Below are 46,856 nucleotides of genomic sequence, written 5' to 3'. Positions count from 1 at the left end.
AAAAGTCTGCAAGCCTTGCACGGCAAAAGGTTTAGGGTCTCCGTATAAGAGTTCATGAATAATCCAGGCTAAGCGGATATTCTCTCTCGATACCAAGTTGTTTTATCCAATGTCCAGAACTCCCGCACCGTCCAAACGTTCGGAACGAACCTTTCGAGCGAGGCGCACAAACGGGTTTATTTGCACTTATTCGACGGTATACGCCATTACTCGCGACCAAGATTTAACCCATATTTAACCAATCGCACCTTGCATTCAACGAGTTGGAATAGGAGTATATTTTCAGAAACTAGCAGCACGCAGAACAGAGAGCTGTAGTTTTAGTGGAAAGATTCCCCGGAGCTCTTCTCCAAGCCCAAATGTATTTCGAATGCTCAACCAAGGGTTTTGACAATGGTTTCGACAATATTTGCAGCATACCTTTTACTTCAGCTGGGTTTGTTCACCTGGTCCTTTTCCATATGCGGCCCGGCCTCCTTCCGCTTGTGGTTCCTGCGCATTATGTTCGCTGGAATAGCCTACGACAACCTCATGCTGGTGCTGGGACCGACCTGCATTGGCCGCAACTGGTATCTGCTTGCCAGCTATCCGCGCTATGTATTGCACGCTGCTATTTTGCCGTTCATAACACTGTTCGTCCTCTCTGTCATGCAGGTGACCGGCGTGGGACTGGGGGACAAGCCACCCTTCATACTCTTTTGTCTGGTGTTCACTTGCATAGCGTTAGTTTACGGGATGTGGCATGAGGTTCTGCGTCTGGAGCTCGCGCCAGAAGATACACTGGATCACCCCCGGCTGGCTAGGACTTCAAAGACTCCACCCCTGGCAACTATTGCCACCAATTTTCTTATTTTGCCACTAGCGGTAATGATCTGGCATCAAAGTGGCAGGTGGTTGCTCTTTGCAGGGTCGCTCTTTATCTTCCTGGTCAATAGTGTATCCGCAGAAAAGAACTGGGGTTATATTGCCCGCAACGGAGCCGAGGTAATATTCATGTGTTCGCTCCTGATCACCGAGAGTTTCCTTGTTAGCACTAGGTTGGGGTCAACTTAATGCCCGGGGTCTTTATCGACGCTAGTTTCAGTCGACTGCCTAACTCAGGCAATAACGGCAATGGTTTCGCCATGCTGGGGCAGTTTTAAACGGGACTGCTCGGGTACGCCTGCATTCACTTCCCTAAATAGAGCAAACTCTCACTGCAATGTTCGCAGACAATGGACCGATGGAATTTCAAGATGGCGAACTGAACCATGATAGTTTCTTCGCTGCACCCCTGGAAGTTGAGCCCATTCTCCACAGAATCTTAAAGAGCCTCGACAAGGCTGCGGTAACTATCCCTTTTGGGGAGGGAGGCAACCTGCTCGGTTGATTCGTTTCCATCCCTGCCTGTCACCAAACTGATGGTCTAGATCTGCGGACTGGGCCTGGCGATAGCAAGATCCTTGTAGCTGCAAACTAGGTGCCACAACCGAATATGTTGCATAAGTAGGTCAACTTAACAGAGGAGCAGATCTGGTCAGTGCTAGATTGCTACTTTGTGTTTTCGAGCAATAGCTGGTGCCCAGCCGTGTAATTATTGATATTTGCCAAAGATAGTCGCTAACCTCAAGTCGTTGAGGAGTAGCAAAATCCAACAAGATGAGGACCTCGAACATGTATCCGAGTTCTATGGTTAAGTATTTCTCTGGAAATTGGGGTTTTTCATCGCAAGCTGGGAGGTTTCACCATCGCATGTCTGGACAAGTATGTGCAGAACCAGGGAGGAACAGACGGCGATTTGAAAGGCCTTTAGCTCTTCGATCGCCGTCTTTTCTCCCGACAATTACCTCTTCGAGGTGGTGCACGTGAGCCCCGAGTAAAACTGAAGCGCGATGCTCTTGTTTGTGCCATGAACATTGCTTTGCGAGGGTTCTGCCCCTTCAGCACCCCCACTGTACTGCGGACCCAAGAGATCGATAATGTTGCCTTGCTTGGCGATTTGGAACCATCCCGCAGAGAACTAGAGATGTGCGGCAGTCCTAAATTGCCTCCACGTCCCCAAATCGATCTCAGAATTTTACCAGGGCAAGTTCACAGCGCGATCGGCTTCAGAAAGCATCCCCGGCTTCCTCGCCTACTGCCCGATCCCATCGGTTGCGTTAACACTGCAACGTCAGTGTGATTCCGCAGAAACAGGGCGGCGATCGCCCGAGACTTTGATAGTTGACAGATCGGCACCAGGCTGTCAGATTTTTGATGATGCTTGATAAGCTTAGCCAAAAGCTAAACGCATCCCGAAACTGCAGGCTAGTATGAACCGAGAAATCTACACATTCTCGTTAGCTTCTGTGATTATTCTACAAAGGGCCAGTGAGTACGCCCTCATATTTCAGCCATCACTCAACAATTTTTCTGCTTAGCAAGTGCGCCTCGATTCTTTAAGTAGATCTGCAGATGCTCATTTAAAACATTACGTTCTCCAAAAAAGCTGAAATACCCATAAAAGTATTTTTTCTAGTGTCGTCCACGATCGCAGTCTCGAAACAAAATGAAGAAACGATACTATTCTTAATTGTTCTTGTTTGACTTCATATATGATGCTGGTTAGTATGAAAGACGTCACTTGTTCATTTACTGGGATAAGAGTCTTTTTCGGGGCGATCTACGGACTATTGGCAGGCCTCCACAAAATTAATTTTTAGTCATCAACATCGCCCGATTGAAGAAAATTGGGCAAGTCAATCATTTCAAATTCCTCAAAAATTCCTTGTTGCAGAAAGTCTGTAGACTGGTCGGAAAGAGTACGTCTTTTCTGGAAAGCTGGATCGCATTGGTGTCATATTTGTACTTCGCACAGGGCTAGTATGTAGAGCTTGCAGGGGGCGGTGAGCCTCCACTACTACTCTCGATACACAACGAAACTCTCGGAGCATGACTATGAATTACACAGTTGACTTTGTTGTGACACAGGACTGGGTCAATGGTTTTGAAGGTGCGATCGCTCTAACAAATACATCCGCTCTAGCCTTGGAAGATTGGACCCTGGAGTTTACAGCTGATTTTGAAATTACCAGTCTCTGGGATGCTAGGATTGTTAGCCGTAATGGCGATCGCTACACGATCGAATTTGCCGATTATAATCCGGATCTTTCCCCCGGTGAAACCATTACATTTGGCTTTATCGGAATCCCCGGTAGTACCGGGATTACTTCTCCCACTGATTTCTCACTCAATGGCAACCCATTGGGGGAGAACAACGCTCCGTCTCTTTTTGTCGCCGATGCTGAAATAACCGAAGGTGATAGCGGCATAACCTATCTCAACTTTCTCGTTACCCTGGATCGGGCTAGTACGGACGTGGTGACCGTTGATTTTGAGACCGTCAATGGAACTGCCTTAGCCGGAGAAGACTATAGTGCCCAGAGCGGTACCCTCTCCTTTGCTGTTGGTGAAACCAGTAAAACCGTTCAAGTTGCGATCGACGGCGATACACAGGTTGAACCGGACGAAACGCTTCAGTTGAGATTAAGTAATGCCTCCGGCGCGGCAATTGCCGATGCCCAAGGAACGGGAACTATCACCAATGACGACACTAATGTCGGCTCGGTACTCTCATCAGTGCTGACGGGACAGAGCGGTCAATCGGACGTCTTTAGCTTCACTTGGAATTGGGGCAGCAACACCACCATTGAGAATTTCGACCCGACTGAAGACACGATCGATCTCCGGCCATTTTGGTTTCCCAGTACAAATGAATTTACGATCCAAGATACCGGTAATGGTAGCGTTTTAATTGATATTCCCAGCAACAACCAGACCGTCACCATTGCAGACATCACGGCGGATCGGTTGATAATTGGCGAAAATCTACTCTATCAGCCGGACAATAATGGCGGAGGAACGTTACCCCCTTCGGAAAACTCCTTTGAATTAGTCGGCTATGAAGATGCCCAAGGGGACGCATTGCAAATCACCCTAGATCGAGGTGTTTCCAGCCTGACCCTCAACTTTGACGGTGACGCCAGCGATCTGCGCCTTTCCACCAATAATGGTGCTGTCATCGAAGCTACACTGAATCCTCTCGGTGACGGTACCAGTGAAATTCTGCTCGACGGGCTTGATGCAGGTCGGGCGTCGTTGCAGATTGAGAATGTTGCCACGGGTGAGGTGCGTTTTGTTGGCGTCCGTATCCGCAATGAAGATGGGACGCTCCCCAACGCTTCCGACTACGTCACCGTTGGTTCCGTCAGTGAAGACTCTGCTGCCGATCTAAATTTCTGGCAGGATTTTGGTGAAGGGCTTGCCAACAAGCGCGTCGATTCTCGCTATATCTACCTCAACGGCGGACCCCTCAATAATCCCTTTAATCCCGACCCTAGCACTCCTATCGGCTGGCGCTCTTGGGGTGACGGTAATCGAGTCCGTTCTTACATCGAAGAGAGCATGAAACTCGGAATGACACCGACTTTTGTGTGGTACAACATTCCTGACGGTGGCGAGAGCTATACCACGAACCTGTTGCACATCCAAAGCAACGACTATATGCGAGGATACTTTGAAGATCTAAAATTTGCCCTTGATGAGATTGTGACCGTTGCGGGCGATGAAACAGTCAGCACGATTCTAGAGCCGGATTTCTTAGGCTATCTAGCTCAGAACTCTGGTTCCTTGCCCCAGGATATCTCGGCACAAACGTCTGCAATTTATGAGTTAGGCATCTTAGACAGCTCGGTCGATCCATTGTTTGATAATTCCGTGCGGGGTCTCGTTCAAGCCATCAATTACACCATTTCCAAATACGCCCCAAACGTTGAATTTGGATGGCAGTTCAATCTGTGGGCAAGTCCAGCCGGTGGGTTTACCAATGTAGGCATCCCCGGTAAAGGCATTGTCCATCTGACAGAAACCCTTGGATTTGAAGAAGGCAAGCAAGCAATCATCGACGAAGCTGTAGCGATTGCAGATTATTATAAGCAAGCCGGTGTCCTGAGCTACGGGGCAGACTTCATCAGTATCGATAAGTACGGATTAGATGGCGCAGCAGCTAGTGCTGGTGCTGCAGCCGATCCACAGGATTCAATTTGGTTCTGGAACCACGACTTGTGGAAAAACTACCTGTTGCTCGTTGAAACTCTACATGCCGAAACGGATAAGCCTGTAACCCTGTGGCAACTTCCCGTAGGCCGCATCAACGGCAGCCAAGCGGAAAATCCCTACAGCCCCGATGGTGTTTTTCCAGATCTACTTAACGTAGCAACCCAATACGAAGATTCTGCTGGAACCTTCTTTTTTGGCGACACTTTCATTGTTGATGACCCCGAACGCTTGGACTACTTCAGTCAAAACAGGTGGCAAGACACTGGCGTCTCAGTTGAAGGAAATGTCATTACCTGGGCTCCGAACTTTGAAGATGTTGCCGTTGCCGGTGTAGACAATGTTCTCTTTGGTGCGGGCGTTGGCATCAGTACCGATGGGGTGGGAGACCCGCCGACCGATGGTTACTGGTGGATTAGCCAAGTTCAAGAGTATTACGCCTCTTTGAACACCCAATTGCCTTCATTCTGAGCTGTTTCGTGCTCGGGGATGAGCGCGAGTAAACAACAGCAAAAGCTCGATGAGGGAATCAATGAATTCGGCACAGAAACCAGCGTCGCGGTTAGCGCTGAAGTATTGTGGCGACTGAAAGAGGGTGCTTGCGTTGGGTAGGAGCAGTCGGGTGCAGGTCGGCGCGGAGGAACACGCACGCGGATGCTTTAATGAACGATAGTGTCGGCAGGTAGGCGCTCTGAATCGCTCGAAACCGATATCTGTTGTCGTGGTTAGGAGAAGCGTCCTTGACCAAACTCGTCATTCAGATTCCGTGTTTCAACGAGGAGGCAACCCTCGGGACGACCTTGGCGGATTTGCCGCGCCAGGTACCGGGGGTCGACACGGTCGAGTGGTTGATCGTCGATGACGGCAGCCGCGATCGCACCCTCGAAGTCGCCCAAGCAGCCGGCGTCGATCGCATCGTCCGCCACCCCCACAACCAAGGACTGGCTAGGGCATTTCTGACCGGAATCCGCTCTTCGCTGCAAGCGGGCGCGGACATTATTGTCAACACCGATGCCGACAATCAATATTGCGCTGCTGATATTCCCAAACTGATTCAGCCGATTTTAGACGGACGTGCAGAGATCGTCATCGGCACGCGGCCGATTCTGCACATTCACCACTTCTCGCGCGCCAAAAAACTCTTACAAAACCTCGGCAGTTGGGTCGTCCGCCTTGCCAGCAATACGTCTGTGCCCGACGCTCCGAGCGGCTTCCGGGCCTTCAGCCGCGAAGCGGCCATGCAGCTCAATGTGTTCAACAGCTACACCTACACTCTAGAAACGATCATCCAGGCCGGACAAAAAGGCATGGCGATCGCCTCGGTGCCGGTGCGGGTGAATCCAGATTTGCGACCGTCGCGTTTGGTAAAAAGCACGCCGCGATATGTCTTGCGCTCGGCGACGACCATTCTGCGGATTTTTATGCTCTACCAACCGCTGCGGTTTTTCCTACTTTCGGGGAGTATTCCGTTTGGGTTGGGGTCTCTGCTCGGCATCCGCTGGCTCATTTTCTTTGCCTTCGGTAGCGAGCGCACGCGCGTCCCGAGTTTGATCTTGGCAGCGATCTTGATCCTGATCGGCGTGCAGTTGTGGATGTTTGGCTTGATTGCCGACTTATTAGCAGCCAATCGTCGCTTGTTGGAAGATATTCAATTGCGCATGCGACGCCAAGACGCGATCCAAGATCGAGAAACACGATCGCCCCAGCCCCCGCCACAAGGCAAACCGATGGCACCGCACGGATAATCACAGGCCCCGATGCAGAAAGATCTCTTTGCCCGGATCGCGATCGCGCAGATTCCCAAGATCCTGACGCTCATGGATCGTAACCCGCACAGCCCGACCTACGGCTGTTGCGATCGCGCTTTTTGGCACTACAAGATCCTCGACTTCCCCAGCGGCATGTCCCAGGAATTCGTCTGGTGCTTGGCACTTGCCTACGCAACGAATTGCCCGGACAATCCCTATTACCAACAGCCTGCCTGCCGCGATTGGGTAGATGCAGGAATTCTTTACGCCGCCCGCAGCGCTCACCAGGATGGTTCGTGTGACGACTATTTTCCGTTCGAGCGAGCAGGCGGCGCCGCAGCGTTTTCCTTACTTGCGTGCATCGAAAGTTACGCGCTCTTAGACCTCGACAACCCTGCCATGCTCGAGTTCTTCGCGCGCCGAGCAGAGTGGCTCGCCCATCACGACGAAAGCGGGCGTTTAACCAACCACCAAGCTCTGATCGTGCTGTGTCTAGAACGTTTGGGCAAACTGTTATCAACTTCGCAATGGGACCGTGCCAAATCCAGGCGATTAGAACGCATTCTTGACTGGCAAAGTGAGGAAGGATGGTTCCCCGAATATGAAGGTTGCGATCCCGGTTATCACACGCTCACGATCGCGTGTTTAGCAAGCATCTACATGCAGCGCGCAGACGAGCGCATCAAAGAATCGTTGATCGCTGCGGTTGATTTCGCCGGTCAGTTCTTACATCCCGACGGCTCTTACGGTGGCGAATATACGAGTCGCAATACCTATAACTTCTTTCCACACGGGTTCGAGCTAGTAGGAAAATGGTATCCCGATGCTTTGCGCGTGAATGGCGGCTTCTTGCTGGGGTTAGAGCGCGGGCTCGGACCCTGTTATTGGGACGATCGCATTCTCGGGCATCATGCTTGGAACTACCTATTGGCGTGGCGCGATTTCGTTGCCGAGCGACCGCCAGCCGCCCCGCGATCGCGGGGTCGTCTTTGGTTCCAGGACGCGCAGATTCTGATCGATCGACGTGCCGACAGCGAGCTGTATTTGGCATTAAACAAGGGTGGCACCTTTAAGCTATTCCGTCATGGCAAGCTAATTGCCTCGGATACCCAGTTTTCGCTCGCCGTGCGACAGGGCAACAAGCTCCAAAACGCCGTGGGACATCTCGTCGATCGCTACGATGTCGAGATTGACGGGGAGCGAATTTGCATCCGCGGGCACCTGGGTTGGGCGAAACAAACGCAGATGACGACGGCGAAATTGATCATCCTACGACTCGCCATGTTCGGGTTCGGTCGCTTCTTCCCCAACCTCATTCGCCGGATTTTACAGAAACTTTTGATTGTTGGAAAAAAGCAAGCGCCCTATCGATTTCAGCGTATCCTTCACTGGCAAGACGATCGCCTGCTCGTCAGCGATACCCTACACGCGCAGTCTTGGAATGCCGTCGAGCGCGTCGGGATTGGTTGCGATCAAACCTCGATCTACGTTGTCATGAGCCGAACGTTTCAGCGCGGACAACTACAGCCGTGGTTGGATTTAAGTACATGCGCTCGCGCTTGCTCGCCGGCAGAGCCTCTGCGGTGCGATCGCGAACTCTGAACGGCACTAAAATTACGCCCATCACCTGCCCTAACTGTCGTTCCTGGCATGACTTATGAGCCGCATGACGTTCCGACAACTGCACCGTAAGGTCGCCCCAATTGTAATGTTGCCGCTGTTCGTCACGGTTCTGACCGGTGTCAGCTACCGAATTAGCAAAGATTGGTTCGGGCTCGGTCGCGATCGCGTCCATTTCCTCATGACCATCCACGAAGGCGAGTACTTCGGGAAAACCCTAGAACCGGTTTACGTTTTGCTCAATGGGTTGGGCGTCCTGTTCATGCTCGCTACTGGCATGGCAATGCTGGCTAGCAGCATCGGCAAGTCGGGCTGGTGGCGATCGCTGCAATCTCGCTTCGCTCGTCCGCAAGCCGACGACTCGTCATCCGGTTGAGCAACACCCGCCAGCTCGGAACGCATCTATCAGTTTCTCTTTTCAAATCCATCACGAATGCTCCTGGAACCCAAATGGTCGGGGGGAGCGCTCTATGGTTAGATGTTTATCAATGGTCGAATGGTTTTGCATAGATTTGATGCGAGGGTCGTGCGTGCTCGGTCCGCAAAAGCGTTCGGGAGGGTCCCGGCGGAGATGAAGCGTTCTGAAATCGTGCTAACGAGCATCTCTTGCAATGTACTGAGCTTGCTCTAGAGCGAGCTTTCCGAAGGCATCTAGCTGCTGCCGAGCGCAATTTGAGATTGCGTCCGGTGAGGACCCTCGGGGTTCACAAACACGCCGGCACTCGAGATCTATCCTCCTCGGGCAGTGGATCGGAGCAACTGCAGTTGTTGTCTAACGCACAGCAGGTGTCCCCAGAGACGCGTAAGTTGGCTCGATGCCCGGATGTAGCCCGATCGACCATCTGGGACGATCGCCCAGCTCGTTCTCCAATTCGACGCACGCGATCGCTCGTAGGGCCACCCCCTTCACTTAGGATGGGATGAAGTTAAAACAAATCTTAAAGATCTACCTCGAGCCCTACCGAGGTGGGTTGACGCCGACGTTTGTGAGGTTGAGACGGAATGAGCTTTGCCCCTTTCACTGCGGAACTCGTTGCCTGGATGCCCCCAGGTATGCGTTTACCGCTGGTTGCTGCTGCCGAGGTCGCCGCTAAAGAAACAGGCGGCGTCGAAGAATCCCTAGTGGTCGCGGGAGTCCTCCTCAGTTTGGTGGCAATCTTTATTGCCAGCAAACTCGGTGGCGAACTGTGCTCGCGCATCAACCTCCCACCCGTACTCGGCGAACTGGTCGGGGGCGTGTTGGTTGGGGTGTCGGCGCTGCAGCTGCTGGTTTTCCCTGAAGGCGGCATGCAAGCCACCGATTCGCTGCTGATGCAATTCCTCGAAAGTACGGCAGGCATCGCGCCAGAGACAACCCAAGCAGTATTCACCAGCGAGAGCGAGGTCATATCCCTGCTGTCCGAACTGGGCGTCATCATCCTGCTGTTCGAAATCGGTTTGGAATCCGATTTGAAAGAACTCATCCGCGTCGGCCCCCTAGCTGCGGTGGTGGCGGTTGTCGGGGTGGTTGCGCCGTTTGTCGCCGGAACGGCAGGGTTGGTCTATGTCTTCGGCGTACCGACCGTACCGGCAATCTTTGCTGGCGCAGCACTAACGGCAACGAGCATCGGCATCACGGCAAAAGTGCTGTCGGAACTCGGACAGCTCAACTCCCAGGAAGGCAAAATCATTATCGGGGCAGCCGTCCTCGACGACGTCCTCGGCATCGTCGTGCTGGCGGTAGTCGCTAGTTTGGTCAAAACCGGTGAGGTGGAGATCGCCAACGTGCTCGTCCTTGCGGTCAGTGCGGGAGCATTCTTGATCGGCGCGATCGTGATCGGACGCTTCCTCAGTCCGCTGTTCGTCAAGCTCGTCAACGAGATGAATACGCGCGGGCAGTTGCTGCTGATGTCGCTGATTTTTGCCTTTGCGCTGGCTTACATCGCCAATATCATCCAACTCGAAGCTATCCTTGGCGCCTTTGCCGCCGGTTTGGTACTGGCAGAAACCGAGAAGCGTCACGACTTACAGGAAAAAATTGAGCCGATCGCCGACTTGCTCACGCCTGTATTTTTCGTGTGCGTGGGGGCCAAAACCGATCTCGGCGTGCTCAATCCCTTCGAACCGAGCAATCGCGAGGGGCTAATTATCGCTGCTTTCTTGATTGTTGTGGCGATCGCGGGCAAAGTAGTGACAGGTTTCACGATCTTCGGGAAACCGGACATCAACAAGTTAGCGATCGGCGTCGGCATGATCCCCCGCGGCGAGGTCGGTTTGGTGTTTGCCGGGGTCGGGTCGGCGAGCGGCGCGCTGACCGAGTCCACCGAAGCTGCCATTATCGTCATGGTGATCCTGACGACGTTCCTCGCACCCCCGCTGCTGCGGGTGGTTTTCCAGGACGAGCCGCAACCGACTCCGAGCCCAGCCTTAGACGCCGTGTCCGGAGCTATCGTCGAGGAGAAAACGGTCGAGGCCGTGGAGGCTGCTGGCGAGCAGCGCTAAGGCGAGGGACGGGCGCCGAACTCACGAATTGCATTGGCAATTCGTGCTTTAAAACCGACAAGATTTGCGAATTCGCCCGCGCCCCCCGTGAGCTTCGTGCTAATCTCAGCCGGGAAACTTCGCCGCCGCGATCGCCGTCCGCTTGGACCAGGCCGCGCGATCGCATCAACGGTCGGTTCAATTGGGGTTGACTGCCTGGGGCGATCGCGTCGGCAGCCGCACGCCCGTCCTGCACGAGGAGCAAGACACTGTGAAAGTTCACCCATTGCTGTTGGGGTCGCTGGGTGCGGCGTCAGTCGTAACGTTAGCGGCACCCGCGCGCGCGGGGCAGCTCGTGTTTTGGCGATTTGAGGCGGAGCAAAATTTGCTCGTGTTCCGCACCGATGCGGGCCTGCGGCCGCGCGCGCAGCTCGTGGAGGGCCCCACGCGCGTCGTCGTCGATTTGCCAGGAACGCGCTTGAGTGGTGGTCCGTTAGTGTCGCAGCCCGTGGGCGGGGCAGTCCGCGAGGTACGCGCCGGCCAGTTCGACGTTCAAACCGCCCGCTTGGTCGTCGAACTCGCTCCGGGCTATACCCTCGACCCCCAGCAGATTTCCATTCAACCGACCAATTCCACGCAGTGGTTGGTGCGTCTGCCGCAACCGCAGCGCGAGACCCTTACGGCTGCGCCTTCCGATATTCCGATTCCGCTAGCTGTGGGCGGTCAAACAAGATCGGCTTCATTAACGCCCGTCGTCGACCGCACGCCCCTACCGCCGTTGATCCCGAGCGATCGACCCGTCACCCAGTCATCGGTTGCTGCCGCCCCGGCTCCCCCGCCCGACCGCACGCCGCTGCCACCAACGATTCCGCGCAATCGCCCGGTTGCCCCATCGCCTATTGCTGCCACCCCGACTGCCCCGTCACCATCCGACCGCACGCCGCTGCCGCCGCTGATTCCGCGCAATCGCCCTCCGGTTCCCGTGCCGGCCGAGCGCTCTCAGGCGACAACGGTGCCGGAGAATGCCCCCAACCCCACAAACGCCTTCGCGGTCACGCGCAACGGCCTGGTCTTGAACTTGGTGGGCGGTGCTGTGGAGGACATCGATGTCGACCGCAGCAGAGACGATCGCCAGATTACTATTGACTTTCGCTCTGCCACCTTGCCGCCGGAGTTGCGGGCACAGCGGCTGCCGGTCGAGCGCTATGGTATTAGCTACGCCGAGTTCGACGCCACCGATCGCGGCGGTCGCATCACCTTGCATGTCGATCCCGATACCCCGGATTGGAATGCGATTCCCAGTAGTTCGGGTAGTTTGGTGCTATTGCCCAAGGGCGGTATGGCTGCTGTGCAAGGTATTGCAACGCCACCGGTACCCGCCAACGTGCGCGAAGCTGCTGCACCGCAACTGGCGACGATTCAGTCCGTCGAGCTGGACAGCAATCGGCAAATCCGCGTCCGAGCCGATCGCGCGATCGACGCTACCGAAAGTTGGGATCCGCGCACGGGCGTCCTGCGGCTGACCATCCCGCAAGCACAGCTGTCGCGACAGTTGCAAGGACCGCAACTCAGCAGCACCGGACCGATCGCACGCGTCCGGGTCCAGCAAGAGGGCGAGAACGCGATCGTGCAAGTCGAAGCGCGGCCAGGCGTCAACCTGCAGTTGGCTCAAGCCCCCGCCAATAACCTGATCGCCTTAAATATCAACAGCCTGCGGGACATTGCCCTGCCGCCGCGATCGCAACAGCCGCAAGCCACCGCGCGATACATCAACATCCCTGCTGCATGGCAAACAGGGGGTTCTTATCCCCGCGGCGTCTCACCAGGTGCACCGATTCCTCGCGGCAGCATGTTGGTTGTGATCGATCCCGGTCACGGCGGCAGAGACCCCGGCGCGATCGGGATCGGCGGCCTGCGCGAAAAAGACATCGTGATCGAAATCTCCCATCACGTTCGTCGAATTCTCGAAAGCGAAGGGATTAGCATCCGCATGACGCGTCAAGACGATCGCTTCATCAGCCTGGGTGGGCGATCGCAGCTGGCGAACAGAGCGCGTGCCAACCTGTTCGTGAGCATCCACGCTAACGCCATTAGCATGAGCCGTCCGGACGTCAACGGCTTGGAAACCTTCTACTATTCCACCGGCCGTCGTCTCGCTCAGGCGATTCAATCCAGCATGGTGCAACGTTTCAACATGCGCAACCGCGGCGTCAAGCAAGCTAATTTCCACGTGCTGCGACACTCGTCCATGCCGGCCGTACTGGTGGAGGTCGGTTTCGTAACCGGACGCGAAGATGCTCCGCGCCTTGCCGACTCGAACTTCCGGCGCGCTATGGCCGAGGCAATTGCCGAGGGAGTCTTGCGCTACGTCCGCCAAAACCGCTAAATTGGCAGGAAATTTACGCTGCTTAACAAACGCGACTGGATTTGGAATTTTCTGCGGCTCCAATCGGGATTTTCGACAGCGGCGTCGGCGGGCTAACCGTTTGGCTCGAACTGACGCGACAGTTGCCCTGCGAATCGGTAGTCTACTTTGGCGATACGGCGCGGCTGCCATACGGCACGCGTTCGCCGGATGAAATCTGCATTTACGTCCGCGAGATTCTGACGTGGCTGCAACTGCAGGGCGTCAAGATGGTGCTGATGGCCTGCAATACCAGCTCGGCACTAGCGCAAGACCTAGTGCGGACGGAATTTCCCGACCTGCCGGTATTGGGATTGATTTTGCCGGGCGCGCGCGCGGCCGTGACGACCGGACGGCGTATCGGTGCGATCGCGACGCTCGCCACGGTCGCTAGCGGGGCTTACCGCCGCGCGATCGCCGAAATCGACCCACTGGCGGAAGTGTGGGAGGTAGCCTGTCCGGAGTTCGTCCCTTTGATTGAAAGCGGTCGCCTGCACGACCCGCAACTCATTGCCGCTGCCGAGCGCTATTTAGCGCCACTGCGCCGCCAGCAAATCGATACGCTGGTCTACGGCTGCACGCACTATCCGCTAATCGCGTCGGTAGTCCGCAACTTGCTCCCGCCGACCGTAACCGGTATCGATCCGGCCCGCTATCTCGTCGCCGCTGCCGAGCGAGAGTTGGAGGCACTGGGCTTGAAGCGTTCGGGAGCGCCACAAGCGACGCGTTTCTGCGTCAGCGGCTCTTCCCAGCAATTCACATGCCTAGCACGTCAGTGGTTGGGATTCGAGCCGCCTGTCGAGTCCATTCTTCTGCCCCAGATTCCAGCATCGGTTCCCCTGGAGTCGTTAGATTAAGCCTCGATCTATCGGTCCTTCAGTCAGCTTCAGACAGGCGAGCGCGCGCGCAACGATGACGACGCGGGCAACGACGACCTAGTCGATCGTCGATTAGCGACAGTGTTGTGACGGTTGACATTGCGGTTTTTCAGCGATCGCCAGAGGGCTACCTGCCGGTGCAATACCAAATCGAGTTCCGCGCTGCCGATACGGCGCTGCGTTCTGCGAGCGCAGTGACGTCCGCGATTTCTTAAAGCGTGCCGCACCGTGCCGCTTCTCTTATCGTCGCGAGCAAATCGTAACGCCGGAGCAGGCAATCCTGCCGACAAGTCCGCTCCCGATTCGGGACTGGTTTTCATTAACTTCCAGCTGCCGAACTGAACGCTAACGCTATTCGAGCAAGACGCGATCGCGCCTCCGCTGGTTCATGCAAACCGATGTGCTTGCAGCAGCTCTGCTACCAACGAGCAAGCATCGCGCGGTGTTGCAGCTGAGGAGACCAGCCCATCGGTTGCAAGCTTGTGGAATAAGCATTCCCAATCAGCTCCACAGCCGAGCAAAACCACGGGTTTCCCAGCCTTGAGGGCGAGCGCGACCTCCGATAACGTGCCCAACCCTTCACCGCAGGCGACGAGTACATCGCTGCTGAGCGCATTGATTTGATTGCGTCCGCTACCGAGACCGGTAGCGATCGCGATGTCGACAGCGTTCGATGCTTCATCGGTACTAGACGTTGGGAGGATTCCCACGGTTAAGCCTCCGGCAGCCCGCGCGCCGCGACTGGCCGCGTCCATGACGCCGCACGCGAGACCTCCAGTCAGTAACACCCATCCCTGGCGAGCGATCGCGCTGCCGAGCGCAAACGCTAGCTCGCAGTCGGCAGACGTCGCGCCAGTTCCCGGTCCCATGACCCCCACAATTGGCCTTCGCACGGCTGATACTCGTGTCTTGTGGTTCTATCCAAATGCGCCCCCTGCGTTGGCGTGAGACTAGCGGGCAATTAGTTCCAGCGGAAGCAGCAACGACAATGCGCTCGGGCTGACAGCTGCATCCTTTGACAACTAGATCGACCCCAGCAAGCCCTCTATTCTTCTTCAGAGGAGCGATCGAGTTCGGCAGTAATAGATTCACCAGGAGTGGGTAGCGCATCCTCTGCACCATCTGTTATGGCTGCCTCCGGACCATTCGTTGCCGAGTCTCCGTCCGCGTTCTCGACCGCATCCTCACCAGCCTCTAGCGCATCAGCCTCTACCTCTAACGCATCCTCTTCATCGGCAGGCGGTGGTACGACTGCAACGGCAGCAATTGCGTCATCCTCGTCCAGTCGCTGCACGCGAACGCCCGTTGCCAGTCGCGATTGTTGGCTGATGGCATCGATAACTTGACGGATGATAATCCCGCGATTTGTTACTAACATCAACTCGTCGCCCGAATTAACAATGGTCAGCGCAGCCAGGCAATCTTTACCGCGGAACTTCATCACAGTTACGCCCTTGCCCGCTCGGTTTTGCAGCCGGAATTGCGTCACTGGAACGCGCTTACCATAACCGCCTGTCGTAATTGCCAATAACCAAGGCCCGGCATTAGCTTCCGTTTCGCCTGCTGCTAGATCGTCACTATCGTCAAGATCGCCGGGCTCGATCGCCTCGAGTTCGCCAACGGCCTCGGCGTCATCGTCGAGTTCGGAGTCGAAACCTGCCATGCCAAGGCGGTCGGTCACTTGTGCCGGCAAGATATCCATGCTGATTAATTCGTCACCGCCGCGCAGTTTCATTGCACGGACGCCGCGTGTTGCCCGACCGAGCGGGCGCAACTGGCGCCGATCGGTACGAAAGTGGATTGCCATGCCCGCCCGCGAACCGACGATCAGACTATCGGAGTTGCGGGCCAAGCGCACCCAACGCAACTCGTCGCCATCCCCTAACGAAATCGCGATCAAGCCGTTCGAGCGGATGTTACTAAAGGCCGACAGCGGCGTCTTTTTGACATAGCCGTTGCGCGTCAGCATCACTAGATATTCGTCTTCGGAAAACTCCGTCACCGGGACGATCGAGGTGATGCGCTCCTCTCGCGAAATCGGCAGCATCTGCACGATCGCGGACCCGCGGGCGGTGCGGGAGCCCGCAGGAATTTGGTAAGCACACAGGCTGTATACGACACCGCGATCGCTGAAGAATAAAACGCGATCGTGATCGCAGCAGCTGATAAATAAATCGATGCCGTCATCTTCCTTGATGCGAGCGGCCGATTTACCGCGCGTCGCGCGATTCTGCGCGTCAAAGGTACTGACCGGCATGCGCTTGATATAACCTTGCTCGGTCAGCAACACGATTGCCTGCTCGTTAGCGATCAAATCGAGATCGACGAGTTCGCCGTCAGCGGCTTCTATGACGGTACGGCGCGGGGTTGCAAACCGCTCCTTCAGCTGCTCGAGTTCGCTGACAATAATGTCATCAACACGCTCGCGCCGCGCCAAAATGTCGCGATAATCGGTAATGCGGACCAGCAGTTCCTCGTGCTCGGCAAGGATTTTGTCTGCCTCGAGAGCCGTCAAGCGCCGCAATTGCATTTGCAAAATGGCATCCACCTGGGCTTCAGATAGTTCAAAGCGCTCGATCAAACCAGCTTTTGCCGATGGCGTGTCCGCAGCTGCCCGCACGATGCGGATAACGGCTTCAATGTCGTTGAGTGCGACTAGCAATCCTTGCAAAATATGATCGCGTTCTTCGGCTTTCCGTAACAGATATTGCGTGCGCCGCCCGATCGTTTCGACGCGGAAATTGATAAATACCTGTAGAAAAGCCTTCAGCCCTAATATTTGCGGCTCGCCATCTACTAACGCCAGCATATTCGCACCGAAGTTTGCTTGCAGTGGCGTTTGTTTGTAGAGGTTGTTTAACACCACGCGCGGATATGCATCCCGCTTGAGTTCGATGACAACGCGCATGCCATCGCGATCGCTCTCGTCGCGAAGGTCGGCAATGCCATCGATACGCTTTTCGTTAGCTAGATCGGCAATCTTTTCGATAAGGGCAGCTTTGTTTGTTTGGTAGGGCAGTTCCGTGATAACAATGGCTTCGCGATCGGGCCGGCCGCGCTGCTCTAAAGTTTCAATAGTTGCGACCCCGCGCATGGTAATCGACCCGCGTCCGGTGCTGTAAGCATCGGCAATTCCCGCGCGCCCGAGGATAGTACCACCCGTTGGGAAATCCGGTCCGGGTACGATTTGAATCAACTCACGATCGCTCAAGTCGGCATTGCGAACCAACGCGATCGTCCCGTCAACTAATTCCCCTAAATTATGAGGAGGAATATTTGTTGCCATGCCAACAGCAATTCCCGACGATCCATTCAGAAGCAACTGCGGCAGGCGGGAGGGTAAAACCGTCGGCTCTTGTTGCGAACCGTCGAAGTTGTCGGCGAAATCAACCGTTTCTGACTCGATGTCCTGCAGCAGCGAGTCGCTGGAGATCGCACGCAGGCGACACTCGGTGTAACGCATTGCAGCGGGCGGATCGTCGTCGACCGAACCAAAGTTTCCGTGCCCGTCAATCAGCAGCTCGCGCATGGAAAAATCCTGCGCCATTCGCACCAATGCATCGTATATGGACGTTTCTCCGTGCGGATGGTATTTGCCGAGAACTTCCCCCACGACGCGAGCGCATTTACGGAACGGTCGGTCCGCCATTAATCCCAGCTCGTACATGGCGTACAAAATGCGCCGATGCACGGGTTTGAGCCCGTCGCGCGCGTCGGGCAGTGCTCGCCCGACAATCACGCTCATCGCATATTCAAGATATGACTGGGACATCTCGGTCCGCAGTTCGGTCGGGACGATCCGCTCCGGAGAATTGGAGAAGGTCATAAACGTTCGGGAACTCCGCTAAGATGCAAGCAAGTGAGACGTTCGATCCATCTAAAATTCTCGGATCAAACCTTGAGGAAAAAGGGCGGCTATTGCCAGTTATATACGGGTTAGACTGGCACGTCTTTCTTAACAATTATAGCTCAGTCTCTATGCAGTCCGAGATGCCTGAAATTGGGGCTCTGGGATACTTTGCAATAGCTTGACAGCGTTTCGACAGCGAACGACAAGGGAGTTTCTCTCGTGGCAGTTGCGGGAGGAGAAGCTAATGGTAACGATTATTTACTCGCCTGCATTTCTCGACCATGCTACGGGGCGTTTTCATCCCGAATGTCCGGCGCGGTTGCAGTCTGCGATCGCGGTCTTACGAGCGGCTCCTTGGAGCGCACGCCTGCAGTGGCAAACCCCGACGCCGCCAAGCGATCGCGACGCCCTGGCGTGGGTACGCGCGCTCCACGCACCCGAATACGTCGAGCGCGTCAGAGCAATTGCTGCTGGCGGTGGCGGCCGCCTAGATGCGGATACCCCTGTCTCTGCACGAAGTTATGATGTTGCGCTGCTTGCAGTAGCTGCGTGGCTGGATGGCGTCGATCGTGTGTTGGTGTCAAGGCAGCCCGCGTTTGTGCTGGCGCGACCGCCCGGACATCATGCCGAGCGAGAGACGGGGATGGGCTTTTGCCTGTTTTCCAATGCGGCGATCGCGGCACGATACGCTCTGACCCAACCACATATCGAGCGAGTAGCTGTTCTCGATTGGGACGTCCATCACGGGAACGGCACCCAAGCATTAGTTGCTGACTGTTCGCGGATTGCTTATTGCTCTCTGCATCAGTCGCCGGCCTATCCGTTTACCGGCAGCGATGACAAACGCTGCGACGACAACAACGTTTTGAACGTACCCCTGCCAGCCGGCAGCACGAGCGATATATACCGTCAGACATTTGACGATCGCGTCGTACCTTTCTTGCAGGCATTTGCACCAAATTTGCTAATTGTCAGTGCGGGATATGACGCCCATCGCGACGATCCGCTTGCAAGCATGTTGCTGCGGCCGGAGGACTACAGCTTTTTTACAGAACGCTGCCTCGATCTGACGCCAAAGCTGTTGTTTGGATTGGAGGGTGGCTACGACCTAGACGGGTTAGCTCAGTCAATTTTCGCAACTATTGCGCCCTGCCTGGGCGCCAGTATCAGCACTCCGTGAATTAGGGGCTCCTCCCAAATTACTTGCCGCGTTGCCGAACAACTGCGACCGATTTGGCAACTAGGCTTGAGAGTCTTCGAGACCGATCGGTTGGCGGTCGCAGCGGTTTCCATGTCTACACCAGTCAGGTTTGGAGAGCTCGCATTGCCCAGCAAGTGCCTCAGGGGCGGAGGGTGTCTCAAGCAAAATGACGATTGCCAACACTGTGGTGCTGGTTGCTCCGGTGCCAGCAGCGAACTATTCTACCGAGCGCGGCGGGTGGTTGTAGCTCGGTGGCAAGCACGGAACGTGCCGCCACCCCATTCCCTAGAATCGATCGGTTTCTGGTTTGGGGACGAGGGAACCTCCCGGCGTATCGCTAGTAAAGAGGTTGCCGGCTGAGTCATTCTGGTAAATGCAGTCGATGCGCGGCGATCCCTCAAGATTGCCTACAAATCCGAACGTGTTCAGGCGCTGCTTGCAGTCGCGAACTTGCTGGTCGTCGATCAAATTTTTCTTCTCGAGGATCGTCCAGTTCGTGCGACGCATAACGCAGCCCGGTTGCATAGCCGGCTGCGTGACGTAAACGCTGAACGGGTTAAACGTCAGAAACACGCGCATGTCCGTTACCACGGCGCTCGCGCCGTACTGCGCGCAAAACTCTGGGTTGGGCGCGCTGCGATCGATGACCTCACGGGACACCACGTTGCTCGGACTAAAGCTTGCCGACGTTGAAAAGATAATGCCGACACCGATCCCGATGATAAACGCGCCCAGCAACACGGCTAGCGTCGTGTAGTTGAATGGCGATGCCGCCGATCGCTCTGGTGGCCGACCCGATCGCGGCGGGGGGGGACCCGGACGGCGGCGTGAAGATGGAGCGGGTCTGCGAGCCATAATTGCAGCAAATTGCAGATAGTACGGGAGGTATCAGAGGCGAAGTAGCGTAGCCGATCGCCAATAGTATCCCGATCCTAGCGCCGGTTGCTGAGCTCGACACCGGGCGCGATCGCGCGATCGCTCACTCAGCTGTTTCTGACTCGGTTGCTGCCTCAGACGGCTGGGCTGCCCCCGTACGCGATGCGATGATAGACAAGACCGTGACGCTCGGATCGGTCGAAGCGGCAACCCCATCCGGCAGCACGAGTTCGCCCACTGTGAGGACGGTGCCGACGTCCATTGTCGTGACGTCGATGTCAATGGATTCCGGAACTTTCGTCGGATCGCATCGAACGGCTAGTTCGGTGACGACTTGGTCTAAGACGCCACCCTGCTTTGCGCCCGCCGATACCCCGACGATGTTGAGCGGGACAACGACATCAACCGAACTGCGACCGCGAACGGCGAAGAAACTAAGGTGGTAGATTTCTGCCTTCCACGGATGCGTCTGAACCTCGCGGATCAGGGCCGGCCCGCTCCAAGACAGGTCGGGGATTTGCACGTCGATTACGGTGCTGTTTACCGCTGCCGAGCGCAGCAGGCGTTGGGCTTTGCGCTCGTTAACGACGAGCGACATGGATTCCGTACCGCTATGGCCGTAAAGATTGGCAGGAATGAGTCCCTCGCGACGCAGCGCGCGGGACTTACTGCCTTCCGGTCGTTTCTGACATTCAATCGTGAGTGACATGGTTTTCGGTATGGTTGCGGTCGGGTGCAGGACTAAAAAGTTGAGTGAGTCGAGGACGAGCGCGCCCGGACAGTGTCAGCGTTGGCGACCTGGATGTCCACGGGCGCGCCGTTAGCATCGAGCAATGCGCGTTTGGGTCCGTGGATCGGGTCTTCGACGATGATCGTTTGGTCCCGGCTGGCACCGAGGGAAACGATCGCGATCGGCACCTTCATCAACTCAGCCAGGAACTTGAGATAGGTTAGTGCTTGGCGGGGCAGGTCTTCCAGGGTACGACAACTCGCCGTGGACTGCTGCCAGCCGGGCATCGTTTTGTAGAGCGGCTTGCAGCGTGCGAAGCGACTCGCACTGGTTGGATACTCGGTAAAGCGTTCCCCATCCACTTCGTAAGCGACGCAGACTTTGATTTCCGGTAAGGTGTCGAGCACGTCGAGCTTAGTGACCGCCAGGCAGTCCAGACCGTTGATCCGCACGGCGTAACGTCCGATCACCGCATCGAACCAACCGCAGCGACGGCGGCGGCCGGTCGTCGTCCCGAATTCCGCTCCGCGTTTGCACAGGGCCGTACCGATATCGCCGTCGAGCTCGGTCGGGAACGGTCCTTCCCCAACGCGAGTGGTGTAAGCCTTGGCGACACCGATGACGCGATCGATGGCTGTCGGTCCGACACCCGCTCCGACACAGGCTCCGCCTGCAACTGGATTCGAGGACGTCACGTAGGGATAGGTGCCGTGGTCGAGGTCGAGGAGCGTGCCTTGTGCGCCTTCAAACAAGATATTGCGGCGCTGGCGGAGCGCGCGGTCGATATGCAGCGAACTATCGACGACGTGCGGCCGCAGGCGTTCGGCATAGCCGAGATATTCGGCGATCGTTACCTCGGCATCCAGGGGCGGTAGCTCGTAGAGCTTCTCGAGAATGACGTTTTTGCTCGCGATCGTCCAGCGCAGTTGCTCGCGCAGTTCGTCGGGATCCATCAAGTCCAGCACGCGAATGCCCATCCGCTCCGACTTATCGGCGTAGGTCGGGCCGATACCGCGTCCGGTGGTCCCGATTTTGCGGTTGCCGCGACTGCGCTCGGATGCTTGATCGAACATTCGATGGTACGGCATCGTCACGTGGGCCGTCTGGGCGATCCACAAGTTGTCTGTGGAAACGTTAAGGGCTTCAAGGCGGTCCAGCTCTTCAATAAGCACCTTCGGGTCGATCGCCGTCCCCGAGCCGATAATGCACTCGGTGTCGGAATATAAGATCCCCGATGGAATGAGATGCAGCTTGAAAGTTTGGTCTCGGACGACGACCGTATGTCCGGCGTTAGCTCCGCCCTGATAGCGGACCACCACATCTGCTGATTTACTCAGCAAATCGACGATTTTACCTTTGCCCTCATCGCCCCATTGGGCACCAATAACGATAACGTTAGCCAAAGCTTTAATTTGACGCTACAGTGTTCGCAAATAGCTATTATCGCGAGTCTAGATAGCGGCTGTCAACTGTAGCGATCGACAGCAGCCGTCGATCGCCTCCCCTCGCTCGGCTTCAAGGAGGTTCCTCGTGACACTGCACGCCGATTTACACCGCCACCTGGGCGGCTCTGTCGTACCGCGCATTCTCTGGCGATACTTTCAGCGACACAACCCGGAGATGGCCGGTCGCTTCCCGGAGTACCTGGAGTTCGAATCGTTTTATACGCGCCCGCGCAACACGCTGGACGAATACCTAGAGCTGCACACGCTGGTGGAGAGCGTGCAAACTCCGCACACGCTGCCTTACTTTATCTATCGATTGTTACGTGGCGCGTATATTTTTGAAAATTTAGCCTATCTGGAGATTCGCTACACGCCTTATTTGCGTACGGACGCCCGCCTCGATCGAAGCGCGCGGATCGAACAGATGTATGAGGTGATTCGCATCGTCGGGGAAGCGAGTCGCGAGGCGGATTACCCGATCGTCACGGGTCAGATTCTCTGCATGCACTCGCGGTTGCCTTTCGAGGTTAATAAAGCGATCGCCGATGCGGCGGCCGACCTGCCGGAATACGTCTGCGGAATTGACATGGCAGGGGGAGATTCCCATTACGCCGATCGCCTCGACGAAATCGTCGGACTCTACCAATACGCGCGATCGCGCGGGCTCAAAACCACCGGTCACGTCTACGAAACCGCCGATGGTTGCTATCCGGAGTTGCTGCCATACTTGATGCGTATCGGACACGGTATCCAAATCCCGCTGCGGGAGCCGGAACGACTGCGGGAGTTAGCTGCTGCAGGGCAGTGCCTGGAAGTTTGTCCGACCACGTATTTGAAGACAGGCACTCTCGAAAACATTTACGAACTAAAGGTCGTGTTCGATCGCTGCTTTGAAGCGGGCGTCGATACTGCCATTTGCACCGATAACGCCGGGTTGCACAACGTGCGGTTGCCCTTCGAATACGAAAACCTGCTGACCTGCGACGCGATCGACTTTCGGCAACTGCAGGCATGCCAGGAGGCGGCTTTCCGCCACGCCTTCGCGTGGCCCCACGTGCGCCCGCCGTCGACCCTGCTCGAGCGCGCTCTCCAGAATGGGGACCCCCAGCAAGAACCTTTGCTGGCAACATACTAGGTTGCAGCCGCTCGGATTCGCTTCGCCACCGCAAGGAGCGATCGCCTGTATCTCCCGATTGTTCTATTCTTCTCTTTGGCACTCAGTTTCACTCGGCTAGCGCTCGGCTTTCGCCTTAGCAATCCGAGAGATAGTCTGTCTTCAAGCGCAACAAGATTTTTTGAACGTGCAAAGCTCTTCTCTCACCTCTACGACGAGTTCGCAGAAGGGAGAATCTTTTGATGTCTGGTCCACTCTCATGTGTAGGGTCCGGCCTCGCAGTTTCCGCAAGCCAAGTATTAAGAGGGCACTAGTGCCTACAGGTGCTTCTCACTCAAATCGGATGCTGGTGTAAACCAAGGGTGTCAACTTGCAGATTGCCACTGTCGAGTTGATGGATGGCGGTACCAATCGCGATCGCTGGCTGTTTTTAGCAAAACTGAAACTCTCTAGACAGCCATTGCCCAATGGCATGAGACTTCTTGAAAAATACTTGGAAACTTTGCTTAGCGTGTCACACAACAAATCAAAATCGCCTCATTTTGGAGGATTCGTGACTTCTCAAGCCTTCCTGAGAACCACGATGCAAGAGGTCTTTATGAACACCTGATGACCTTACTGACTGACACATCTCCTGAAACCCCAGAAATTTCGCAGCGTGCTTGCGGGGCATGAGGCACTTGTGTAGGCCATCCAGCCCGATCACACCTAAAGAAACCAGGTGAATTGAGAAACTCTGAGGAGATTGCGCCCCATCGCTTGCAACTCAAAGCAGGCTGCGCTCCCGGTCGGTGTATTGTTCGTCCCGCCGTCGCAACCGGCCGAAGTGCTCTTCACCCTGCCTGACCGAGATTGAATGTGCAATCGGCTCCAGGCATAGGATCTCAAAGGCTCGACCGAAGAGCCGCACGATGTCTGCAGGATGCGAGCCGAAGGGCGGACCGCCAGGGCGACTGTGGGTAAAGAAGATGGCTAACAGCTCGCCACCCGGTTTCAGCAACGATCGCGTCAACTGAACGTAAGCGTCGCGTTGAGTTGGAGGCAGCGCGCAGAAGCAGGTATGCTCGATCGCGTAATCGAAACTGCCGGCAAACTCCTGCGGGAGTGCGAAGATATCGCTCAGCAAGAAGGTTGCGGGGATGCCATCGCGGGCGGCGGCGGCAGTGGCGGAAGCGATCGCCGACGGAGCGAAATCGACGCCGACAACCTCGAATCCATGTCGCGCGAACAACAGGGCATCGCTGCCGCGTCCGCACCCCAGCACGATCGCCCGACCCAGCGGCAGTGCCATTTCGCTGGCTAACCAGCTCGCGAACGGCGGTGCGGGTTGACCGAGGTCCCACCGCGTTGACCCATCCAGGTAGCGCGATTCCCAGTACTCCGACCGAGCGACATCGGTCATTAGGCGTCGGTTATCAAGTCTAGTTGTCTTTGATGAGATTGCCGAGCAGACTCGACACGAACGCCAGCACTAGCGAACCGAATAGCGCTGGAAAGAACCCGTTGACTTCAAAGCCCGGTGTCAGATAGCCGACCAGTGCAAAAGCGATCGCGTTGACGACCAGTAAAAATAACCCCAAGGTCACGATCGTCAGCGGCAGCGTGAAAATAATCAAAATCGGCTTGACAATCGCGTTCGTCAAGCCCATCACCCCCGCGCCAATGAGGGCAGAGGCACCCCCGCTAATCTCCAAACCCGGCACCAGCCGCGCCGTCAAGAAAAGTGCTCCAGCTGACACAATCCAGGTCAGAATGAACTGTCCCATAGATCCACCATCAAGCTTCACAATCTCCGGAACCCGCGCGAACGCAATGGTCGCTGCTGGGTACACTCCGAAGTTTCTACCATCAGCATCCTATCGTAGGACCCAAATGCTGTCGAGCGATCGCCTGCGGCGGTGTAGTGCCTTCTCGGAGGGTGCAATCGTCGTTCGCAAGGCAAGCGCAAGCGAATGAGGCTATTGCTTGGAATCACTCTTATCCCAATTTGCAAAATGCCTATGACAGATGAGGTGAGGCAATCTCGAGGAGTAAGGGTTCCCGAGCTGCCATCGATCGGAGCACTTCTCGGGGCTGGCATCACAACAGTACGAGAACGCGGACACACGATGCGGTGTCGGGAGCGATGCGTCAGACAACTTGATGATATCTCGAACCCGATGCACGCGAACGGGGGAAAGTCGACGGCAAAACATTCCTCGAGCCGAACTAGCTCGCGCTCCGGACTGGCAACGATGTGTCATCGTAAACGACTTAACTGGTGTAATTGATAGCGTTAGCCCGTTAGTCCTGCGCGGTGAGGATGGCGCGGGTGCAGAACCATCATTTGGTCATGTTCCTAGCCCAGCTCGAGCATCACATTTCAAGCCACTCGGCAGGATCCTTCCTCCCTAGTTGAGAGAGCAGAAAGCGCGCTTTATAGCTCCAAAGGCAAAAGACACAAGCGCTATCCATACGACGACTGGGAAGAACCCGACCGGAGATCGCGAGCTGGCTCGAGCGGTCGTTTCCACGAACCTAAACCTTCCAGACAGTTTGCGTCGTCTGGTTCCCGTGCACACACCACCGAGCGATCGCCACACGCGACGCGATCGCTCGGTTGTTAAACGGTGTTGCCTTAACCGAAGTCGAAGTCCCCAACGACGAGGGCATCGGGTTGGATGTCGAGGAGCGTTGCGCGGATGCCGTTCTCGCCGGTGAGGGCGATTGTCGTGTCATTGCCTTGCGCAGTGAAGATCAGGTCCTCAAATGCAAAGCCGCCGCCAATGCCGATCGTGTCCGTCCCCGATGCGAAGTCTGCGATTGTCGTGTCGGATACGATGTCGATCGATTCCGAACCGACGATCTCGAAGAAGTCCGCTCCCAGACCGCCAATGAAGCGGCTGTTCGTCCCCGTCGCCAACAAAATATCGCTACCGCTACCGCCGAAAAGCGTGTCGTTGCTGCCTGCAATCAGGGTATCGTCGCCGTCTTGAGCGTAGAGGCGGTTTCCGCCCCCGCCCGCCGACGCATCGAGGATGTCCCCATCGCTGCCGCCGAAGAGGCGGTCGTTTGTACCGGCGAACAGCTCGTCGCTCGCACTACCGCTGAAGATGCGATTGCCCCCTTCTTCACTCCCTGAGGCATCCACGAGGTCGGCACCACTACCGGTGAAAGTTAGCGTACCGTTGCCATCAAATTCGTCGCGCGGGTCGTCGGCATCGAACAGATCGTCGCCCAGCGTTCCAAAGATTAGCGGTGCCGGTTCTGGCTCGATCTCCACGTTGAGCGTTGCAACCTCAGAGGTGCTGGTGCCATCGCTAGCCACGATGCCCAGCGTAAAGCTGGCGGGCTCGAGGTTGTCGGTTTCGACAATCGAAACTTCACCTGTGGAAGGCTCGATCGCGAAGAAGCCGTCTTCGTTACCGGAGGCGATCGCGTAAGTTAGTTGGTCGACAGGCGTGTCGGAGTCTGTTGCCTGCACCGTAGCGATGGTCGCACCTTGAACCACTGCGTCTTCAGTCAGCGTGACGCCTGGCAGTGCTCCGAGCACCGGGGCATTGGAGATCGTGACATTTACCTTGGTTGTATCCGTTCCACCATTGCCGTCGCTGACGGTGTAGGTAAAGCTATCGGTTCCGCTGAAGCCGGCAGCAGGAGTAAAGGTGACGGTGCCGTCAGCATTCACATCGACAGTACCGCCATTGCTGCCCTGAGTGACGCTCTCGATACTGAGAGTATCGCCATCGATGTCAGAGTCATTATCTAGAACGACGATCGTTGCCGCCACGTCTTCACCAGTGGTTGCCGCGTCGTCATTTGCTTCGGGGTCGTCATTGACTGGGGCGATCGCGACCGTAACCGTAGCTGTAGCGGTCAAACCGCCATCGGTAACGGTGTATTCGAAGCTATCGCTGCCGTTGAAGTTGGCATTGGGCGTGTAAGTAACCGTGCCATCGGCATTGATGGTGACACTCCCGTTCCTGCCTTGGGTGGCGCTCTCGACACTGAGAGCATCGCCATCGGGATCGCTGTCATTAGCCAGAACGTCGACGGTCACGGCCGCATCTTCATTTGTCGAACCCGTGTCTTCGGCGGCCTCGGGAGGAAGCAGAGAAACGGGATCGACCTCAACCGTTACGTTGGCGACATTTGAGGTGAGCTCGCCATCGGAAACGGTGTAAGTAAAGCTGTCGGTCCCGCTGAAGCCGGCAGCAGGTGTATAAACGATCGCGCCATTTTCGACCGCAGCCGTACCGTTATCCGGCGCGTCGGTCACGCTCGGGGTGAGGTCGGTACTGTCGACATCCGTATCGTTTGCCAGCACGTCAATAGTGACTGATTGGTTCCCAGCCGTCGTGACGCTGTCGTCAATGGCGGTTGGTGGATCGGGGACGTCGGCAACGGTGACGGAGAAGGTGTCTTCTGCCGTATTGCCGAGCAGATCGGTGGCCCGCACGGTGATGTCAGCCGTCCCGACTGCGTCGGGTTGGTAGGCAAGGACCAGTTGGCCGTTTGCGATCGACGTCGTGACGAGATTGGGATTGGAGTTGCTGACAACTTCGAAGTTTGTTAGCTCGGGTTGCTGGGAAATCGTAATTCCTTCATAGCGCACCAAGTTTTGGTCGCTCGTGACCTGCGGTACGTTGGGGTCGTCCAGTATTAGCGGTAAGTCTGTAAACGCGCCCTGACCGAAGAATTGCGTGCCCTCAAACACTGGCAGTGCTGCAATGGTATCGAGCGTCTCGAGGTCGTCCTCCGAGAGAACTTCACCGAAGACCGTAAAGCCGCCGTTTTGGCTGTCGAGGTTGGACGAGTTGTCGCCGAGGTTAAAAAACCACTGACTCGTCGCACTGTCGGGATCGCCTCCAACCTTCGCCATCGCGATCGTGCCGCGCACGTTGGAGCGATCGCTGCTGAACTCGTTTTGAACGGGCGGATCGGTTGGAACGAGGCTCGTCGATCCTGCGCCGCTGCTCGCATCATTCTGAGCCAGCTCTTCGGCTAGACCGTCGACGACAAAGCCCCCACCTTGGATGACAAAATCCGATACCAAGCGGTGAATGATGGAATTGACGTAATCGCCGTCGTTGACGTAGTTGCTGAAATTCTGAACGGTGAGGGGTGCACCCTCATCGGCTTGGTCGAACAACACAACGTTCGTTGCGCCACCGTTGCCCAGGTCTTGGTTCTCCAACTGGAAAGTCGCGACCAAACCCGTCGTAAACGGATTGTCAAATACCTCGGCGAGGTCGATCGCATTAGTAGGAGCGTCTTCCAAAACGCTCACGTCGTTAATTGGTGTTGTGACTTTCAGTTCGGTCATGGACTCCCCGCTCGCTACTCAGTTGCCAGGACTAGTCGTAGCACACTTTGCGGCGCAGTCTCCGGGAGAAAATCTGTAGTCACCTGCCGTTGTCTGTAGCCTGGAACACCTTTGTGTTCTGCGATCCGGCGTCCTTGCTACCGGTGCTCAACGACGGAAGTCGCTGGGATCGCGCAGGGGCGAACCAAGGAGGCGTTGGCGAACGCCGTCGATCGCCGCGCGCGCCTCGGGCACGAATGCATATGACAATCCGATCGCACTTGCGATGGCAACGGCAACGATTGCGAGGCTGAGAGCGATTGCTGCCCGCGGTGTGGCTGCCCGAACGGTCGGGGTCGATTGGCGCTGGCGCAGCGGGCTCGGGCGCTCGAGGTTGGTTGCCCTCAACACTGAAGACACCCAAGACTCCCACGGGCCGAGCAGCGCGGTGTCGTCCGAGCCGCCGAGTCGGCTGACCTGGCAATAGAGCAGCGCCACCGTAACATTATCGTGACCGTTTTGGGTATTGGCGATCGTCAGCAAGCGCTCGGCAGCCTCCTGGAGCGTCGTCTGCTCTTCCAACACTGGCAGGAGTTCTTGCTCCCAATACTGCTCGACGCGATCGAAATCGCTCAACCCATCAGAACACAGCAAAAACAACCCGTCTTCATCGAGAACCACCCGCTGGATGTTCGGGTGCAGCAACGCAGACGGTCCCGTGCCCAACACCTGAACGAGCGAACCAGCCGCCGGCTGCTGTAGAGCCTCACGATAGAGGGTCTGCCCGAGGCGCGTTTGCTGCGAGGCTACGTCGTCGTCTAGAGTCAGTTGTTGACAGCCGCGCCGCGTGATCCAATAAGCGCGCGAGTCGCCCACGTGGGCAACGTAGAGTTCGTGGGACCGCGCCATCGCCATCACCAATGTTGTTCCCATGCGCTGGCGGCCCTGGCGGCGTTCGCGATCGTTGCGCTCTCCGATCGCGTCGTTAGTTTCCCGCAAAATCTCTGCTAACTCCAAGGAGATTGCCTCCGGCTCCTGAGGCGCGATCGCTTGAGGCAGCTCGCTCAGCTTTCGCAGCATCACGTCGACGGCCAAACGCGACGCCACTTCGCCCTCCGCATGACCGCCGACCCCATCGCAAACGATTGCCAGGGCATCAGCAGCTGCCAGCCCGTCCTCGCCAATGTGAAGGGCGTCCTCATTGTGGTCGCGCATCGGTCCGACATCGGTCCGCGCTGCCAACTGAAACAAACGCTGTTGGGAGCTCCCGCAGCGTTGCAGAGCGCGATCGAGGACGGCTACGAGTTGCTCGGGCCGCGCGATCGCGCCCGCGGTCAGTTGCACGCACACAAAACTGAAGAAATCACGAATGGCTGGAGAGGCACCTTCTGTCCATGGCGTCCACAGCAGCCCGAGCTGTGCCAGCGACATCGACTCCGGCTCGGGGTCGAGCGGGAGTTCTAACAAGTGCACGAGCGACCCGTCCACGCGCACCAACTTCGCGTCCAACAATGCACCCGCCACGCCCTGGTCGGACAAGGGTTGCCACAACCGTGCCATCTGCCACAACCAATGCAATTGCCGCAGCGGCGAGGTTCCAGCCCATGCATCGGTTAACATCGGCAGCACCTCACCGCGCTCCAGCCCCGCTGCGCGATCGCTGCGCAAGTAGCCGTACTCTAGCAACCACAGATCGCGATCGCTCACGCGTCCGAACACCTGCGGGACATGGAGTTGGTAGGGTGACAGGCGCGAGTAGGGCAGCAGGGCTTCCGGAACCCGGTCGGGGAAATCGGGTGGCTGGGCTGGCTGCGTGTCTAGCACCACTGCCCCCGCTATCACGCGGTAGCGCCCGGCGAGTAACTCGCCCGGTGCGAAGTCAGACGCGCCCGGTCCGACTACCCGCAGAAACAGCCGCAACAAGGGCCTTTGGTATTTATGACAATCCCGCGCATCTGCCGCATTGGGGGACTGACGGTTCGAATTCGCGGAGTGTGCGGCTGCTGAAGCTGACTCCTCGGGCATAATCGGTTCTTGCCTCACCGCCGTGCGGACTGCGCGAGCAACAAACAAGCGATCGCCAAGCGATCGCCGAACGGACAATCTAAAGTCAACGGGCGCGCATTGTTGCCCGCCCGCTCCGCGCGTAGATTAATAAATTTGATGGCTCGATCGGTCGTTTGACTCACTTATAAATACTTCCCTTCTGAGTCGGGATTTTGTACGCGCGGCAGACCCATACTGTAATTGAGAACGCGGCTGTTGAGGTTGTAGCTGATTTCACCGCTAGCCAGGAGCGAGCGAATCAGATGCTCTAAATCAGATCCGATTCGGCGAAGGTTGTACTCTGTCAGCTCTCGACCATTGTTCGCTTCAACGAGCCGGTCGAATTGACGGTAAACCTTTTGCAGAGTTTCTTCGCTCCAGATAAATTCGTTGTCAGGGTCGATATCCAGAGTCAGTACGTTCTGGCTGGGGATAAGTTCGTTATCGCCGATCTCGGCGGCGTACAGTCGGATGTGGCGCGTAGTGGACTTAGTTAACATGGCGAACGAATTCCTGTCAGTGCTGCGCGATGGGTTTCCAAGATTGTAAAGGCACGTAAACCGCTTTCAGAGAGTCGGGGGTATATTCAAGAGTATCGTTTTATAGCTTGGGACCCTCGTGCCCCGCTCGAATCCCACTGGCGAGCCATTCCGCCTTTCCCCCGCCGATCCGTGTGACCTCGGATCGCGCATAGACCGCGCGATCGCGCGCGGCAGCAACGACGCGGCAGCTGTTTTATCGCAAGTGGCTCAGGCGCTGGGTGAAACGTTTGCAGTACCTGCGTGTTGTTTGCTGGCGCGATCGCAGCCCACCGCATCCGTGAGAGCGGCGTGGTGGTTTCGCGATGGCGGCTCGGCATGCTTGCAGCCCGACCGCTTTCAGACCCATGCTGCCAGATTGTTGTCGGTGACGAGTTCGACCGAGCCGGTAGCCTACTCGTCCTCGATCGGCGTAACCAGCGAACCCTGGAGCTGGCTGAGCGAAACTTTCACGGTCGAATCATGGCTGGGACTGACCTTACCCTACGCCGAAGCTGGCTGGGGCGGCATCTGGTTGGGGGGCACGCGCGATCGCGCGTGGACGGTGGAGCTGCGCCAGCTCTTGTTAGCTTGTCGGGAGCGCGTGGCAGTGGCGCTTGTTTGGGCTGGGTTGCAGGAGAGCGTTCAGCACCAAGCCCGCTATCAAGGATTACGACGCGACCTCGGCGACATTTTGCGCACGGCGCTGCATCTCAACGAAGTGCTGGCAGTCGCCCTCGGCGCAACGGGGCGTGCTCTGGAGGTCGCGCGCGCTTTTGTGCTAGCGCTCAAGTATGACGATCCCCTAGCCGCCTGTTGCAGCAGCCCAACAGTACCGACTGCCAAGGTGGAAGTAATCGCGCGATGGGCGGCCAGCCCGGAAACGCCGCTGCCGCCCCTGGGCACGAGCTTTGCACTGGCAGATGCACCTTGTTGCCAGCAAGCTTGGCAACAAGCCCCCGAGCCGCTGGCGATTGCTGATTTGGCAGCTGGACCGTTGCCACTGGCAAGTTGTGCGACTGCATTGCTCTGCGAAGAAGGCGCTTCAGCGTGGACGCTCGTCCCACTAGCCGGGCGCCCCAGCAGCGAGGACGATCTGGGGTGCGTACTGGGGTTCCTGGTGTTCCAGCAAGACTACCCACGCCATTGGCACGGGGAAGAGCTGGAGTTGCTGCAATTCGTTGCGTCGCAGGTGAGTGCGGCCACCCTCCACCACAAAGTGCTCCAGCGATCGCAAGCGTTGGTGGAAGCGCGTACGGCCCAGCTCCAGCACAGCCTAGAGGTCCAGGCCAAGCTCTACGAAACGACGCGCCAGCAAGTCAACCAACTCCAGCATCTCAATCAGCTCAAAGACGAATTTCTCAGTACGATGAGCCACGAGCTGAATACGCCACTGGCGACGATGAAGATTGCTGTCAAGATGCTCGGTCAACCCGGACTCGACTCCGAGCGTCGCGCCAAGTACCTCGATATCCTCGATCGCGAGCTGCGACGCGAGAGCGCGCTTATTCGAGATCTGCTGGCACTCCAACAAATTGCATCCTCGCAGACCGACCCCGCACGCTCCGGCCGGAGCGTGCGGGATCTCGACCTGCATGCGTTGTTGCACGACATACAAACCGAGCTTGCAGAAACCTTGCAGACGCGGGGGTTAACGCTGTCGATCTCCTATCTCCCGCCGCTGTCGGAGACAACGTTCCTGCAAGTGCGAGCTGATGGCAATGCCCTGCGGCGGGTGATCCAAGAATTGTTAACGAATGCCAGCAAGTTTGCCGCCGCCGACACCAGCGTGCGCCTGCAAATCTCCCAGCGAACCGATACTGCCGGCGGCCATCGCCTGGTTCTAACATTTACCAATACCGGCGTGGGCATCCATCCCGAAGACTTACCCCATATTTTCGCGCCGTTTCGACGCGGACGCGGGGCCACCAAGCAAGCAATTTCCGGGACGGGTTTAGGATTGGCATTGGCGGAAAGCTTGGTCAAACAGCTCGACGGCACGCTCGAAGCAGCCAGCGACTTCCGCGATGGTATGCCTTGCGATACGCGGTTTACGCTAGCACTCCCGCAGTCTGCCAACTGAGTTGCAAGGACACTCGAGATTGTTACACTGACGACCAATATGCCAATTTCTAACTAACTGTTCGTGAACGAAGAAGACCTTTTACCGACCTCATTAGATGGGTCGGAGCTGCTGGAGCCGGAACCGACTGTTGAGGCGGCTGATGCAGTCGAAATTACCACCGAAGCACGCGAGCGCGAGCGCTGTCTGACAGCGCGGATCGCGATCGCGCGGCCGCTGGAGCCAATTTGGCAGGTGCTCACAAACTACGAGGCACTGCCCGAGTTCATCCCGAGCTTGGAAGCAAGTCGGCGACTGGCACATCCACATGGCGGGGTGCGCGTGGAGCAGATTGGATTCCAGCAATTGTTGAGGGTTAACTTCCGTGCCCGCGTCGTTCTCGATCTCGATGAGATTTATCCAGAGCAGATCCATTTCCGCATGGTTGAGGGCGACTTTCGCCGCTTTGAAGGTTACTGGTCGCTCGCCCCCACAACCGATCCGACGGCTGGCGAAGTCACAACCCTGACCTATAACCTCACGGTGCTGCCGCCGCGCACAATGCCGGTCGGTTTGATTGCCCAGCGCCTGCGTCGGGATTTAACGGTTAACTTGCTAGCAATTCGCCAGCGCGTGACCGGCACCTAGGTGCCGCCGATGAAGCCCAATACGGCTCAAAATGGGGCGTTAGGCTCTTGCAGATAGGTTCCACTATTGGCACAACCGCCGAGAAGACAGCAGACCCCAGAACTAGACTGCCAAGAAGCGTTGGATCACGACCTGCGATAGCTCGCTCGTCGGACCCGAAGCAACGATGCCCCCTTTTTGCATGGCGTAGTAGCGATCGGCCTGGCGCACGAAGTGCAAGTGTTGTTCGACGAGGAGTACGGAGATGCCGCGGGTGGCAATGATACGTCGAACCGCTGCTTCGATTTCCATGACGATCGACGGCTGGATTCCTTCCGTCGGCTCGTCGAGAACCAACAAACGCGGGTTACCCATTAACGCGCGCGCGATCGCAAGTTGCTGCTGCTGTCCCCCGCTGAGGTCGCCGCCCATCCGCGACAGCATGGTTTTCAACACCGGAAAAAGCGTAAAGATCTCCTCAGAAATCGTTTCTCTCCCCGTACGACCTTGCGGCCGTGCCTCCAGACCCAGCAGCAGGTTTTCCTCAACTGTCAAGCGCGGAATAATCTCGCGTCCTTGGGGCACGTAACCGATGCCAAGACGCGCGCGGCGATCGGGCGTCAGCTGAGCGATCGGGCGCCCCTCAAGCCGGAGCTCGCCCGTGCGCGGTGCGAGCAATCCCACAACCGTTTTCAGCAGGGTGGTTTTGCCGACACCGTTGCGGCCGATCAAGCACACCATCTGCCCGGTCGGTACGAGCATGTCCACATTCCGCAGAATATGACTCTCGCCGTAGTAGACGTTCAGATCCGACACCTGCAGCATCGGTGCGGTTTTCGTATGGAGTGAGTTGGTAACTGCTTGCGCCATTAGCTATCTCCCTCAACTTCGGCTTCCAGACGGGCGACGGTTTCGCGATCGAACTCCAACAGGCCGACCAATTTCTCGTAGGCTCGTCGCTCGTATTCGTTGATATGCGGTTCGTGCGACCTACGGGCGTGGGCAAGGATAACCTCGTACCCGAGCTTCAGCACCAGCTCGCGATCGCGAGTGCTCTTCAATTCGGCCGCCAGCGCATCCATACCCAAGTCAGCCGCTAAATAATCCCGCAACTCCCGTTGCAGCTCCTGCTGCTGTTCTATATCCTGGGCAAACACGCGGCTCAATCGCTCCAGGATTGCCTTTTCCTCTTCTGATGTGAGGTTACCGTCCGACCATGCCAGCGAGGCCACGATCCGCAATACCTTCAGCTGTTCGGGAGAAATCGTCGGCGCTTGTCCCAAATACACTTCAATCGTTCGCGGGTCGTTCTGGACTGTCTCGATGCTGCCCTCACAGAGCACCGAGCCTTGGTGCAATACGGTCACTTGCCGCGCGATTTGCCGCACGAACTCCATGTCGTGCTCGATGACGATCAGCGAATGGCTTTCCGCCAGTGCCAGCAACAAATTGCCGACGTTTTCCGTTTCTTCATCGGTCAGTCCAGCAACCGGCTCGTCCACGAGCAGCAAATCCGGCGATTGCGCCACCAGCATCCCAATTTCCAGGCGTTGCTTCTCGCCATGAGACAAAAACTGCGCGCGCATGTCCGCCTTCGCCGACAGCCCAATGGTTTCCAGCAGCGCGATCGTTCTGCGCTTGTCCTCCACAGCCGCTTGCCCGAATAGAGTTGAAAACACGCCTTTGTTGCGGTTGCAGGCAAGGTCGAGATTTTCGCGAGTCGTGAGTTGCAAGTACACCCGCGGCGTCTGAAATTTCCGCCCGATTCCGAGTCGCGCGATCTTGTGTTCCGGCCGGCCGCGCAAGTCCTGCCCTTTAAACAACACGCGTCCTTCTGTAGGTTGCACCTTGCCGGTGATGACATCTAGGAACGTGGTTTTGCCCGCTCCATTTGGTCCGATTACGACGCGCAGCTCGCCGGCAGCCAAACTGAAGTTAAGGTCGTTCAGCGCCTTGAACCCATCAAAGCTTACAGTGAGATGCTCGGTAGCGAGAATGGTATCGGTCATAGGTCGCCCGCAGTTCGAACTCGATATTACCGCCGATGCTTGCAAAAAATGTCGTTTTGTCAGCGATTGCTGCAGCAATGCCTGCCGTCGCGCTTTTGGGTGAAGGCATCATCCCCTACCGACGCGCGCACGACCGATTGCCGAACGTAACAGACGGGCTCGCTTCGCGCTTACCCAGACCTTAGGGTGCGAGGCGATCGCGCGTCCAGCCGCCATTGGTGCGACGATAGCGCAGGCGATCGTGTAGGCGATTCGGCCGTCCCTGCCAGAATTCAATTTCATCCGGCACCAACCGAAAACCGCCCCAGTGCGGCGGTCGCGGCACGGGTTCTCCCTCGGGATACTTGGCTGCCAGCGCCGCTAAATTCTTTTCCAAGACTGCTCGCGACTCCACCACCTGGCTTTGCGGCGATGCCCAAGCCCCTAACTGCGAGCCGTGGGGACGCGACTGAAAATAAGCATCCGACTCCTCGGAAGCAATTTGCTCCACGCGTCCGATCGCGCGCACTTGGCGTTCCAACTCGGCCCACCAAAATACCAGCGCGCCCCACGGAGTTGCCTGCAACTGGCGCCCTTTCTGGCTCTCGTAGTTCGTGAAAAAGATGAAGCCGCGATCGCCGTGGTCCTTAAGCAATACCAGTCGCGCGACGGGCTTGCCCTCCGGGGTAACCGTTGCCAGGGTCATGGCATTGGGTTCGGGCAGTTCGGCAGCAACGGCTTCCTCGAACCAGCGGTGAAACTGGACCAACGGATCGGTCGCGGCATCGGTTTCGCTGAGTCCGGCCCGGGTGTAGCTGCGGCGCAGTTCGGCAGAAGACATGCTCGTTGCAGACGAGCCAGAGGAAGTACTCATGAGGCAAAGTCGGCAGAATCTTTAGCTTCTTTTCCTGCAAAGTTAGCGCGATTTCTAGCACTGTAAATTCACCGCGAAATTCATCGCGGCGAAGGATGGCACGTGGGGCAGCAGTTCTTCGGGAACGCTCGGCCGCGCGCAGCGGTCGGTATCGCTTGGGTGCGCCACCGCATCTCCCTCGTTATCGTAAATAGGCGACTGTGGGATCGGTCGCCTAACAGGTATTGCTGCTTCTCGACTTCGGGAGTCCGGTCAATGCGCCAATTGAATTTCCTCATCATCTTTACGGTCTGTCTCGCTCTCGTGCTCTTTGGATTGGAGAATACCGAACTCGTTCGCATCCAAATCGTACCCGGCTATGAAGTGCAAGCGCCGCTGGCGATCGAGATGATCGTGGCGTTGGGAGTTGGTGCGCTGGTGGCCTGGGTATTTGGGGCATGGAGTCGGTTGTTACGACAGCTAGAAGGCGCTCGCGATCAACGCGAGTTGCGCTCCAAAGACGAGCAAATTCAATCCCTGACTCAGGACATTGAAGGTTACAAGGCTGAACTCGACAAGCAGCGTCAGCTCCTGCTACCCCCTGAAGAGCAACGGCCTCCCTCTGCGTCGGACGCTTCTACCTAGCCGGGTCGTTGGTGCTTACAACGCGTCCCCAACGCCAACTGGAAACCGAAGAAGCTTTGAGGAACTTTTTAGGAATTATTGAGGAGACCGGCATGAGCTTCAGCGCTGCCCGCGCCGCCTTACATAACGCGCTAGAACAAGTCGAACGCGGCGAGATCGACCCCTGGGACGTACGCGTCATCGACGCCATCGATCGCGTTTTAGACGAGCTCGAACGCCGCAGCGGCGATCGCGCCGACCTCCCCCTCTCGGGACAGGCATTCCTATGGGCGTCGATGTTGGTTTACTTCAAGGCCGATGCACTACAGCGTCTGGCCGAAGCAACTGAAGACGACGCCTCGGAGTGCGAGGAGGAATTGCTGGTTATAGCAGATGAGCGCGGGTTACCGCTGCATTTAGAGCGCCACCTTCGCCGCCGTCCGGCTGTCCCGCCGCCGCGCCGGCGCAGGGCTACCCTACCCGAATTGCTCGCTCAGATCCGGGATCTTTCAGCCGAATGGGACGCGCTCGGCGATCGCCCGCGGCCGGAGCGCCCGCGCCAGATGTCGCGCCGAGAAGCAACGGCCGCGATCGCACAACTCGCTCATGACGAGAACCTGACCGAGCTGGCGGCGCGACTGGAAGCGCTACTGAGCGATCGCCTGTCGGACGGAAGCGATTGCGAGTTAGAGGACAGTTGGCTCGACCTAGAGCAACTCCTGTGCTGGTGGATGGAATCGGCATCCGCCGTGCAGGGGGAGCGCCATCAATCTCCAACCGGGGATCGCGTGGGGGTGTTTTGGGCGCTGCTGTTGCTGTCGTCGCAGTCTAAGGTCGAGCTTTCCCAAAACGAGTTCTATCAGGATTTGAGCGTTCGCTGGCTCGAGCCGGAGACACTCCCAGCTTCTACGGTTGCTACTGCCCGAAGTTAGTCGATAATCAGCTGTTTTTGGGCAAGATTGGGGCAAGATTGGGATCTGCCGGATTGGCGTTGACGCACTTGCGCCTATACTGATGGGAAGTCTCGAAGAGTTGCCTGCTGGCAAGGCTTCCAGACGCGTTGATTGCACGGTCCCTGCTACCAAGAGGGTTGCCGGATTGACGCAACTGAGTAGAATCAGACTCAACCACCAAGCCACGGTGGGACACGCTGCAGTTTAGGAGCACCGTCTATGAAGGCCATGATTTTGGCGGCGGGTAAGGGGACGCGGGTTCGCCCGATTACCTACACAGTTCCCAAGCCTATGATTCCGATCCTGCAGAAACCCGTGATGGAGTTTCTATTGGAGCTGTTGCGCCAACATGGTTTCACCGAGGTCATGGTCAACGTCAGCCACCTGGCTAACGAGATCGAGAGTTACTTCCGCGACGGTCAGCGCTTCGGCGTCAATATTGCTTATTCCTTTGAAGGACGCATTGTCGACGGGCAGCTCGTCGGCGAAGCCCTTGGCTCGGCTGGCGGCATTCGCCGCGTGCAAGATTTCAACTGCTTTTTCGACGACACTTTTATCGTTCTCTGCGGCGATGCGCTAATCGACTTGGATTTGACGGCAGCGGTCAAGTTTCACCGAGAGCAGGGCGCGATCGCGACGGTGGTCACCAAATCCATGCCGCGCGAGGCAGTGTCGAGCTACGGCGTCGTGGTAGCGGACGAGCAGGGTCGCATCCAAACCTTCCAGGAAAAACCGTCGGTTGCAGAAGCCCTCAGCACGACGATCAACACGGGTATTTATATCCTCGAACCGGAAGTTATCGATTACATTCCTCAGAATCAAAAGTTCGACCTGGGCAGCCAGCTATTCCCGCGCTTGGTGGAAATGGGCGCGCCTTTTTACGCGATCGATATGGACTTCGAGTGGGTCGATATCGGTAAAGTACCGGACTACTGGCAGGCAATTCGCGGCGTGCTGCTTGGGGAAATCAAGAACGTGGAGATCCCTGGTACGCAAGTTGCCCCCGGTATTTACACGGGTCTGAACGTGGCGGTGAATTGGGACAAAGTGGACATCGAGGGTCCGGTTTATATTGGCGGTATGACGCACATCGAAGACGGCGCGAGGATCGTCGGACCGACGATGATCGGTCCTAACTGCTGGGTCTGCAGCGGCGCGACGGTCAACAACAGCATCATCTTCGATTACTCGCGCTTGGGTCCGAAGGTGCGCTTGGTAGACAAACTCGTATTCGGTCGTTACTGCGTGGACAAGGATGGCGCGGCGATCGACGTGCAGGCAGCCGCTCTCGATTGGCTGATTACCGACTCGCGTCAGAGCCCGCCTCACTACGAACCGGAACAGCGGACGGCACTCGCTCAATTGTTGATCGGCGAGTAAAGTTGCCCCCGGGGCGATCGCCACCTGTTACCGAGACCAATCGCGCGACATACCGGTTGTGTTCGGTAGTGCGATTGCCAGCTCCCTCATCCAGTGCTAATCACTCTAAAGTTACTTTAGGAAGACCAATAAGTGAGGAAGCCCAAAAATTCGCTCTGGTCTCCCTATGTTTTCATACTGATGTCTGAGCCGAATCACACGAAGATCTGTTCTTTCAGCTATTCTCTGCCGTAATAGCTAAAGATGGACGATTCACCAGCACGGCATTGAATCCATAAAACGCATTCCGGCAGCGATCGCGCCGCGGATAAGGGCAATCGCTGCCGGAGGGATAGCTGTTCGTGCGGGAGTTCGGGACGCTGTCGTTTAGCGCACGATGCCCGAATGTCCGGTTAGTTCGCCAATGGGTTCGGCCCGACCGCCGAGGTATTTCGCGAGAAACTCTTCGGCGAGCGCGTAGAAATGCATGCGGTTCTCCGGCCGAGCAAAGCCATGCCCTTCATCGGTGTAGAGCGCGTATTCGACTGGCTTGCCTGCCGCGTGCATGGCGTCCACGATCTGCTCGCTCTCGGCTTGCTTGACGCGGGGGTCGTTGGCACCCTGGCCGATCAGCAGCGGCTTCTGGATGCGATCGCAGATAAACAGCGGCGATCGCGCCTTGAGGAAATCCTCCTCAGTTTCCAAGTTGCCGACGCGGTGCGCGAACATTGCCATGAGCGGTTTCCAGTAGGGTGGGACGCTCTGGATCAACGTTACGAGGTTCGACGGGCCGACGATATCGACGCCGCAAGCAAACACTTCGGGCGTGAACGCTAAGCCGACCAGCGTAGCGTAGCCACCGTATGAGCCACCCATAATGGCGATGCGATCTGGGTCGCTAATGCCTTTGGCTTTGAGCCACTCGACAGCGTCGAGCAAATCGTCATGCATAGCCGCCCCCCACTGGCGGTTCCCGGCATTCAGGAAGGCTTTTCCATAACCCGTCGAGCCGCGGAAGTTCACTTGCAGCACGGCATAACCTCGATTGGTCAGCCACTGCACCGACGGCGAATAACCCCAAGTGTCGCGCGCCCAGGGACCGCCGTGAACGTGTAGCACAGTTGGCAGGTTTTCAGCTGGCACGCCGACGGGTGTACTGAGATAGCCGTGAATTGTAAGACCGTCGCGAGCGGTATATTCGATCGCCTGCATCGAAGATAGGGAAAGTGCTTCTAGTTCCGGGCGGTGGCTGAACATCAGCTCGGCGTGCTTGGTGGCGCGCTCGTAGCGGTAGTAGTACACCGGACCGTCATCGGTGAGGAAAGCGACCAGCCAGACGGTGTCGTCATCGGTGCGACTGGCGATCGCAAATTCACCGTTGCGGATTTGGGCAATTGCCTCGAGGTCTTCAGCAACATCAGCATCAAACACCTGCCAACGCACTTTGTCTTCGTAAAAAGACACTGCTTGCAGTTCGCGGGTTTGCGGGTGCAGGAGAATACCGCTGAGGTCGTACTGCGGGTCTTCAGCTAAGACCGTTTCGGTGCGGTTGTCGAGGTCGAGAGCGATCAAGCGCTGGGCGTTGGCATCATGGTTGCCAATGATGTAGAGGGTTTTCCCATCTTTCGAGAAGTGACTGGGTCCGCCTTCATCATCGGGTCCCCAGCGGCGCAAGGTTTCCCAGTCGGCATCGGCGCTAGCACGGTAAAGTAGTTCGCTACCACCATCGGAGGTTGCGGCAGCAGCGGCACGGATTTCAAAGTTTGCGTCTGCTTCCCAACTGACGATGTTGCCAGGGTTGGCAGCCACGAACTCGACCGCTCCGGATTTGAGATCGATGCGGTAAACATCGAAGGTTTGCGAGTTTTTGAGGTTGAGTCCGACTAGAAGCGCGTTGGGATGGTCGCGATCGCTGTCAATAAACTGAGCCTTAACTCCTTGGAAAGGCGTCAGATCGCGAACCATGCTGGTGTCGATATCGACAAGATAAAGGTGAAAGTTCTCGTCGCCGTCGGAATCTTGCAAGTAAACAAGCTGACCGGGCTCGTAGGTCCAGAAGAACATGCGGATGCCACGCTTTTTGTCTTGGGTGAGCTGGCGATCGCCATCTGAAGATTGCAGCCACACTTGCAGCACATCGCTGTCGTCGGGAGCGATGTAGGCGAGGTTTTGTCCGTTGGGCGATAGGCGTGGGCTGGTCCGCGTAGGGTTCCCAAAAAGCACTTCGCGTGGAATTAACGGCGGTAGTTGCGTAGACGCTTGCGGAGCTGTGGCAGTGGTCATAGTCTGACGCGACGTAAAGTTTCGTAATGTCCTGGGCTCACTGTAGCGAACGGCGAGAAGCGAGGCGACGTAACTCAGGTGGGGTTTTCCGCCGGACTACCGGTGCGTTCGGAGCAAAACCGACGCGCCAACTGCTCTAGTTGCTGTCATTCGTCATTAAACTGCGCTGAGAGAGCCTAATTATTGCAGGCTGTTCTCTTCAAGGGCAGTCATAGGATAGATCCTTGTTTATCAAAAACAGTTCTAAGTTACGCGATCGCCACCAAAGATGAACTGCAGAGGCGATCGCGCGCGTTCTTTTTGCTAGCGCTACCGAGGCAGTTGCGACCAGTCTGATGGCAGCAGCATGGCCATGATGTCGAAGCCGCCGCGACCGTCGGGCTTCAGAATGTAGGCGACGCCTTGCGGTTCGGGGTAAATACCCGTTGCGGATTCAAAGACATCATCGTGCCCGACAACGACCGTATTCGTCCCTCTTGCTGGGGTGGCGGTTAGCAGCGGCATGATGCCTCTTCGCATCTGCGCGACCTGAGCCTCGGTGTACTCCTCTGCTGGAGCGAAGTTCAGCCCGGAAACTTTTTCATAGGAGTCGAATGCTAGGTCTGCAGTTTGCCAAGCACGGCAATACTGGCTGGAATAGACCTCGCCGATGGGAATGTTCAGGTCTTCAAATTCCTCACCAATCTCCTTTGCATCTTGCCAACCAGCTTCGCTAAGGGTGCGCTGCGTCGAGCAATCATTTGGGTCGGCGCTCACTTGGTCGGCGTAGTCCTTCTCGGTTTGGGCGTGCCGGAAGAAGATGATGTGTCCGCCTTGACGCAGTGCAGTGACTAATACAGTGTCACTGACAAGGTTTTGAAAGCTTGAGGCAGCACCTTCACCACCCTCACCGCCTTCACCACCCTCACCGCCTTCACCGCCTTCACCGCCTTCACCGCCTTCACCACCCTCACCGCCTTCACCGCCTTCACCACCCTCACCGCCTTCGCCACCTTCCCCTCCGCTGCCGAAGGGATTATAAGGCTTGAAACCTTCGCCACCCTCACCGCCTTCAGCTCCTTCACCCCCTTCAGCTCCTTCACCGCCTTGGGCGAGTTCGGAGATTTCCGAGCGGGAAAACTGCTCGGGAACGGCATCGTGAGCGATCGCTGGCGACACGGCCCCAGCGCTTACGAACACGTAACTACCAACACCGAGCCAAAGTTTGACTTGTTGCATGATTTTCGCGATAAAACTCATTCAATTGCGAATTTATAGCACTAAATAGCAACTTGGACAACCTTTCCTGCCGATGGGGGAGGAGCCGATCGGGAAAGCCTGATTTGGCGACACTATCTCAGGGCGTTTTCCCGGTGCCGAGAGTTTTTCCGGATCGGTCTTAGGTCGACTGGCTGAAGAGGTGTTTGAAGGGTTTCAGTACAGAGGTGGGTATTTTTCATCCGAGCCGTGCTGGATACTCAGATACAGCCAGCGCTTCAATCCATTGTCCGTACTAGAGCAATCTCGCTTACCTGATGGTTCCGAATCCACCTCTCAAAAGCAGTTGCTCAAAATAAGCGTAGTTGCTCGGGGGCAGGGGCAAGGCGATCCCAAGGTAAGGATGGCACGGGCGCGCCTAGTGCTTCCAGGCGTTTCTGGAAGTCACGAGCAGTGTGGGGCGATCGCGTCTCTTGGGGGCAGTGCACGAAAAAATACACTTGCGTCCCTTGATGCAACCATGCCGCTACGCGCTCGGCCCATTCGTTCAGGAAGCGATCGTTGCGGGCCGGCTCGGGGTGACTGATAAAGCGGACGTGAGTAAACCCAGCAGTCACTTGTGGGTGCAAGGGCACATCGGGTTTGCGACGCGCGCCAACTTGCGGGTCGTCTGGAGTCCAGTAAACCGGTCGGGTGTCCAGCAACACTCGCGCGACGCCCAGAGATGCTAGGCAATCGGTTAACCGATCGGCATGGCTGGCAACGAACCAGCTGGGATGACGCACTTCGACGCTCAAGCCAGATCTCGGCAAGGGATCGGATTTGGCAAGCGATCGCGGCTCGGCAATCGTCGTGGAGAACCGATCTGGAAAGCGTTCCTGCCAGCACTGAAGGAACTGCATCAGGAATTGCTCTAGATCGTCGATCGCGTCGGGCCCGTAGCTGGGCGGAAGTTGCAGGAAGAGGGGTCCGAGGCGATCGCCGAGAGCGTGCAGGCGTTCCACGAAGGCAAGTGCTTCCGGGAGCTGTGGGACGAGAGAGCCTGCGTGGCTGACGGTGCGTGGAAGTTTTGGACAGAAGGCGAAGCCCGGTGGGGTCTCAGCAGCCCAGCGCCGAATAGTGGCAGCATCGGGCGTGGCATAGAAGGTCGTGTTGCCTTCGACGGCGCGCAGGCGTTGTGAATACAACCGCAGGTAGTCGGTCGGTCGGCTCCCCGGTGGGAAAAACTCGCCCGCCCATTCTTTGTAGGACCAAAAAGCACAGCCCAGCCAAAACATCGCGATCGCGTCACTACATTGAACCGTTATGCCGCACTGTAACGCCATTGGAGATTGTGTGGGATGTTGGTCTTCAAGAGGCGATCGCCCCTGCAGCCGGGAGTTGTGTCAGCAACGTTCCCGAAATTTAGGCTAGGAACGTCGCTTGGACCTGAGTTGCTTCCCAGAGACGAGCGACGAGAAACTCGGTTTCATCATCGAGCGCGGTTAAAAATGTTCCCGTATCGGCATCGGGACTCGCAGCCATCCAGCAACCCTCCATGCAAATCTCAACGCACTCATCATCGACGGCTGCAACTGCAACATCTTCATAACGTTCGTGCTGCAGCAACTGCACTAGCCGCGACAGCCCGGGTGCGTCCTGCGGGAGCAGGAAAGAGGCACTGCCTGACTCCACATATAGAGTTTCGCCCAAGCGCGCCATCAAAACCACGCGATCGCGCAGGACGTCTTCGAGAGACTTGGCGACTCGCTCCAGGTACAAACCGTCTTCCGTGTAGTTCAACTTCAACATCAGCTTTTTGTCTCTTTACTCGGCGATCGGCGGCGCGGCCGGTCGCGTTTTCCAAAACTTTTCTGCAAAGGCAAGCGCAGGGTGCATGGGAGCCTTGGGCTTGCGGAACAAGGGCATTCCCGCTTCCGCAGGCGTGCGAGCGCCCTTGCGAGAGTTGCAAGGAGCGCAAGCGGCGACGACGTTATCCCAGGTGTGGGCACCGCCGCGCGATCGCGGTTGGACGTGGTCGAGGGTGAGGTTGCGGGTACTGCCGCAGTATTGGCAGGCGTGCCGGTCGCGGCGCATAACTTCTCGGCGACTGACTGGCGGCACCTTCCACATGCGTTCGGTGCTGGTACCCGTCAAGCGAATGCAGGTCGGTACGGTCAACACCAGACTCGGCGAGCGAACCGTCCAACTGTGGGTGTTAATCGCGTCAATGTTATCGAGGCAGACGGCTTTACCCGTTGCCAATAAGGCGATCGCGCGCTTGAGATCCACCCGCGTTAGGGGCAGGTAGTTTTTGGAGAACACCACGACCGAGTTGTGAAACACCGACCGGGGCATGTGTTGCGTTTGCATGACTGTAAATTCCCCAGGATGGACAGACTCCGCTCGCGCGGTCCGTTCTGCTGTTGAGTTTGAAAAATGGTGGATGAGGATGAAGCGAAGCAGCGCTGCAAAAAAGAACCCCCGCTGCTGATATCCAGTAGCGGGGGGTCGGAAGAAGTTCGTTCTGTCCCTACATTGGAATAAGCTCCTGCCTACTCCGCCCGCTGTATCTGGCTTTTTCCGGATTTATTTGATTGCCCCGGCGATCGCGTTTGACCTCCTCGCAACCAATGGGGGTCAAAATGCCAAGACCCATCTGTCCGCTAAAAATGGACGCGATCGCCGCGCCGAGCTGCGCTGCATAGGCTGGCATCCACGAGGGGTGGCCATTCTGCGTGCTGAGTCCTATGGCGGTGAAGCGTCCTAACATGAGCGGAAGCTCTGATAAAAAGTCGGTTGGGTAAAGCGTGTCGGAAAAATTCGTCGGAGCGAACGGGACTCGCATGGGATTCCCGATTGGCTCGCTGGTTCGATACTACAGGACTGTAGTATAAGATGTCCAGTAGATCGACCAACATTTTTTTGTAACGTCTCGCAACTACTCGCAGCCATGACCATCACTACACGACACCGAACCTCAACCACCAAGATGGAGGTCACCAGCATTCGCCTCGAACCCGAGCTAAAGGAGCGCCTGAAGGAGCTGTCTGGCGACCTCGGCTACCAGAGTTTGATTCGCGATGTGTTGTGGGAATACGTGCAGGAACGAGGTCAGAATGGGTCGCGCGGGCTGGCAGCCGAAGATATCCGCGCAAGTTTTGCGGCAACGGCGCGTCGAGAGGAATGCTGCGCGCTCACGGGTGCGCCGATCGCGCCCCTGCAACAAATGTGGCTGGGACTGACGGTAGCGGGTGACTTGGTTCCCCTCAGCATCGAAAGCCTACTGGGGTAGCGATCGCTTCAGCTGACCCTCGCCACTAGCGATCGCGGCACCGCACTGCCGTACCGCACCCAAGCTAGCCTAGTAGCGCGACGCAGTTGCACCATCGCCCTCAACCTCTACCCGAGCTAGCCTCATGCCTCACCGACTGGCCGACGGCCGCAACCGACTGGCCGACTTGATGGCCCGCTATCGCCAGCGCGTCGATTTTCTCACCATTCGCCTGGAAGAATCGGAAGGGACGGACATTTATCTGCGCGGCGATCGCGTGGAAACTCTGACGGAGGAGCGGGCGATCGGCGCTCAGATTCGCGCTTGCTACAAAGGCGGATGGGGGTTAGCCACCTGCAACGATCTTGACGATCTCGAGGACCGCATCGGCGAGGCGATCGCGGCCGCGC

At 57.1% G+C, this 46,856-nt stretch carries 36 protein-coding genes and 2 pseudogenes (1 of these 38 cut by a window edge); 19 read left to right on the top strand and 19 right to left on the bottom strand.

The window, feature by feature from the left end; translation table 11 throughout:
* Window positions 1-387 precede the first annotated feature (387 nt).
* From KR51_RS14065 to KR51_RS21030, 9 genes are all read left to right on the top strand, one after another.
* Window positions 388-1,053: a hypothetical protein gene (locus KR51_RS14065; RefSeq protein ID WP_156915121.1), complete on the top strand. Its 666-nt coding sequence runs from the start codon at window positions 388-390 to the stop codon at window positions 1,051-1,053.
* Between the two features lie 1,857 nt (window positions 1,054-2,910).
* Window positions 2,911-5,544 carry a cellulose binding domain-containing protein gene (locus KR51_RS17685; RefSeq protein ID WP_084202474.1) on the top strand — a complete coding sequence of 878 codons (2,634 nt, stop codon included), beginning with the start codon at window positions 2,911-2,913 and terminating at the stop codon, window positions 5,542-5,544.
* A gap of 269 nt (window positions 5,545-5,813) precedes the next feature.
* Window positions 5,814-6,818: a glycosyltransferase family 2 protein gene (locus KR51_RS14055; RefSeq protein WP_022608713.1), complete on the top strand. Its 1,005-nt coding sequence runs from the start codon at window positions 5,814-5,816 to the stop codon at window positions 6,816-6,818.
* Between the two features lie 12 nt (window positions 6,819-6,830).
* Window positions 6,831-8,423 carry a hypothetical protein gene (locus KR51_RS14050; RefSeq protein ID WP_022608712.1) on the top strand — a complete coding sequence of 531 codons (1,593 nt, stop codon included), beginning with the start codon at window positions 6,831-6,833 and terminating at the stop codon, window positions 8,421-8,423.
* Window positions 8,424-8,478: 55 nt separating this feature from the next.
* On the top strand, window positions 8,479-8,817 hold the full coding sequence (locus KR51_RS14045) for a hypothetical protein (protein ID WP_022608711.1): 339 nt from the start codon (window positions 8,479-8,481) through the stop codon (window positions 8,815-8,817).
* Between the two features lie 626 nt (window positions 8,818-9,443).
* Entirely contained in the window at window positions 9,444-10,922 is a 1,479-nt protein-coding gene (locus KR51_RS14040; RefSeq protein ID WP_022608710.1) for a cation:proton antiporter, read from the top strand.
* Window positions 10,923-11,064: 142 nt separating this feature from the next.
* Window positions 11,065-13,287 (top strand): N-acetylmuramoyl-L-alanine amidase, encoded by a 2,223-nt coding sequence (locus KR51_RS14035; RefSeq protein WP_051358216.1) that lies wholly within the window; start codon window positions 11,065-11,067, stop codon window positions 13,285-13,287.
* A gap of 41 nt (window positions 13,288-13,328) precedes the next feature.
* The gene (gene murI / locus KR51_RS14030) at window positions 13,329-14,162 is read left to right on the top strand and encodes a glutamate racemase (protein WP_022608708.1); all 834 of its coding nucleotides are present in this window, start codon (window positions 13,329-13,331) and stop codon (window positions 14,160-14,162) included.
* Between the two features lie 107 nt (window positions 14,163-14,269).
* Complete coding sequence (locus KR51_RS21030; protein ID WP_269634916.1) at window positions 14,270-14,398, top strand: hypothetical protein; 129 nt, start codon at window positions 14,270-14,272, stop codon at window positions 14,396-14,398.
* 171 nt (window positions 14,399-14,569) lie between these two features.
* On the opposite strand, the gene KR51_RS14025 is transcribed toward KR51_RS21030, so the two are convergent.
* Together KR51_RS14025 and gyrA are read right to left on the bottom strand one after the other, a co-directional pair.
* Window positions 14,570-15,076, bottom strand: a complete 507-nt coding sequence (locus tag KR51_RS14025; RefSeq protein WP_022608707.1) for a TIGR00725 family protein — start codon at window positions 15,074-15,076, stop codon at window positions 14,570-14,572.
* Between the two features lie 332 nt (window positions 15,077-15,408).
* Window positions 15,409-18,009, bottom strand: a pseudogene (gyrA, locus tag KR51_RS14020) (DNA gyrase subunit A); the annotation flags it as partial.
* Window positions 18,010-18,277: 268 nt separating this feature from the next.
* Between gyrA and KR51_RS14015 the strand changes: the two are divergent.
* Entirely contained in the window at window positions 18,278-19,213 is a 936-nt protein-coding gene (locus tag KR51_RS14015; protein ID WP_022608704.1) for a histone deacetylase family protein, read from the top strand.
* A gap of 306 nt (window positions 19,214-19,519) precedes the next feature.
* On the opposite strand, the gene KR51_RS14010 is transcribed toward KR51_RS14015, so the two are convergent.
* The 3 genes from KR51_RS14010 to KR51_RS14000 form a co-directional block, all read right to left on the bottom strand.
* Complete coding sequence (locus tag KR51_RS14010) at window positions 19,520-20,089, bottom strand: DUF3172 domain-containing protein (RefSeq protein ID WP_022608703.1); 570 nt, start codon at window positions 20,087-20,089, stop codon at window positions 19,520-19,522.
* Window positions 20,090-20,213: 124 nt separating this feature from the next.
* A complete protein-coding gene (locus tag KR51_RS14005; protein ID WP_022608702.1) occupies window positions 20,214-20,819 on the bottom strand; it encodes a 50S ribosomal protein L25/general stress protein Ctc in 606 nt (201 codons plus the stop codon).
* Window positions 20,820-20,851: 32 nt separating this feature from the next.
* On the bottom strand, window positions 20,852-22,243 hold the full coding sequence (locus KR51_RS14000) for an adenylosuccinate synthase (RefSeq protein ID WP_022608701.1): 1,392 nt from the start codon (window positions 22,241-22,243) through the stop codon (window positions 20,852-20,854).
* Between the two features lie 127 nt (window positions 22,244-22,370).
* Here KR51_RS14000 and KR51_RS13995 point away from each other — a divergent pair, with 127 nt between their 5' ends.
* Both KR51_RS13995 and KR51_RS19860 read left to right on the top strand, forming a co-directional pair.
* Window positions 22,371-23,420 (top strand): amidohydrolase family protein, encoded by a 1,050-nt coding sequence (locus KR51_RS13995; RefSeq protein WP_022608700.1) that lies wholly within the window; start codon window positions 22,371-22,373, stop codon window positions 23,418-23,420.
* Between the two features lie 349 nt (window positions 23,421-23,769).
* On the top strand, window positions 23,770-24,009 hold the full coding sequence (locus KR51_RS19860; protein ID WP_156915120.1) for a hypothetical protein: 240 nt from the start codon (window positions 23,770-23,772) through the stop codon (window positions 24,007-24,009).
* 156 nt (window positions 24,010-24,165) lie between these two features.
* On the opposite strand, the gene KR51_RS13990 is transcribed toward KR51_RS19860, so the two are convergent.
* The 6 genes from KR51_RS13990 to ndhM all read right to left on the bottom strand — a co-directional run bounded on the left by KR51_RS13990 (window position 24,166) and on the right by ndhM (window position 31,229).
* The gene (locus tag KR51_RS13990; RefSeq protein WP_022608699.1) at window positions 24,166-24,801 is read right to left on the bottom strand and encodes a methyltransferase domain-containing protein; all 636 of its coding nucleotides are present in this window, start codon (window positions 24,799-24,801) and stop codon (window positions 24,166-24,168) included.
* 19 nt (window positions 24,802-24,820) lie between these two features.
* Window positions 24,821-25,165: a phage holin family protein gene (locus KR51_RS13985; protein ID WP_022608698.1), complete on the bottom strand. Its 345-nt coding sequence runs from the start codon at window positions 25,163-25,165 to the stop codon at window positions 24,821-24,823.
* Window positions 25,166-26,016: 851 nt separating this feature from the next.
* Complete coding sequence (locus tag KR51_RS17680; RefSeq protein ID WP_022608697.1) at window positions 26,017-28,704, bottom strand: Ig-like domain-containing protein; 2,688 nt, start codon at window positions 28,702-28,704, stop codon at window positions 26,017-26,019.
* A 147-nt stretch (window positions 28,705-28,851) separates the two neighbouring features.
* Window positions 28,852-30,606, bottom strand: a complete 1,755-nt coding sequence (locus tag KR51_RS13975; protein WP_156915119.1) for a protein phosphatase 2C domain-containing protein — start codon at window positions 30,604-30,606, stop codon at window positions 28,852-28,854.
* Window positions 30,607-30,722: 116 nt separating this feature from the next.
* On the bottom strand, window positions 30,723-30,872 hold the full coding sequence (locus tag KR51_RS19855; protein ID WP_156915118.1) for a hypothetical protein: 150 nt from the start codon (window positions 30,870-30,872) through the stop codon (window positions 30,723-30,725).
* Entirely contained in the window at window positions 30,873-31,229 is a 357-nt protein-coding gene (gene ndhM, locus KR51_RS13970; protein ID WP_022608695.1) for an NAD(P)H-quinone oxidoreductase subunit M, read from the bottom strand.
* A gap of 118 nt (window positions 31,230-31,347) precedes the next feature.
* Between ndhM and KR51_RS13965 the strand changes: the two genes are divergently transcribed.
* A complete protein-coding gene (locus tag KR51_RS13965) occupies window positions 31,348-33,330 on the top strand; it encodes a GAF domain-containing sensor histidine kinase (protein ID WP_022608694.1) in 1,983 nt (660 codons plus the stop codon).
* 63 nt (window positions 33,331-33,393) lie between these two features.
* Window positions 33,394-33,957, top strand: coding sequence for an SRPBCC family protein (locus tag KR51_RS13960; protein ID WP_022608693.1), 564 nt, complete (start codon window positions 33,394-33,396; stop codon window positions 33,955-33,957).
* Window positions 33,958-34,059: 102 nt separating this feature from the next.
* Here the strand turns inward: KR51_RS13960 and urtE are convergent, their stop codons facing one another.
* The 3 genes and pseudogenes from urtE to pdxH form a co-directional block, all read right to left on the bottom strand.
* Window positions 34,060-34,761, bottom strand: coding sequence for an urea ABC transporter ATP-binding subunit UrtE (gene urtE, locus KR51_RS13955; protein ID WP_040656377.1), 702 nt, complete (start codon window positions 34,759-34,761; stop codon window positions 34,060-34,062).
* A gap of 446 nt (window positions 34,762-35,207) precedes the next feature.
* Window positions 35,208-35,945: pseudogene (gene urtD / locus KR51_RS21345) on the bottom strand (urea ABC transporter ATP-binding protein UrtD); the annotation flags it as partial.
* 181 nt (window positions 35,946-36,126) lie between these two features.
* Window positions 36,127-36,765 (bottom strand): pyridoxamine 5'-phosphate oxidase, encoded by a 639-nt coding sequence (pdxH, locus tag KR51_RS13945; RefSeq protein WP_040656289.1) that lies wholly within the window; start codon window positions 36,763-36,765, stop codon window positions 36,127-36,129.
* 288 nt (window positions 36,766-37,053) lie between these two features.
* On the opposite strand from pdxH, the gene KR51_RS13940 reads away from it, so the two are divergent.
* From KR51_RS13940 to KR51_RS13930, 3 genes are all read left to right on the top strand, one after another.
* Entirely contained in the window at window positions 37,054-37,422 is a 369-nt protein-coding gene (locus KR51_RS13940; protein ID WP_022608689.1) for a LapA family protein, read from the top strand.
* A 92-nt stretch (window positions 37,423-37,514) separates the two neighbouring features.
* Complete coding sequence (locus KR51_RS13935; RefSeq protein WP_022608688.1) at window positions 37,515-38,333, top strand: segregation/condensation protein A; 819 nt, start codon at window positions 37,515-37,517, stop codon at window positions 38,331-38,333.
* 240 nt (window positions 38,334-38,573) lie between these two features.
* Window positions 38,574-39,734 carry a sugar phosphate nucleotidyltransferase gene (locus KR51_RS13930; protein WP_022608687.1) on the top strand — a complete coding sequence of 387 codons (1,161 nt, stop codon included), beginning with the start codon at window positions 38,574-38,576 and terminating at the stop codon, window positions 39,732-39,734.
* Between the two features lie 366 nt (window positions 39,735-40,100).
* On the opposite strand, the gene KR51_RS13925 is transcribed toward KR51_RS13930, so the two are convergent.
* The 5 genes from KR51_RS13925 to KR51_RS13905 form a co-directional block, all read right to left on the bottom strand.
* Window positions 40,101-41,996, bottom strand: a complete 1,896-nt coding sequence (locus KR51_RS13925; RefSeq protein WP_022608686.1) for a S9 family peptidase — start codon at window positions 41,994-41,996, stop codon at window positions 40,101-40,103.
* Window positions 41,997-42,305: 309 nt separating this feature from the next.
* Window positions 42,306-43,214 carry a histidine phosphatase family protein gene (locus KR51_RS20780; RefSeq protein WP_084202480.1) on the bottom strand — a complete coding sequence of 303 codons (909 nt, stop codon included), beginning with the start codon at window positions 43,212-43,214 and terminating at the stop codon, window positions 42,306-42,308.
* A 329-nt stretch (window positions 43,215-43,543) separates the two neighbouring features.
* The gene (locus KR51_RS13915) at window positions 43,544-44,518 is read right to left on the bottom strand and encodes a DUF72 domain-containing protein (protein WP_022608684.1); all 975 of its coding nucleotides are present in this window, start codon (window positions 44,516-44,518) and stop codon (window positions 43,544-43,546) included.
* A 79-nt stretch (window positions 44,519-44,597) separates the two neighbouring features.
* Window positions 44,598-44,984 (bottom strand): alr0857 family protein, encoded by a 387-nt coding sequence (locus KR51_RS13910; protein ID WP_022608683.1) that lies wholly within the window; start codon window positions 44,982-44,984, stop codon window positions 44,598-44,600.
* A 15-nt stretch (window positions 44,985-44,999) separates the two neighbouring features.
* The gene (locus KR51_RS13905; RefSeq protein WP_022608682.1) at window positions 45,000-45,545 is read right to left on the bottom strand and encodes an HNH endonuclease; all 546 of its coding nucleotides are present in this window, start codon (window positions 45,543-45,545) and stop codon (window positions 45,000-45,002) included.
* A gap of 586 nt (window positions 45,546-46,131) precedes the next feature.
* Here KR51_RS13905 and KR51_RS13895 point away from each other — a divergent pair.
* Window positions 46,132-46,467, top strand: a complete 336-nt coding sequence (locus KR51_RS13895; RefSeq protein ID WP_040656370.1) for a ribbon-helix-helix domain-containing protein — start codon at window positions 46,132-46,134, stop codon at window positions 46,465-46,467.
* Between the two features lie 124 nt (window positions 46,468-46,591).
* A protein-coding gene (locus tag KR51_RS13890) for a TldD/PmbA family protein (protein ID WP_022608679.1) crosses the window boundary here: on the top strand, window positions 46,592-46,856 show its 5' portion. The gene runs 1,133 nt beyond the window's last position; the window shows 265 of its 1,398 coding nt (coding positions 1-265); its start codon is at window positions 46,592-46,594; its stop codon lies off the right edge, out of view.

This window comes from Rubidibacter lacunae KORDI 51-2 (genome assembly GCF_000473895.1).
Taxonomy (GTDB): domain Bacteria; phylum Cyanobacteriota; class Cyanobacteriia; order Cyanobacteriales; family Rubidibacteraceae; genus Rubidibacter; species Rubidibacter lacunae.
Note: the sequence above shows the minus strand (reverse complement) of the source record. Positions and strands in the feature narration are given on the sequence as shown.

Excerpts from the sequence above, each read along its gene's own strand:
- KR51_RS14005 (WP_022608702.1), bottom strand. The coding sequence starts at position 20,819 with ATGTCACTCACGATTGAATGTCAGAAACGACCGGAAGGCAGTAAGTCC.
- KR51_RS14010 (WP_022608703.1), bottom strand. The coding sequence starts at position 20,089 with ATGGCTCGCAGACCCGCTCCATCTTCACGCCGCCGTCCGGGTCCCCCC.
- KR51_RS13985 (WP_022608698.1), bottom strand. The coding sequence starts at position 25,165 with ATGGGACAGTTCATTCTGACCTGGATTGTGTCAGCTGGAGCACTTTTC.
- KR51_RS14050 (WP_022608712.1), top strand. The coding sequence starts at position 6,831 with ATGCAGAAAGATCTCTTTGCCCGGATCGCGATCGCGCAGATTCCCAAG.
- KR51_RS14045 (WP_022608711.1), top strand. The coding sequence starts at position 8,479 with ATGAGCCGCATGACGTTCCGACAACTGCACCGTAAGGTCGCCCCAATT.
- KR51_RS20780 (WP_084202480.1), bottom strand. The coding sequence starts at position 43,214 with ATGCAACAAGTCAAACTTTGGCTCGGTGTTGGTAGTTACGTGTTCGTA.
- KR51_RS13940 (WP_022608689.1), top strand. The coding sequence starts at position 37,054 with ATGCGCCAATTGAATTTCCTCATCATCTTTACGGTCTGTCTCGCTCTC.
- KR51_RS13990 (WP_022608699.1), bottom strand. The coding sequence starts at position 24,801 with ATGACCGATGTCGCTCGGTCGGAGTACTGGGAATCGCGCTACCTGGAT.
- KR51_RS14015 (WP_022608704.1), top strand. The coding sequence starts at position 18,278 with ATGGTAACGATTATTTACTCGCCTGCATTTCTCGACCATGCTACGGGG.
- KR51_RS13915 (WP_022608684.1), bottom strand. The coding sequence starts at position 44,518 with ATGGCGTTACAGTGCGGCATAACGGTTCAATGTAGTGACGCGATCGCG.
- KR51_RS14040 (WP_022608710.1), top strand. The coding sequence starts at position 9,444 with ATGAGCTTTGCCCCTTTCACTGCGGAACTCGTTGCCTGGATGCCCCCA.
- KR51_RS13910 (WP_022608683.1), bottom strand. The coding sequence starts at position 44,984 with ATGTTGAAGTTGAACTACACGGAAGACGGTTTGTACCTGGAGCGAGTC.
- KR51_RS13905 (WP_022608682.1), bottom strand. The coding sequence starts at position 45,545 with ATGCAAACGCAACACATGCCCCGGTCGGTGTTTCACAACTCGGTCGTG.
- KR51_RS13925 (WP_022608686.1), bottom strand. The coding sequence starts at position 41,996 with ATGACCACTGCCACAGCTCCGCAAGCGTCTACGCAACTACCGCCGTTA.
- KR51_RS17685 (WP_084202474.1), top strand. The coding sequence starts at position 2,911 with ATGACTATGAATTACACAGTTGACTTTGTTGTGACACAGGACTGGGTC.
- ndhM (WP_022608695.1), bottom strand. The coding sequence starts at position 31,229 with ATGTTAACTAAGTCCACTACGCGCCACATCCGACTGTACGCCGCCGAG.
- KR51_RS13930 (WP_022608687.1), top strand. The coding sequence starts at position 38,574 with ATGAAGGCCATGATTTTGGCGGCGGGTAAGGGGACGCGGGTTCGCCCG.
- KR51_RS17680 (WP_022608697.1), bottom strand. The coding sequence starts at position 28,704 with ATGACCGAACTGAAAGTCACAACACCAATTAACGACGTGAGCGTTTTG.
- pdxH (WP_040656289.1), bottom strand. The coding sequence starts at position 36,765 with ATGTCTTCTGCCGAACTGCGCCGCAGCTACACCCGGGCCGGACTCAGC.
- KR51_RS13935 (WP_022608688.1), top strand. The coding sequence starts at position 37,515 with ATGAGCTTCAGCGCTGCCCGCGCCGCCTTACATAACGCGCTAGAACAA.
- urtE (WP_040656377.1), bottom strand. The coding sequence starts at position 34,761 with ATGCTGCAGGTGTCGGATCTGAACGTCTACTACGGCGAGAGTCATATT.